Source organism: Type-C symbiont of Plautia stali (assembly GCF_059730935.1).
Genome location: NZ_AP035923.1, coordinates 3652417 through 3710087, shown reverse-complemented (window position 1 = coordinate 3710087; position 57671 = coordinate 3652417). Strand labels below are relative to the sequence as shown.

Genomic DNA, 57671 nt, shown 5'->3' with positions numbered 1-57671 from the left:
GTTAACCAGCGACAGCGGCTCACCGAAGTTCACATAGCCCTGACCGAGGTTACGCAGCTTGCGCAGGCCGCGCACCATCTGCATGAAACCCTCTTTCTCTTTCGCGGCACCGCGCAGCTCTTTGGCATAAGTGCCGACTTCCATCACGTGCTCATAACCGATGTAGATCGGCACAAAGGTGATAGGACGGCTGCCGCCGCGCAGCAGCGCCTGTAACGTCATCGACAGCGTGCCGGTTTTCGGGTCGAGCAGACGGCCAGTACGTGAGCGCCCGCCCTCAACAAAATACTCAACCGAATAGCCGCGGCTGAACAGCTCGCCCAGATACTCGCGGAACACCGTGGAGTAGAGCTTGTTGCCTTTAAAGGTACGACGAATAAAGAAGGCACCGAGGCGACGGAAAATCGGTCCGGCTGGCCAGAAGTTGAGATTGATACCGGCAGCAATGTGCGGCGGCACCAGGCCCTGATGATAGAGCACGTAGGACAGCAGCAGATAATCCATGTGGCTGCGGTGGCATGGCACGTAAACAATTTCGTGACCATCCTGCGCCAGCTGGCGCACGCGTTCGCCACCGTGCACGTTAATGCCCTGATAGAGTCGACTCCACAGCCAGCCCATCACACGGTCAGTCACGCGGATCGCTTCGTACGAGAAATCCGCCGCCACTTCTTCCATCATCTCGATGGCGTTCTGCTGCGCTTTTTCATGCGAAATTTTCTTGCTGCGCGCTTCGTCTTCAACCGCTTTCTCAATCGCTTTGGATTGCAGCAGCTTGTTGAACAGATCCTGGCGTGCCGGCAGACGCGGGCCGACGGCTGCCAGCCGCTGGCGGGCAAAATGAATGCGCGCGACACGTGCCAGCTTCTGCGCGATCGACTGATCGGTACCGTGTTCGGTGGCCATCTGACGCAGTGAAACCGTGGGCGAGAAGCGGACAAAGCTGTCGCGACCGTGCCACAGGATGGCAAAGAACTTCTGTATACCGTTAAGAATACGCAGATGTGGCGTCGGTTCGCCCTGAATTTCACGGCCTGGCGCACGGCCAAACATCACGGAAACCGGCAGCATCTGTACGTCCAGCGCCGCATTATTGCGGTGCAGATCGAGGTAGTCATGGAAAAGCTTGACCGACTCCGGGTTCGCCACGAAATAGGGGAAGACGCGCGGCCCATCGTGAATAAATACGTGGCGCGGCAGCAGGGTGCCGTCAATCTCCAGCGGCGCCAGCGGATCCGGCAGATCGTGCTTCAGGCACTGTGCGCGTAGCGTGAGCAGGTCCGCCTTTGAATCATAAGGCAAAACATACATCACCGGACGGGTCGGATCGATACCGTGTTCCGAGATCGGATCGGTCGGAATGACCTTACTTTTTACCAAAATAGAGAGTGGTAAATTCAACAATTTGTAATAGAGTTTACGCCAACCTGACATAGACAACTTGAAGCCTCTTGTTAGCAAAGCGCGGCAAGCATACCAGAAAGTGCGGCGAAGATCTGTGGCTGTGCCACCTCGCGCGCCCAGACATTGACGTCAAAAACAGTTAAGGGTTCCACAACATGGCAAATAACGTCACCGGTTTCCTGAGAATCATTAAAGCCGCCGGTTATTCCTGGCAGGGGCTGCGCGCTGCCTGGCAGCATGAAGCCGCTTTTCGCCAGGAGGCGATTGCCGCACTGGTCGCGGTTGCCATCGCCTGCTGGCTGGATGTCGATATCATCACGCGTGTGTTGCTGATTGGCTCGGTGGTGCTGGTAGTCATTGTTGAGATCCTTAATAGTGCCATCGAAGCCGTGGTGGACCGTATTGGTCAGGAACGCCATCCGCTGGCGGGACGCGCCAAAGACATGGGCTCGGCGGCGGTACTGCTGGCTATCTTACTGGCTCTGTTTGTCTGGATCGCGCTGCTTTGGTCGCATTTGCGATAAACATTCCACATTCATCAAGCCGCTGATTTTTCCCTCTGTTTCGGTTTTCATTTCGCCAATACCTGTATATACTCACAGCGACTGTATAAACAACCAGGGGGCGGGATGAAAGCGTTAACCAGCAGGCAGCAACAGGTCTATGACCTGATTCGCGACCATATTAATCAGACCGGCATGCCGCCAACGCGTGCTGAAATTGCTTCGCAACTGGGCTTCCGCTCGCCTAACGCTGCTGAAGAGCACCTGAAAGCGCTGGCGCGTAAAGGTGTCATTGAAATCGTCTCCGGTGCATCGCGCGGTATCCGCCTGCTGATGGAAGAAGAGGCGAGTGAAGGGCTGCCACTGATCGGTCGCGTCGCCGCCGGTGAACCGCTGCTGGCGCAGGAACATATCGAAGCCCACTATCAGGTTGACGCCAACCTGTTCAAACCCTCTGCCGATTTCCTGCTGCGCGTCAGCGGTATGTCGATGAAAGATATCGGCATTATGGACGGTGATCTGCTCGCGGTGCATAAAACACAGGAAGTGCGCAATGGCCAGGTGGTGGTTGCGCGTATTGATGATGAAGTCACGGTGAAACGCTGGAAGAAGCAGGGCGCGATTGTCCAGCTGCTGCCGGAAAACAATGATTTCCAGCCGATTGTCGTGGATACCCGTGAACAGTCGCTGACCGTGGAAGGGCTGGCCGTAGGCATCGTGCGCAACGGCGAGTGGCTCTGAAACCCGGTTGATCTCCCCCGCTGCGGCGGCGCACGCGCGCTGGCCGCAGTCTGCTCTAATCATACTTTTGTTCCCGGCCCGTAAGGCGCTCGCTCAGGCCGACTACCGTAACCCTCGGGATGGGGCTGATGCAGCTATTTTCCTCTTCTGATAAAGCGCTGTGGCGACTGGCGTTGCCAATGATCCTCTCTAATATCACCGTGCCGCTGCTCGGCGTGGTCGATACCGCCGTGATTGGCCATCTTGATAGCCCGATCTACCTCGGCGGCGTGGCCGTAGGCACCACGGCAACCAGCTTCATCTTTATGCTGCTGCTGTTTCTGCGTATGAGCACCACTGGTTTAACCGCGCAGGCGTTCGGGGCCGGCGATAAACAGGCACTGGCACGCGCACTGATGCAGCCGCTGCTGATCGCTCTGGCCGCCGGGTTGCTGCTGGCGCTGCTGCGTTCTCCTGCCAGTAGCCTGGCGGCAACGCTGATGGGCGGCAGCGCGGAAGTCCAGCAGCAGGCGCAGATCTTCATTGAAATCCGCTGGCTGAGCGCACCGGCTACGCTGGCTAACCTGGTGATTCTCGGCTGGCTGCTGGGCGTGCAGTATGCGCGTGCGCCGATGGTTCTGCTGATTGTCGGAAACCTGGTCAACATCCTGCTCGATCTGCTGCTGGTGCTGAAACTGCACTGGGGCGTTGCCGGTGCCGCCGCCGCCACGGCGCTGGCCGAATACGTGACGCTGGCAGTGGGATTATGGATGGTGGCGCGCGTGCTGAAACTGCGCGGCATCGATTTCAAGCTGCTGAAAAACAGCTGGCGCGGTGACGCGGCGCGGTTATTTCGCCTTAATCGCGACATCATGCTGCGCTCGCTCATGCTGCAGATCTGCTTTGCCTCACTGACCCTGCTGGGTGCACGCATCGGACCGGATGTGGTTGCGGTCAATGCGGTGCTGTTGATGTTCCTGACGTTTACTGCCTATGCGCTGGACGGCTTTGCTTACGCGGTGGAAGCCTGCTCGGGTGAAGCGGTAGGGGCAAAAGATCGCAGCCGGCTGCTGCTGATCTGGCATGCCGCCTGTCGTCAGGCGGGTATCGTTGCGCTGCTGTTTGCGCTTATTTATGCGCTTAGCGGCGCGCACATTGTTGCACTGCTTACCTCGCTGCAGCCGCTGCGTGAGATGGCCGATCGCTTTCTGCTGTGGCAGGTAATTTTACCGCTGGTCGGCGTCTGGTGTTATCTGCTGGACGGCATGTTCATTGGCGCGACGCGCGGCCGCGAAATGCGTAACAGCATGATCATGGCAGCAGCCGGTTTCGGTATCACTTTGCTGACGCTGCCGTGGTTAGGGAATCACGGTTTATGGCTGGCGATCACGGTGTTTCTGGCGCTGCGCGGCCTGACGCTGGGATGGATGTGGCGCCGCCACTGGCAGCGTGACAGCTGGTTCAGCCAGCCATAAGCGCAGCGCAGGCACCAGAATAATCTGTAATTCCGTGCACAATCCGAAGCGGCTACTATAATTATCTCAAACGGCGCAGATAAGTAGCGCGTTATATGGTTATTTCCGGCATTACATGAGAAATACACCATCTCACTCAGGAAGACGTGGAGGATTGTTATGAACAAAGACGAAGCGAGCGGAAACTGGAAGCAGTTTAAAGGGAAGTTCAAAGAGAAATGGGGCAAGTTAACCGATGACGATTTGACCGTGATCGAAGGGAAACGCGATCAGCTGGTGGGTAAAATTCAGGAACGTTACGGTTACGCCAAAGATGAAGCTGAACGTGAATTGAAGGACTGGGAAAGTCAAAACAAAGATTACCGCTGGTAAGTCTCCCGCTTTAAGGATGATGCTCCTACCCGCTGATCGTTACGATCGGCCTGGCACACGGACGTGCCAGTTACCCTTTACGCACTTTCTTCTTACTTTCCACTTCATGATCGTGATGACAACTACCCGGCTGTGTGCAGGCCGCCACTTCGGCACAGTTTTCACACAAACCGTGCGCCTCAATAACGCTATGACGTAAGGTAAAACCTGCCTGATCGGCCAACCCGGCGATGATCTTTTCCACGCCGTGCGCGTGCTTCTCACTGACGGCGGCACAGTTGTCGCACACCAGCATCACCGATGTGTGCGCCGGCTCGTCGAAATGGTGGCACACCACATAACTGTTATTTGACTCCACCCGATGAATAAATCCCTGCTCCAGCAGGAAATCCAGCGCGCGATAAATAGTTGGTGGTTTCGCCTGGGGTTCACTGATGCGCAGCTGGTCCAGCAAATCGTAAGCGCTAATGGAACCGTTCTGCTCCGCCATCAGGCGCAGCACTTCTGCGCGCTGCGTAGTGAGGCGCACGCCACGGTTAAGGCACAAAGATTCAGCCTGCGTGAGCAATTGTTCGGGCGTGAGGTTTGGCATAAGCATTCTCCAGGTGATGGGTGATGTTATTTTATCACACAAACTTTTACGCTGCTGCCATTGCTTTTTTACCTGATATCATCCAGGAAATGTCTGGCTTTCAGCCACTTATCTGCCGCGTTGTGTCCTGATACCTCCTTCTGTTAAGCCATGCTTTTCCTTCCTGAGTTTTTTCCCACGGGTTAACCCATCTTTTTGCTTTGCAACTCACTGACTTAGTGGCTATGGTTCAAAAGGTTTTAAGTAATTTCTGGCATCAATTTAGCTGACGTTCATATTTCTGCATAAAACAACAGCAGAATGGTGCGGGCGTGACCAATTCTGCGAATAGCAATGCTAATTCCTTTCAATTCACAGCAATAAAGCGTTAGCCAGCGTTCAGAATAGGGCTAATAAACTATTCCGTCGTAGAGACAGTCAACGACAATTAAAAGGTGATGGCAGACTCATGGTGAAGACATTATTCAGACGCAAGAAAATTGCTTATGTTGTTGGTTTTAATGCGGTATTTGTTACCACATCAGCATTTGCTGCTGGCACCTGGTACGATGCGCGTAACGATGCCATGGGGGGAACCGGTGTCGCTTCCTCAACCTGGAGCTCGGCAGTGCTGGCTAACCCGGCATTGATGACCAAAGCGCAGCCTGAAGATAACGTCAGCATTATTTTTCCTTCAGCCGGTGTGCAGATTACTGACAAAGACAAATTAGTGGATCGCGTAGACGAAATTACTGATACGGTGGACCGCTATCGTGACGTGATCAACAACATCACGCTGCCGGAGATCATCAATGGCGCGCCTCAGGTCAAAGCGGCTGCCGGTGATATGGCCAATCAGCTGCGCGATCTGCGCGGTGATAAAGCGAATGGCACCGCAGGCGTGGCGTTAGCCGTCAGCATTCCCAACGAGACCCTTCCTTTCGCCTTCATCACCAAAGCCTACGGCACGGCACACATCCGCGCTAACGTGGTACAGAGCGATATCACTTATCTGGACCAGGTCGCAAATGGACGCATTCCCTTGCCGGGCGACCAGAATAATCTGCGCTCCAGCGCCAACGGCCTGGCTGCGCTGATCACCGATTACGGCGTCGCAATGGCACATGAGTTCACCATCGCCGGTCACCCGGTCTCCGTTGGCGTCACGCCGAAGCTGCAAAAAACCTGGCTGTATAACTACACCGCCAGCGTTTATAACTACGACAAGAATGATATTAACGACAGCCGCTATCGCAGCACCGATACCGGTTTCAACGTCGATGCCGGTATCGCTACCGACTTCGCGGAAAACTGGACCTTCGGCGTGACCGGGCAGAACCTGGTCTCGCGCGATATCGACACCAAAGAGGTTAACGGCTATCGCGATACGTATCAGATTCGCCCACTGGTAACCACCGGACTGGCGTGGAATCGCGGACCCTTTACCCTGACCGGCGATGTTGATCTGACGGAAACCAAACGTTTTAAATCGCAGGAGAGCAGTCAGTACGCTGGCGTGGGTGGTGAATATCGCGTACTGGACTGGCTGGCGCTGCGTGCCGGTTATCGCGCAGATATGAAGTCGAACGACACCGATGTGTTTACGGCCGGTCTCGGCGTGTCGCCGTTCAATAATGCGGTGCATCTGGACCTGGCCGGTTCGGTCGGCAAAGACAATACCTGGGGCGCCATGGTGCAGCTCGGGTTTAACTTCTGACCACACGATGACGGGCGGCTGTGTCGCCCGTCACAGCTGTGATATGATTGCGCAGTTTCTCATCACTTAACTGCGGATTTACTGCGTTTCATGACCGATACATTCTCTTCGCAACGTTTCTCCATCGCCCCAATGCTGGACTGGACCGACCGTCACTGTCGCTATTTTCACCGTCAGCTGAGCGGCGACACGCTGCTGTACACCGAAATGGTGACCACCGGCGCCATCATCCACGGCAAAGGCGACTATCTGGCCTATAGCGAGGCGGAGCATCCGCTGGCGCTGCAGCTGGGCGGTAGCGATCCGGCCGCGCTGGCAACCTGTGCAAAGCTGGCAGAAGCGCGCGGATACGATGAGATCAACCTGAACGTCGGTTGTCCGTCCGATCGGGTACAGAACGGCCGTTTTGGCGCGTGCCTGATGGGTGAGGCGGCGCTGGTCGCGGACTGTATCAAAGCGATGCGCGATGTGGTCAGCATTCCGGTCACGGTGAAAACCCGCATCGGTATTGACGACCAGGATAGCTACGCCTTCCTGTGCGATTTTGTCGGCACCGTGGCGCAGCAGGGCGGTTGTGATACGTTCATTATTCATGCGCGTAAAGCGTGGCTATCGGGTCTCAGCCCGAAAGAGAACCGTGAAATTCCACCGCTCGACTATCCGCGCGTGTATCAGCTGAAGCGGGATTTCCCGGCGCTGACCATAGCCATTAACGGCGGCGTTAAGACGCTCGATGAGGCCAAAGCGCATCTGCAGCACCTGGACGGCGTGATGATGGGGCGCGAGGCCTATCAAAATCCCGGCATTCTGGCGCAGGTTGATCGCCAGCTGTTTGGCCGCGAGACACCAGTGGCCGATCCGGTCGCCGTGGTGCGTTCCATGTACCCTTACATCGAAGCCGAACTGGCACAGGGCACCTATCTGGGACACATTACGCGCCACATGCTGGGCCTGTTCCAGGGCATCCCCGGCGCGCGCCAGTGGCGCCGTCACCTGAGCGAAAATGCCCACAAACCGGGCGCCGACGTCCGCGTGCTGGAAGCGGCGCTGGCGCTGGTGGCTGACCGCATTGTGCAGGAAGCCTGATGCCGCGAGCCGGCCTGGTCAGGCTGGCAGGACGGTTTAAACCGCACGGTTTCATCGTGCGGTTTTTAATTCACCAGCAGTTAGTCAATTTCACCAAATCAACGTCCCCTCTGTCCTGCATCTAAGCGATAATTCAATGGCTTAGCGATCGTTACGACCTGGCACGTATCTTGTAATACCTTCTGCATTACTGATACAGGAGAGCGCTCGTGGAAATATTATTCGTTATCGGCTTTTTTATGATGCTGCTGCTGACTGGCGTATCGCTGCTGGGCGTGATCGCCGCACTGCTGGTGGCCACCGTGGTGATGTTTCTCGGCGGGCTGTTTGCGCTTGTTATAAAATTGTTGCCGTGGCTGGTGCTGGCGGTGGTCGCCGTGTGGCTGTATCGCGCATTTACCACGCCGCAGGGAGAGGTGAAACTTAACCGGCTGAAAAGGAAAATCAGCGACTTAGAGAAGAGAAGCTGGCGTTAAATGCGGTTACGATCACAGAGTTGGTGATTGCTTAGTACGAATCCGCAATTAAACATATTTTTTACTTATGTTTTCTGTCAGGATAGGTAAAGAAATTCAGACGAATTCATCGCCGCTGTCCCTACACCAGCGCGAACTATAAAAAAGAAAGAAAAGGGCTTCCTTCGGGAAGCCCTTCATCATTTCTGCTATCAGGGAATTAACAGGCTGGAACCCTGAGTGGCACGACTCTCCAGCACCTGATGCGCACGTACCGCATCGCTCAGGGCAAATTTCTGCTGCTCCGGCACGTTAAGCTGAATAGCGCGGCTGGCGATAAGCGAAAACAGTTCGCCGCTGGCGCGATCGAGCTCTTCACGGTTGGTGATATAGCCAAACAGGGAAGGGCGGGTGACAAACAGCGAGCCTTTCTTGTTGAGAATGCCGAGGTCAACGCCGGTCACCGGGCCGGAGGCATTACCAAAGCTCACCATCAGGCCGTGGCGGCGCAGGCTGTCGAGGGAGGGTTCCCAGGTATCTTTGCCCACTGAGTCGTACACTACCGCCACTTTTTCACCGTTGGTCAGTTCGCTGACGCGCTGGGCGATATCCTCTTCGCGATAATTGATGGTGGCCCAGGCGCCGGCATCTTTGGCGATCTGCGCTTTCTCCGCAGAACCGACGGTGCCAATCAAATGCGCGCCCAGCGCTTTCGCCCACTGGCAGGCAATCAGGCCCACGCCGCCCGCGGCGGCATGAAACAGGAAAATTTCATCGGCTTTTACTTTGTACGTCTGACGCAGCAGATACTGCACCGTCAGGCCCTTGAGGAAAGAGGCCGCAGCCTGCTCAAAGCTGATGCTGTCCGGCAGAATCACCAGCCGATCTTCCGCCACATTGTGCAGCTCGCTGTAGGCACCCAGCGCGGCCTGGCAATACACCACGCGATCGCCCGGCTTGAAACGCGAAACCGCGCTGCCCACTTTTTTCACGATGCCTGCCGCTTCAGTGCCCAGGCCGGACGGCAGCGAGGAGACCGGATACAATCCGCTACGCACGTAGGTATCGATGTAGTTAATACCAATCGCCTTGTTCTCCACCTGAACTTCATGCTCGGCGGGATCGGCTAGTGTGAAATCGACCCATTGCAATACTTCCGGGCCGCCGTGCTGGTTGAACTGAATTCGCTTTGCCATTCTGACTCCTGTGATTGTTCATCCTGGGACGGTATACTTGCGCGTCCCTTTCACGATCGGTAATGCATTCACTATGGCAGGAAATAAACCCACCAACAAATCGAACGAACCCCGCGATCGGCAGCTCGAAGGCGTGAAAATGCCGCCGCACTCTCTCGAAGCGGAGCAGTCGGTGCTCGGTGGGTTGATGCTGGATAACGAACGCTGGGATAACGTCTCCGAGCGCGTGGTCGCGGAAGATTTCTTCAACCGCTCGCACCGCATGATTTTCTCCGAAATGCAGCGCCTGCTGGAAGCCGGTCAGCCTATCGATCTGATCACCCTGTCAGAGTCGCTGGAAACGCGTGGCGAGCTGGAGATGGCGGGCGGCTTTGCCTATCTGGCCGAGCTGGCAAAAAATACCCCAAGTGCCGCAAACCTCGGTGCTTACGCCGACATCGTGCGTGAACGTGCGGTAGTGCGTGAGATGATTTCGGTGGCCAATCAGATCGCTGACGCCGGTTACGATCCCCAGGGCCGCAGCAGCGAAGAGCTGCTGGATTTCGCTGAATCCAACGTCTTTAAAATTGCCGAACAGCGCGCCAATAAGGATGAAGGCCCGCAAAATATCGAGCAGATTCTCGAAGCGACGGTATCGCGCATTGAAGCGCTGGTGTCAACGCCACACGATGGCGTGACTGGCGTCGATACCGGCTATCAGGATCTCAACAAGAAAACCGCCGGTCTGCAGGGCTCAGATCTGATCATTGTCGCGGCGCGTCCGTCGATGGGTAAAACCACTTTCGCCATGAACCTGTGCGAAAACGCCGCCATGCTGACAGACAAACCGGTGCTGATTTTCAGTCTCGAGATGCCCAGCGAACAGCTGATGATGCGTATGCTGGCCTCGCTGTCGCGCGTTGATCAGACGCGCATCCGTACTGGTCAGCTGGAGGATGAAGACTGGGCGCGCATCTCGGCCACCATGGGCATCCTGTTAGAAAAGAAGAACATGTTCATCGATGACTCGTCCGGCCTGACGCCAACCGAAGTGCGTTCACGCGCGCGCCGCGTGTTCCGTGAAAACGGCGGCCTGAGCATGATCATGATCGACTACCTGCAGCTGATGCGCGTACCGGCGCTCTCCGACAACCGTACGCTGGAGATTGCCGAGATCTCACGCTCGCTTAAAGCGCTGGCGAAAGAGCTTAATGTACCGGTGGTGGCGCTGTCGCAGCTTAACCGCTCGCTGGAGCAGCGCGCCGATAAGCGTCCGGTTAACTCGGATCTGCGTGAATCGGGATCGATCGAGCAGGATGCGGACCTGATCATGTTCATCTATCGTGACGAGGTGTATCACGAAAACAGCGATCTGAAAGGCATCGCCGAGATCATCATCGGTAAACAGCGTAACGGCCCGATCGGCACTGTACGTCTGACGTTCAACGGCCAGTGGTCACGCTTTGATAACTACGCCGGACCGCAATACGACGACGAATAATCGCGCTTCCACAGTTGCATGCACGATTTGTGCATGCATTTCACGTCATCAGAAAATAGTGTTGGACAACCTCGTCAATTATCAGGTTATCTGTAGCAAAGCGAATCCTATAACGCTGTGGACACAGAATGACTCAGGTAGACGATTACGACCTTAAGATACTGACACTACTACAATCTAACGGCCGCCTTACCAACCAGGAACTCAGTGATTTAGTCGGACTTTCGGCGTCGCAATGTTCACGCCGGCGCATTAATCTCGAACAGGCAAATCTTATTCTCGGCTATCACGCGCGGCTCTCGCCGGACGCGGTAGGGCTGGGCATGGTCGGCTTGATCGAGGTGCGACTAAAAAATCACACGCCCGATTACGAAGAGAGTTTTCACCGCATGGTGGAGCAAGAAGCGGCGATTGTCGACGCGTTCAAAACCACCGGTGACGCCGACTATCTGTTAAAAGTCGCGGTGGCCGATTTAGCGGCGCTGAGCGCGCTGATCAGTCAGCTCGTCGCTGGCCATCAAAGCGTGGCGCACGTGAAAACCTCGGTGGTACTCAACCGTTTAAAAGAGAACGGCTTGATGATGATCCCCGAGCACAAAGTGCGCCAAAAGAGTGCATGATGTGCCGGTGTGGTGCAGATTTCTGCTGTTTTTCGCGTAAAGCTCGCACCAGAAACCGAATTTGTGCATGAATCAATTATTTTCGGCTGATTGATGCACATAAACCTGCAATAAAGCGCCTTAGTTATCAATTGGATAATCGCTGGCACCCATCGGCGGCGACAGGAAGCCGCCGATGTGGTGCGTTTTTTGCAAATGAACGCCATCATTTGCTAAGAGATCGCGCCATGGATAACGCTGTACAACCTTCCCGCATTCCCCACACCCGTACAGAAGATGCGCTGGCTATCGTGCTTGGCACGCTGATGGTGTCGTTTGGCGTCATTTTGCTGAAACAGGCGGGCGCGCTGACCGGCGGTACGGCGGGCGTGGCTTTTCTCATCAGCTACCTGTCGCCGCTCTCGTTCGGCAGCGCCTTCTTTCTGATTAACCTGCCGTTTTACTGGCTGGCCATTCGTCGCATGGGCTGGGAATTTACCCTGAAAACCTTCTGTGCGGTGGGGCTGGTATCGCTGTTCACCCATCTGCACCCGCTGTTTATCCATTTTTCTGCGCTAAATCCGTTTTATGCGACATTGTTCGGTAACGTGGTGATGGGGATTGGGTTTATAGTGTTGTTTCGTCACAAAGCCAGCCTCGGTGGTATCAATATTCTGGCGCTCTGGCTGCAGGATCGCTCTGGTCTGCGCGCCGGCAAACTGCAAATGGCGCTGGATACCTGTGTGGTACTGGCCTCGCTTTTTGTGGTATCGCTGCCGATGCTGCTGGCCTCCATCGCCGGCGCGGTGATGCTCAATCTCATCATCGCCATGAATCACCGTCCCGGCCGCTATTTTGTTTGATGACGTCGACCCACACATTTATGAATAATCATGGAGATCTGCACCGTGTTTCAAAACGTTGATGCCTATGCTGGCGATCCGATTCTGTCGCTGATGGAAACCTTCAAACAGGACCCGCGTGACCACAAGGTGAATCTGAGCATCGGCCTCTATTACAACGAAGCCGGCATCATTCCTCAGCTGCAGGCGGTGGCCGCCGCGGAAGAGCGTTTGCAGGCGCAGCCACATCAGGCTTCGCTCTATCTGCCAATGGAAGGGCTGGGTCCGTACCGTAACGCCATTGCGCCGCTGCTGTTTGGTAAAGAGCACCCGATGCTGCAGGCGGGGCGCATTGCTTCCATCCAGACGCTGGGCGGCTCCGGCGCGCTGAAAGTGGGCGCAGATTTCCTGAAGCGTTACTTCCCGGACGCCAGCGTATGGGTCAGCGATCCGACATGGGAAAACCATGTGGCGATCTTTAACGGTGCCGGTTTTAACGTTAACACCTACCCGTGGTACGACGACGCCACCAACGGCGTGAAGTTCGATGCCTTCATCGCCAAACTGAAAACGCTGCCGAAGCAATCCATCGTGTTGCTGCATCCGTGCTGCCACAACCCGACCGGTGCGGATCTGACCAACGCGCAGTGGGATCAAACCGTTGAGGTCCTGAAAGCGCAGGAGCTGATTCCGTTCCTCGATATCGCCTACCAGGGCTTTGGTGCCGGTATGGAAGAGGACGCTTACGCGATTCGCGTGATTGCCGCGGCGGGCCTGCCGGCGCTGGTGAGCAACTCCTTCTCGAAAATCTTCTCGCTGTACGGTGAGCGCGTTGGCGGCCTGTCGATTGTCTGCGACAGCGCAGAAGAGTCGGCACGCGTGCTGGGTCAGCTGAAAGCGACCGTGCGTCGCAACTACTCCAGCCCGCCGAACTTCGGTGCTCAGGTGGTTTCCTGCGTGCTGAACGACGAAGCGCTGCTGAACAACTGGCTTGCGGAAGTGGAAGCGATGCGCCTGCGCATCATCGAAATGCGCCAGGTGCTGGTCAATGTGCTGAACAGTAAACTGCCCGGCAAAAACTTTGATTATCTGCTGAAGCAGCGCGGCATGTTCAGCTACACCGGCCTGAGCGCGCAGCAGGTGGATCGCCTGCGCGAAGAGTTCGGTGTGTACCTGATCGCCAGCGGCCGCATGTGTGTCGCCGGCCTCAACAGTCGCAACGTCAATCAGGTAGCTGAGGCGTTTGCTGCTGTAATGTAACCGACGCAGTGCTTGTCAGCCGCGCGGCTGGCAGGCACTCGTTCAGCCATCCACGCATTTTCTGTTCCCGCTGTACCTTCTGCCGCACCCCGCTTTTCCACGCTCTTCTTTGCCGGCTATGCTGGCTGAAAGCCGCATTCCGCATGGCTATAACACCTTAATCCCGGGTAATCGGGACGGGTCTTGTGTGTTCCTGTTAGTGAGGGCGCTATTTTTTGCCGGCGCGCTTTGGCGCACTGCCAGAGCGCTCGCCAATCACAATAAGGAACCGCCCATGAGCTATTTCCCCTCCGCACTGAAACCCCTCTGCATTGCCATGACGCTGGCGCTCGCACTGCCTGCTGCGGCCGTTGAGCTGACGCGTGATAACGGCGCGCCGGTCGGCGATAACCAGAATTCACAAACTGCCGGTGCCAATGGCCCGGTGCTGTTACAGGACGTGCAGCTGATTCAAAAGCTGCAGCGCTTTGATCGTGAACTTATTCCGGAACGTGTGGTGCACGCGCGTGGCACCGGCGCGCACGGTGAATTTCGCGCCAGCAAAGATATCAGCGATCTGACTATCGCTGAGGTGTTTAAACCGGGAACGGTAACGCCGGTCTTCGTGCGCTTCTCCAGCGTGGTGCACAGCAAGCATTCGCCGGAAACGCTGCGCGACCCGCGTGGTTTTGCCACCAAATTCTATACCAGCCAGGGCAACTGGGATCTGGTGGGCAACAACCTGCCGGTGTTCTTCATCCGCGATGCGATCAAGTTCCCTGATATGGTGCACGCGTTTAAACCGGATCCGCGCACTAACCTCGATAACGATGCGCGCACCTTCGATTTCTTCTCCCACGTGCCGGAAGCCACGCACGCGCTCACCATGCTGTTCTCCAACATGGGCACGCCGGCGACCTATCGCGAAATGGACGGCAACAGCGTGCACGCCTACAAATTTGTGAACAGCAAAGGCGAAGTGCACTACGTGAAGTTTCACTGGAAAACGCTGCAGGGCGAACGCAACCTCGATCCGGCTGAATCGGCAGCGATCCAGGGCCGCAGCTACAGCCATATGACAGAAGATCTGGTGGCGGCGATTAACCGCAAAGCGTTTCCGAAGTGGGATCTCTACATTCAGACCATTAAAGCCAGCGAACTGGATAAGTTCGATTTCAATCCGCTCGACTCCACCAAAATCTGGCCGAACGTGCCAGAGGTGAAAATCGGGCAGATGGTGCTGAATCGTAACGTCGACAACTTCTTCCAGCAAACCGAGCAGGTGGCGATGGCGCCGTCCAATCTGGTGCCGGGCATTGAGCCGTCTGAAGATCGCCTGCTGCAGGGCCGCCTGTTTTCCTATGCTGATACCCAGCTGTACCGCGTGGGCGCGAACGGCCTCAGCCTGCCGGTCAATGCGCCGCGCGTACCGGTCAGCAACGGCAATCAGGATGGCCTGATGGATAGCGGTAACGCCGATGACAAGGGCGTTAATTACCAGCCAAGCCGCATCTATCCGCGTGAAGAGCTGCAAAGCGCGCGTTACAGCCATACGCCGCTTAGCGGCAGTACGCAGCAGGCGATGATCGCCAAACCGCAGAATTTCCGCCAGGCAGGGGAGCTGTATCGTTCCTTTAACGCGAAAGAGCGGGGCGATCTGATCACCTCGCTCGGTGGCGCGCTGAAAAGCGCCGACGCGCAAAGCCGGCTGGCGATGCTCTCGTTCTTTTATAAGGCCGATAGCGAGTACGGTACGCGTCTGGCGGCGGTAACGCAGGACGATATCACCACGGTAAAAGCGCTGGCTGACAAGCTGAGCGACTGATGCGCCGGCGGCAGAGCAAGCGCTCTGCCGCTTTTTCCCGCTGAAGGGTTTACCTTTCGCCGACATGCTGCACACTTAAGTAAACGGTTTAACCCAGGAATGTGGCATGTGGCAGCAACAAACTCTCACGCTGAGCGCGAAGGCGCGCGGCTTTCATCTGATCACCGACGAGATTGTCGGCCAGCTTAATGGCTTAACGGACCTGCGCATCGGCCAGCTGCATCTGCTGTTGCAGCACACCTCAGCGTCGCTGACGCTCAATGAAAATTGCGATCCTACGGTGCGCAGCGACATGGAGCAGCACTTTCTGCGGCACGTTCCAGAGGATGCGCCCTATCAGCACGACTATGAAGGCGCTGACGACATGCCGGCGCACATCAAATCGTCACTGCTTGGCGTATCGCTGCTGATCCCGGTCAGCCGCGGCAAACTGCTGCTCGGCACCTGGCAGGGGATCTGGCTGGGCGAACATCGGGTACACGGCGGCGCGCGGCGCATCGTCGCCACCTTACAAGGGGAATAAAACATGAACACGTCGGATTTACTGACCTACTGCATGAGCAAACCGGGCGCTTCACAAAGTTATAAAGATGAGTGGGACGCAACCCAGGTGAAAAGCGATGGCGTGCTGTTTGCCATGGTGCATGACGTTGAAGGGCGACCAGCGTTGTCGCTGAAGACCTCGCCCGCGCTGGCGGAGTTATTGCGCGATGAACACCACGATGTGTTTCCCAGTGAACATCTCAATAAGTCGCACTGGAGCACGCTGTGGCTGGATGGATCGCTGAAGGATTCGCAGATTTACTATCTGGTTGATGCATCGTGGCAACAGGCTGACGCCACGCGCGCGGCGGGCGTCAGCCATGATGATGAGACGCGCTGATTAAGCCGCAGACTCTTCACGCAGGGTGTTGATATCAATCACGAAGCGATACTTCACGTCGCTTTTCAGCATGCGCTCGTAGGCGTCGTTGATCTGGTTCATAGCGATCAGCTCGATATCCGAAGTGATACCGTGCTTGCCGCAGAAATCCAGCATTTCCTGGGTTTCGGCGATACCGCCAATCAGTGAACCGGCAATGCTGCGACGCTTGAGGATCAGGTTAAACACCTGCGGTGCCGGGTGATCGTGCTCCGGCGCGCCAACCAGCGTCATGTTGCCGTCGCGCTTCAGCAGGGCGATAAACGGGTTGAGATCGTGCTGCGCGGCGACGGTATTTAAGATGAAGTCGAAGCTGTTGGCGTGCTGCGCCATCTGGTCAGCATCTTTCGAAATCACCACTTCGTCAGCGCCGAGGCGTTTGCCATCTTCAATTTTTGACGGTGAGGTAGTGAACAGCACCACGTGCGCGCCCATCGCATGCGCGATCTTCACGCCCATATGGCCGAGGCCGCCCAGACCAACGATACCAACTTTTTTGCCGGGACCGACATTCCAGTGACGCAGCGGGGAATAGGTGGTGATACCGGCGCACAGCAGAGGCGCAACGCCCGCCAGATCGAGGTTTTCCGGTACGCGCAGCACAAAGCTTTCATCAACCACCATGCTGGTGGAGTAGCCGCCGTAGGTGATGGCGCCGGTTTCACGATCCTGGCCGTTGTAAGTGCCAACAAAGCCGTTTTCACAGTACTGCTCGAGTCCTTCCTGACAGCTTGGGCAGCTGCGGCAGGAGTCGACCATACAGCCGACGCCGACTAAATCGCCCACTTTATATTTGTGCGTGTGCGCGCCAACGGCGGTGACGCGACCCACGATTTCATGGCCTGGCACCACCGGGAATACGGTGTTGCGCCATTCGTTGCGCGCCTGGTGCAGGTCCGAGTGGCAGACGCCACAGTACAACACTTCAATCTGCACATCATGAGCGCGCAGTTCGCGCGGCTTATAATCGAACGGGGCGAGTTTGGCTTTCGCGTCCTGTGCGGCATAGGCATGCGTAATATTCATGGTGTCTCCAGTCAGATGTGTCGTGAGTATTTGCGAGGGGTCCGTTCAGTGATGACACTGCAGGACAGAGGCGCGTCAGCGGCGCCAAAAAGGAACGCAGTAAGAATAGTCAGCGGGACGCGATGCGTATATGCCTGAAGTTGTCTGTTTCTTGCCTGTTTCTGCATTTGCTAAGGCATTCAGACAATAGCACCGGCTGGTAAGCAACCGGAGCGGTGAGCCGTGGCGAGATCAGAAAAAACGCGCCGCAACAGCGGGTGCGGCGCGTTAAACCTACTTTTTCAGCATCGGCTTGAGGAAGCGTGCAGTATGCGATTTTTCGCACTGTGCAACGGTTTCCGGCGTGCCGGCCACCAGAATTTCACCGCCGCCGCTGCCGCCTTCCGGACCGAGATCGACAATCCAGTCAGCGGTTTTGATCACGTCAAGGTTGTGCTCAATCACCACGATGGTATTGCCCTGATCGCGCAGCTGATGCAGTACTTCCAGCAGCTGCTGGATGTCGGCAAAATGCAGGCCGGTGGTCGGTTCATCGAGAATGTACAGCGTCTGACCGGTACCGCGCTTCGACAGCTCACGCGCCAGCTTAACGCGCTGCGCTTCACCGCCGGACAGCGTGGTTGCCGACTGGCCAAGACGAATGTACGACAGGCCGACATCAATCAGCGTCTGCAGCTTACGCGCCAGCGCAGGTACCGCATCAAAGAACTCACGCGCCTCTTCGATGGTCATCTCCAGCACTTCGTGAATGCTCTTGCCTTTGTATTTAATCTCCAGCGTTTCGCGGTTATAGCGTTTGCCTTTGCACTGATCGCACGGTACATAAATGTCCGGCAGGAAGTGCATTTCGACCTTAATCACGCCGTCGCCCTGACAGGCTTCACAGCGGCCGCCGCGCACGTTAAAGCTGAAGCGGCCCGGATTGTAGCCACGCGAACGCGCTTCCGGCACGCCGGCAAACAGTTCACGCACCGGGGTAAAAATCCCGGTGTAAGTGGCCGGGTTTGAGCGCGGCGTCCGGCCGATCGGGCTCTGATCGATGTCGATCACTTTATCGAAATGCTCCAGCCCGGCGATCTCGCGATACGGTGCAGCTTCACCGCTGGTAGCACCATTCAGCTGGCGCTGCGCAATCGGGAACAGCGTATCGTTAATCAGCGTTGATTTGCCGGAACCGGACACGCCGGTGATACAGGTAAACAGCCCAACCGGAACCGTCAGCGTGACATCCTTGAGGTTATTACCGCGCGCGCCGCTCAGTTTCAGTACTTTGGACGGATCGCCTTTCACCCGCTCTGCCGGCACCGCGATTTCACGCTTGCCGCTGAGGAACTGACCGGTGAGAGAATCTTCGTGCGCCATGATGGCATGCACATCGCCCTCGGCTACCACCTGGCCGCCGTGCACGCCAGCGCCCGGACCGATATCGATAATATGGTCAGCGGCGCGAATCGCGTCTTCATCATGCTCAACCACGATCACGGTATTACCGAGATCGCGCAGGTGAATCAGCGTCGACAGCAGGCGCTCGTTGTCGCGCTGATGCAGACCGATGGACGGTTCATCCAGTACGTACATGACGCCAACCAGACCGGCACCAATCTGGCTCGCCAGACGAATACGCTGTGCTTCACCGCCGGACAGTGTTTCCGCTGAACGCGACATCGACAGATAATTCAGGCCGACGTTGACCAGGAAGCTCAGACGGTCGCCAATTTCCTTCAGCACTTTCTCGGCGATTTTGGCGCGCTGGCCGCTCAGCTTGAGATTGCGGAAGAAATCCATAGCGTGGCCGATGCTCATATCCGAGATGGTCGGCAGGTTGGTATCTTCCACGAACACATGACGCGCTTCACGACGCAGGCGCGTCCCTTCGCAGCTGGCGCAGGCGCGGTTGCTGATAAACTTCGCCAGCTCTTCGCGCACCGCGTTGGATTCCGTCTCTTTGTAGCGGCGCTCCATGTTATGCAGCACGCCTTCGAACGGATGACGACGCACCGAGGTATCGCCGCGATCGTTGATATATTTGAACTCAATGTTCTCTTTGCCGGAGCCGTACAGAATCACTTCGCGCGCTTTGTCGCTCAGGCTATTGAACGGCGCTTCGACATCGAAATCCAGATGTTCCGCCAGTGAGCGCAGCATCTGGAAATAGTAGAAGTTACGGCGATCCCAGCCGCGAATGGCGCCACCGGCCAGCGACAGCTCCGGATTTTGTACCACGCGATCGGGATCGAAATATTGCTGAACGCCGAGGCCGTCACAGGTCGGGCAGGCACCGGCCGGGTTATTGAACGAGAACAGGCGCGGCTCCAGCTCGCGCATGCTGTAACCGCATACCGGGCAGGCAAAGTTAGCTGAGAACAGCATCTCTTCGGTATCGGGATCGTCCATATCCGCGACGATCGCCGTGCCGCCACTCAGTTCCAGCGTCGTTTCAAAGGATTCGGCCAGACGCGTCGCCAGATCGTCACGCACGCGGAAACGATCGATTACCACCTCAATGGTGTGTTTCTTCTGCAGCTCCAGCTTGGGTGGATCCGACAGATCGCACACTTCGCCATCGATACGTGCGCGGATGTAGCCCTGCGCCGCCAGATTTTCCAGCGTTTTGGTGTGCTCGCCTTTGCGATCTTTTACCACCGGCGCCAGCAGCATCAGGCGCCGACCCTCTTCCTGCGCCAGGACCTGATCGACCATCTGGCTGACGGTTTGTGCCGCCAGCGTGACGTTATGATCCGGACAGCGCGGCTCACCCACGCGGGCAAACAGCAGACGCAGGTAGTCATGAATTTCAGTGATGGTGCCAACGGTCGAGCGCGGGTTGTGCGACGTCGATTTCTGCTCAATGGAAATGGCAGGCGACAGCCCCTCGATGTGGTCTACGTCCGGTTTCTCCATTAAGGAAAGAAACTGGCGCGCATAGGCAGAAAGCGATTCAACATAGCGGCGCTGGCCTTCGGCATACAGCGTATCAAATGCCAGCGAAGACTTACCGGAACCCGACAGACCGGTCACTACAATGAGCTTGTCGCGTGGGATGATCAGGTTGATATTCTTCAAATTATGGGTGCGAGCACCGCGGACTTCAATCTTATCCATTCACCTTTCCCGGATTAGGCAACGCTCGCCATGCCTTGCCAGCACGACCAGCAGAAACGCATCATTATGGCACAAAAAATAAACTGAATAAATATCCAGTGTTTTTGCTATCCTGTCACGGTCGAAAAACTGGAATCCCGCTCGAAAGTGGGAAGCGTCATTGTGACGTGATACAATTTTTCGCTTAGACTTTTAGCATCAACTCATCGGGAGACAGCAACATGGCCAGTCGTGGCGTAAACAAAGTGATTCTTGTCGGGAATCTGGGTCAGGATCCGGAAGTGCGCTACATGCCGAATGGTGGCGCGGTAGCCAACATTACGCTGGCCACGTCAGAGAGCTGGCGCGACAAGCAAACCGGTGAAAACAAAGAGATCACCGAGTGGCACCGCGTCGTGCTGTTCGGCAAGCTGGCTGAAGTCGCCGGCGAATATCTGCGTAAAGGTTCGCAGGTCTACATTGAAGGCCAGCTGCGCACCCGTAAATGGCAGGACCAGAGCGGTCAGGACAAATACACCACCGAAGTGGTGGTGAACGTGGGCGGCACCATGCAGATGCTGGGTGGTCGTCAGCAGGGCGGCAACGGCGGTGGCGCACCGATGGGCGGCCAGGGCGGCGGCAACAATAACGGCTGGGGCCAGCCGCAGCAGCCACAGGGTGGGGGTAACCAGTTCAGCGGCGGCGCGCAGCAGCGTCCACAGCAGCAGAGCGCACCGGCGAACAACGAACCACCAATGGATTTCGACGACGATATCCCGTTCTGATTGGCGTACCGATCAACGCGTTATCCAGCCCTCGCTTCTGCGAGGGCTCCATTTCAAAAGCTCTTGTCCAACAAAACTTTTCTCTCCGCACGTTCATACAACGACGTTAATGCGCGCGCCACTCCCGCAGTAATTCTTCCGTGGTTTTAACCCGCACCGGATTGCCCGGCATGATCAAATCCGCCCACACTTCGTTGTGCTGATTAATAAGCTGCTGCGCCGACACATAAGTGCGATCGGCGGTGGTGTGGGCGTCGGCCGCCACGGTGATGTGATAGCCAAGGCTGGCCCCGACTTTGATGGTGGTATCGACGCAATAATCGGTGGCGCAGCCGCAAATGACAAAACTTTCAATCTGATGCTGTTCAAGCTGCGCCGCGAGCCCGGTTTGCCAGAAGCTGTCGCAGGCGGTTTTGGTGATGTAAAGCGCGCCGGCGGGTTGTTCCAGTTCGGCGACTATTTGCCAGTCTGCGGAGTCAGCGGCTAAATCCGGCCCGCTATGCTGAATAAAAATGACCTGATCGGCGGCGGCCATCAGCTGATTAATGCGCGCGCAGCGTCCGGCGCGGTCGTAACGCGGCGTTGCCAGCACGCCATTTTGCATATCCACTACCATTACCACCCGTTGTGCCATTGTCGCCTCCTTTATAGGTCAGGCCCCAGTGTCGCGCTGAAGGGGTAGGCGCGTAAAGCGATTGGGCTTTGCTTTTTTTGTGCGCGCCGCGCATGCTTACTGCCTGATAGCGTATGGAGGTGTGTGGTGACGGTGGTTCCCGAAGTCTTTCCCTGTGAGCAGGATCGTGCGCAGTTTCAGCACTTTGCTGAGCTGCCGGGCATTGAGCTTTATCAGGCGCACATCTCCCGCTACGCTTTTGAGCCCCATACCCACGAAGCCTTCGGGATTGGCACCATTGAATCCGGCGCGCAGCGCTTTCGCTACCGCGGCACCAATTATGTCGCGCCGGTGCATTCGCTGGTGATGATGAATCCCGATGAACTGCACACCGGTGAATCGGCCTGCGCCGAAGGCTGGCGTTATCGCATGATCTATATCGATCCGGCGGAGATGGATCGGCTGACCGGCGATCGCAACTGGTGGTTCAGCGATGCGCTGCGCACCGATGCGCGCCTGGCGCAACCTTTCTCCCACGCGCTGGCACAGATGTGGCAGGCGCAAAGTGCGCTGGAGCGGCAGGGCGCGCTGCTGGATCTGCTGGAGTGGCTGCGTCCGCTGGCGCAGCAGGGCGTCTCGCGGCCGCGTGAAGGCGCCCACCGGTTTGATGTGGTAAAAGCCTGGCTGCGCGATAACCTGGCAGAACCGGTGCGGCTGGAGGAGCTGGCGGCGCTGGTATCGCTGTCGCCGTGGCATTTTCTGCGCAGTTTCAAACAACACTTTCACGTCACTCCCCATCAAATGCTGATGGCCTTCCGCCTGTTCGAGGCCAAGCAGCGGCTGGCGCAGGGCGAGAGCGCCGCGAGCGTGGCGGCGGCGGTTGGCCTCACCGACCAGGCGCATCTGACGCGGGCGTTTGCCCATCGCTACGGCATAACGCCGGGACGCTATCAAAAGCAGGTGTTCAGCGGACGTTAACCGCAATCTGCTACAAGCCTTGCACCTTTTCCTGCGTCACACTGTGGCGGATTAAAGATAAAGGAAAAGTGTATGTTTGCAGGAATAGTGTTTGCCCTCGCGGCGGGGCTGATGTGGGGCATGATTTTTGTCGGGCCGCTGCTGATACCCGATTATCCGGGCACGTTGCAATCGGCGGGTCGCTATGTTGCCTTTGGTCTGGTGGTGTTGCCGCTGGCGTGGCTCAGCCGGCGCCGGCTAAAACAGCTGACGTGCCCGGACTGGACGGAGGCGGTGAAGCTGTCGCTGGTGGGCAATCTGCTCTATTACGCCTGCCTTGCCAGCGCGATTCAGCGCACCGGCGCACCGGTCTCCACCATGATCATCGGCACGCTGCCGGTGGTGATCACTGTCACCGCTAACCTCTGTTACGGCCATCTCGAAGGGCGCCTGCCATGGCGCCGGCTGATGCCCGCACTGGTCATCATTGCTGCCGGTCTGGGCTGCGTCAACGCGGCGGAATTGCACGGGCAGGGGCCGGCATTTGATCTCTGGGGCTACCTGAGTGGCCTGCTGCTGGCGGTGCTGGCAGTGGTGTGCTGGACCTGGTATCCGCTGCGCAATGCGCGCTGGCTGCGCGAACACCCTCAGCATAAACCGTCGAGCTGGGCCACCGCGCAGGGGCTGGTGACATTGCCGCTGGCGCTGGTGTTTTATGGGCTGGTGAGCCTGCAGATTCACTGGCAGCAGCCCGATTTCGCTTTGCCGTTTGGCCCACAGCCGGCGCGCTTTATCTGGCTGATGCTGGCGATTGGTTTGTTCTGCTCATGGCTGGCGGCGCTGTGCTGGAATGCCGCCAGTCAGCGTTTGCCAACGGTAGTGATGGGGCCGCTCATCGTATTCGAAACGCTCTCTGGCCTGCTGTGGACCTTTATTTACCGCCAGAGCTGGCCACCGTTGCTCACCAGCATCGGTATCGGCTGTCTGATCGTTGGCGTGATCTATGCCATGCGCATTAAACCGCAGCGGCTGAGCGCGCTTCCTTAACCCTGCCTCGCTGCTGAGTCATCCACTCAGCAGCGCTTTCCCCTGATATTTTAGGAATTTGACCAGCCGGTAATCCCGCCTCAGTGACCTGATACTGGCCGCCACGCGCACGCTATATAACCGGCCAGCGCTACGGCCGCCCGGTTTTCATTCTCTTCCGCTATAAAACTCTCTGCCGTCAGCACGGTAAAAGGTCGACTTTCGCTGCCTTTTAGCATTCCGGTGGGATAAAAAAACGCATATCGGGCAACAATTCGCCGGTTTAGCGCGTAAAAAACGCTTCGCCAGTCGGATTTTTACCCGGCTGTGGCACTGAAATACCAGCGTGAGAAGCCACCTTAGCCTTAAGCGTTACCGGCATTGTTAAGAATGATTCCCAACAGCTGCCAGAAAAAAAGATTAAAGATGACGATGGATTTAAGCGCAGTATTTACCGTGGATAACCGTTTTTCGGCTTTATAGTTTAAACATCATAACGTTTTTGAACCGGAGTATTCCTGGTGTGGTTTAAGAGTTAACCGACTAGCGCTGATCGTCAAAGCGATCATAAACGCAGCGGCCAGATCCAGTTTAAAACTGAGCCAATGTGTGAGCGGTTACACCGTGTTGTTCATTAACGCTTAACAGAATTGTCTGTGATCAGGACTGATTATTAGTAATCGTGAAGTAATAGACTAAGCACCAATCTCACCAAAATGAGATTGGGCTAAGTCTAAATGGCTTGAAACGCGAGGCTTTTGCTGGTGTGAATCAATTTTACCGCAAAAAAGGAAGTGATTCCGTGATGGCATTCATCAGGAAAAAGTGGTTCGAATTGTTATGTAGCGAATGCCGAATTTAATGATCTTCATCTCTTCTGGTAAGAACAAATCTCAGCATTAAGTCATATAACATCGGCCTCAATGGTATTAGCGATTATCGGAACCGGAAGGGTAATGATAAACGCTACGGCTAATATCCAGTAAACGACAGCTGCGACGGGTACCGATGTCGAAAGTGGTTTGCAGGAAGTTGACCGCCTGACGCTTTTCATTCGTAGTGAAGAAGTTTTTCAGCACGCTTTGCAGCATCTCCTTGTCGGAGCTCAGGGTCTGCAGCTCGCGCGTAAGGTTCTGCAGTTTATCCTCCAACTCCTTGATTTTTCGACCCTCCTCCGAAGAAAGCCCGGAGAACTTCTTCTTCCAGCTATAGAAGGTGGCCTCGGAAATGCCCAGCGCCTCACAAATCTCCCTGACTTTCACTCCCGTTTCAGAAGCTTTAATGGCATTTGTGATTTGCTCTTCGCTATATCGTGACTTTCTCATAAATGCTCTTACCTTTCTTATCAATTAGTGGATGAGAATTACTGTATTAATATCTGGTACTGCAAAAACGGTATTAATGCAGTATTAAAGTGCGCGATTAGAATTGCGAGGGTTAAATTAAGTTATTTAGAATAAATATCATCATGGGATAAATCTTATTTTATTCTGAATGCCATTGAACGCCTTCCTGGTGCTGGGTTTTTGATATAGATTCATTCCATCCCAAATGCAGAAAAATACGACAATCATTGGAAATTCGGCATAGCCTGCTTGCAAAAAACTCAGGATATGCCTGTGAACTTTTGTCCTGAATTCGGGTTGAAATCGTTTACATCCATCGGGCTTCGCACCAGGTTTAATCGGAATTTTCCTGAATTTAATCGCTAAACTCTGACGCGAGTCTCATTTTTCGGACCAGCCTGGTTTGAAGTTATTAAATTGTGTCAGGCCCACTGAGCGCTTGTTAATTCATTTCAAGGACGTTGTACCGAAAAGCAGTTGCTGTACGTAATACTAAGGACCAGTCAATGAAATTGAGCGTAATGTCTAATGCCGCCTGGATGATGTCTGAGAAGATCGTCTCGGTATTCGGCGTCATATTTGTGACCTCCTACGTGGCAAAATCCTTTGGCCCAACGGTGTTTGGCCAAATGGCGTTTTCGACCTCGCTGTTCTCCATGGTGCAAACCGTGGCGATTTTTGGTACCGAAACCATCCTGTTCAAGCGCATCAGCAAAAGTGCGCCGAAAGGCCTGCGGCTGATGACCGTGGCGCGGACCATGCGCCTGGTGCTGCTGTTGCTGACATCAATCCCAGTGTTGATTTGGGTCTGGTACAACATGCAGGAAAACTTCCTTGCGTTTGCACTGGCCTCGTTTATCTCGTCGGTGTTTGTCACCCAGGACACCTTCAGCGTTTATAACAATGCGCGGCTGGCGTCGCGGCTCAATACCATTGCTAACTCGGCCGGCTTGCTGCTGGGCTTTGCCATGAGCTTCACCATCGCCTGGCTGCACCTCAATCCACTGTGGCTCACCGCCTCGATTGTGGCCGTCACGCTGGTGCCGTACGCCATCAAGCGCGTCAATTTCTATCGCGAACATCAGGATCTGGCGCCGCCGCAGGACAAGCGCACTACCTACCTGCGCTACCTGATGTATGCCGGCCTGCCGCTGGCCATCTCCAGCATCTTTATCTCGGTGCAGGTGAAAGCCGCACAGATGTTCCTCGCGGGCATCGCCTCAGCGCGCGACCTTGGCCTGTTCGCCGCCGCGAATACCATTTCGGCTTCCTGGATTTTTATCCCGGTTGCCATCATCACTTCCTGCTTCTCGGAGATTTTCCGCGAGCGTGGAGCAGCCGCGATCAAGCTCACCGCGCGGCTGAACGGCTATGTCATGGGAGTTTCATTGCTGTTATTAGCGGTGATCGCCTTGTACGGCGAAAAAATCATCATCGCTTTATATGGTCACGAGTACACACAGTCCGGAAGTCTCATTACGTTACTGTCGTTAGCAACCTGCTTTTCGGCAATGGGGACCGTCGCTTATCGCTACATGGTGAAAGAGGGCGGGTTTAACTATCTGTTGAAGAAGATCATTTGTCTGATGGTCATCAGCCTGCCGCTGTCGTGGTGGCTGATCCAGGGCTACGGCATCATGGGTGCCGCCTGGAGCGTCTTCATCACGGAGTTACTGTCCCTGACCGTGATGAATTACTTCTTCAAAAACGGCGTCATCCAAAAAATTCAGGTTTCCTCACTCAACTACAAAACCTACAAATGAGGTCAGATATGATCAGGTTGAAAGACGAACTCAGAAGAAGCGTACAGTACTTCATCAAAAAGATGCCCTGGGCTTACCAGGATCGCATCTACTACTTTCACAAATTCCGTAAGCTGCCGAACCTGCGTCAGCCGAAGGTGTTCAATGAGAAAGTGCTGTATCGCAAATTCGTCTACGGCGACTACCAGTGTTATGGCCGCCTGTCGGACAAGTTTTCGGTGCGTGAGTACATTGCCGAAAAGGTGGGCAGTGAGTATCTGATTCCGCTGGTTTATGAGACCAGCGATCCGCATTCACTGCATACGCTGCCGAGCTGGAAGAACACGGTTATCAAGCCGAATCACGGCTCCAACATGGTCGAGATCCTGCTGGAAGAACCGGATGCGCTGAAAAAACAGCAGATTATCAGCGACTGCCAGCGCTGGCTGAAGACCGACTTCGCCAACGAGGCGCGCGAGATTCACTATCGCTATATCAAGCCGCGCATTCTGGTGGAGAAGTACATCGGCGATGGCAAAACCGCGCCGATCGATTACAAGTTTCACATGTTCAACAAGCGCGACGGCAATTTTGAATATGTGCTGCAGGTGATCTACAACCGCTGTAATCCGCTGCTGTCGATGAACTTTTACGTCAACAATCTTAACGAGGCGTATCACAAAATCCGTGATACCGGGCTGGATGTGTCACCGTTGCTGCCACAGCTGCAGCACGCGCTGGCGCTGAGTAAAACGCTGGCCAGCGACTTCGATTATGTGCGTGTGGACTGGTATATCGATGGCGAACAGATCTACTTCGGTGAGCTGACGTTCACGCCAGGCGCCGGGCTGGTCACCGGGTTGGATCGGGGGCTTAATCAGATGATGGGTGATATGTGGATTCAGGATCGTCGCGATACGCAGAGATCGGACGTCACGGTGCCGGAAGTACCACTTCCAGCCGTATTGAAGAAAATTTGAAATCACACAGCAAAATAAAAAACCCCGCTTAGCGGGGTTTTTTATGCGCCGCGTTTACGGCATTGGCCAGTCGGCTGGTGTCTGGCTCATCACCTGAATAAACGCTTCTTTGGTGATGGACATAAAGTTATGCACGTTTTCCATGCTCAGCGTAATGCCGAGCAGACCGGTTACGAACCAGCATGACATCGCTACGCCCACGCCGCCGCACATCAGCGCCATCACGTGGTGGCTGTTCTGACGCAATTTAATTTTCATGGTGCTGGCGAAGAACATCATTACCGCGCTGAGCAGTTCCCAACGCATGACGATCAGACTGGTGGTTAACGTAGCCATCGGCGAAAAACCTCTTGAGATCAGTAATATCCCTGACATTCATCGGACATCACTGGCGGCAGACAAGGGAGGTCAGGGAAGCCCTTCTGTCGTCTTAATACAGCTTGAATCTGTGACTTGGGTCACATTATATCACTGGATTTGAAAATTTGAACAAAATTTAGACCTGGTATGGCAGGCAAAGAAAGGGCTGGAGGAAGGTGAAGAGGAGGGGAAAGGCGCGCCCGCGTGGGGCGCACTGACTTCAGCGTACCGGGCAGCACTCGCCGGTGGTGCGCTGGGCAAAGCTGTTCATGCCTTCGCTGCAGTCAAAGTTGACCAGACGCGGACGCTGCACCAGCGCCTGGCGACGCATGCTGTGACGATAAGCGGTAGGGGTTTGCGAGAACTGACGGCGGAACACGCGTGAAAACGTCTGCTGCGAGTCGTAGCCGTACTGCATCGCAATGTCGAATACCGGACGCTGCGTCTGACGCAAGGCTTCGGCGGCCAGCGTGAGACGGCGTTCACGAATATAACCACCCAGCGTTTGTTTCGTAACCGTACGGAACATACGCTGCAGGTGCCATTTCGAGTAACCCGATTTTGCCGCCACTTCATCAATCGACAATGTTTTATCCAGATTCTGATCGATCCAGTTAGTCAGTGAATGGATGATTTCCTGTTGCATCATAGCCTGTTCCTTCTGCAAGGTTATCGCCTGGTTTGAAATTCGCTGTTTTGCTGGGGTGCGAGTATAATTCCTCAAGTTAACTTGAGGTAAAGGCCCTAAATGAAAAAAGAACGCAATTACCCGAAACCGGTGCTGACGCCGGGCGAAGTGGCGAAACGCAGCGGCGTGGCGGTATCGGCGCTGCACTTTTATGAAAGCAAAGGCTTGATCAGCAGCACGCGCAACGGCGGTAATCAGCGCCGCTACAGCCGTGATGTGCTGCGCCGCGTGGCGATTATCAAAATTGCCCAGCGCATCGGGATTCCGCTGGCGACGGTCAGCGACAGCCTGATGCACGTGCCGGCGAATAAGCGCATGTCGACGCAGGAGTGGGACGCGCTGACGCAGCACTGGCGCGAAGAGCTGGATAAACGCATCGAAACCCTGACGCGTCTGCGCAACGATCTTGACGGCTGTATTGGTTGCGGCTGCCTGTCGATGCGCGACTGCCCGCTGCGCAATCCGGGTGATCGCCTGGGGCAGCAGGGCTCCGGAGCGGTCCTGCTCGATCCGCAACAGGACGAGCCGCAGCGTTAATCCGCTATACTAGATGCCAACCCTTAGCAGCAAGGAATCGCGCATGATTACCGTTCACCATCTGGAAAACTCCCGTTCTCATCGGGTGCTGTGGCTGCTGGAAGAGCTGGCGGTGCCGTATCAAATCAAACGCTATCAGCGGGAAAATACCCTGCTGGCGCCGGACGAATTAAAGAAAGTGCACCCGCTGGGTAAATCGCCGGTGATTACCGATGGCAATCGGGTGATCGCCGAATCGGGCGCCATCCTCGAATATCTGCAGCTAAAGTATGACAGCGAGCATCTGCTGGCGCTGCATGAGGAAGAGGAGCAAATTCAGGCGCGTTACTGGCTGCACTATGCTGAAGGTTCGCTGATGCCGCTGCTGGTGATGAAGCTGGTGTTTGCGCAACTGGGCAAAAAGCCGGTGCCATGGCTGCTGCGCCCGGCCGGCGTGGCGCTGAGTAAAGGCATTCAGAAAGCGTGGCTGAACAAGCAGCTGGCGCTCCACGGGCGCGTGATTGAGCAGCATCTGAGCCAGCAGCGCTTTTTTGCCGGTTCACGCTTCAGCATTGCCGATGTGCAGATGAGTTTTCCGCTGCTGGCGTTGCAGATGCGCGGCGCGCTGGGTGAGATGCCCGCCACGGCGCGCTGGCTGGAGAATATGCAGCAGCGCGCCGCGTGGCAGCGCGCGCTGGAGCAGGGCGGCCCGATTCAGTTCAATAACGGCTGAGGCGCAGCGGTAACGCAACGAAACAGGACGCCGCGACGCGCTGTCGCGGCACCGCAGCAAACCATCTGAAATGCCAGCCTTTTTCCTCCATGATTTCCTGCTCCCGCTAGCGTAACGCCAGCCATAATTGCGCCAGAGCTGCGCATTATCCTGCCTGCCAGGTGATTAGCAGTTGAAAACGCCACCCCAAACGCCAGATAATCGTTTGCCTTTTTTCCGCGTCACCCTTTTTTGACCTGGAATACGCGGCCACGTAATCGTTTGCCTGCTTTTCTCTCTGAGACATCTTCACCAGGATGATGCGCAAACGCGAGCCGCGCGGTGACCTATATCTTAAAAAATACAGAGGAATAACTATGTCTGGCGAATCACGCCCGGCCAGGGGAAAACTGGACGCCTGGTTCCACATTTCAGCACGCGGCAGCAGCGTGCGGCAGGAAGTGCTGGCTGGCCTCACCACCTTTTTAGCGATGGTTTATTCAGTCATCGTGGTTCCTGGCATGCTCGGTAAAGCGGGCTTCTCACCGACGGCGGTGTTTGTCGCTACCTGTCTGGTGGCCAGCTTTGGCTCCCTCATCATGGGACTGTGGGCCAACCTGCCGATGGCGATTGGCTGTGCCATCTCCCTGACCGCCTTCACCGCGTTCAGCCTGGTACTGGGCCAGCACATTAGCGTGCCGGTGGCGCTGGGCGCGGTCTTCCTGATGGGCCTGCTGTTCACGCTGATTTCCGTGACCGGCATTCGCGCGTGGATTCTGCGTAACCTGCCGATGGGCGTGGCGCACGGTACCGGCGTCGGTATCGGCCTGTTTCTGCTGCTGATTGCCGCCGATGGCATTGGTCTGGTGGTAAAAAACCCGGCGGCAGGCCTGCCGGTGGCGCTTGGTCACTTCACCTCTTTCCCGGTGATCATGGCGCTGATCGGGCTGGCGGCGATTTTTGGTCTGGAAAAACGGCGGGTACCGGGCGGCATTCTGCTGACCATCATTGCGATTTCGCTGCTTGGGCTGATTTTCGACCCGGCGGTAAAGTGGCAGGGGCTGTTTGCCATGCCGAGCCTGCGTGGTACCAGCGGCCAGTCGGCAATGTTTAGCCTGGATATCATGGGCGCGCTGCAGCCGGTGGTGTTACCGAGCGTGCTGGCGCTGGTGATGACCGCGGTGTTTGACGCCACCGGCACCATTCGTGCGGTGGCCGGGCAGGCGAACCTGCTGGATAAAGAGGGCCAGATTATCAATGGCGGTCGCGCGCTGACCACCGACTCTATCAGCAGCCTGTTTGCCGGACTGGTGGGTGCCTCGCCCGCCGCAGTGTATATCGAGTCCGCTGCGGGTACTGCCGCCGGCGGTAAAACCGGCCTGACAGCGATTGTCGTGGGTCTGTTGTTCCTGCTGATTCTGTTTATGTCGCCGCTGGCTTATCTGGTTCCAGCCTATGCCACCGCACCCGCGCTGATGTATGTCGGCCTGCTGATGCTGAGCAACGTGGCCAAAATCGACTTCAATGATTTCGTCGATGCGATGTCTGGCCTGCTCACGGCGGTATTTATCGTACTGACCTGCAACATCGTCACCGGCATCATGCTCGGCTTTGCCGCGCTGGTGATTGGTCGCCTGTTTGCCGGCGAGTGGCGCAAGCTCAACGCTGGCACGGTGGTGATTGCTGTGGCGCTGGTGGCGTTCTACGCGGGCGGTTGGGCTATCTGACCGCAATCCGGGCGTCAGTCCGGATTATTCTCTTTATCGCACACGCCGCACATCGGGTAGCCCCGCCGGGCGGCGTTTTGTTTTACACTTTCCGACGCAACATCGCTTCGATTAATATGATTCGCCTAAGGAAAGCATGGAAATCTTCTTTACTATTCTCATCATGACGCTGGTGGTTTCGCTGTCCGGCGTTGCGGCACGTATCCTGCCGTTTCAGATCCCGCTCCCGCTGGTACAGATCGCGGCCGGCGCGCTGCTGGCCTGGCCAACCTTTGGTCTGCACGTCGATTTTGACCCCGAACTGTTCCTCGTGCTGTTTATTCCGCCGCTGCTGTTTGCCGATGGCTGGAAAACGCCGATCAACGAGTTTCTGCATCACGGCCGTGAAATTATCGGCCTGGCGCTGGTGCTGGTGCTGATTACCGTGGTCGGTATCGGCTACCTGATTTACTGGCTGGTGCCGGGTATTCCGCTAATTCCGGCGTTCGCGCTGGCGGCGGTGCTGTCACCGACCGATGCGGTGGCGCTCTCCGGCATCGTCGGCGAAGGGCGCATCCCGAAAAAGATCATGTCGATTGTCCAGGGCGAGGCGCTGATGAATGACGCGTCGGGCCTGGTGTCACTCAAGTTTGCCGTCGCGGTGGCGATGGGCACCATGGTGTTCACCTGGGGCGGCGCCAGTGTCGAATTCCTTAAAGTGGCGATTGGCGGCCTGGTGGCAGGTGTCGCCGTTTGCTGGCTGTATGGCCGTTCGCTGCGCCTGCTCAGCCGCTGGAGCGGTGACGACCCGGCAACGCAAACCGTACTGCTGCTGCTGCTGCCGTTCGCCTCTTACCTGATTGCTGAACACCTCGGCGTCTCCGGCATTCTGGCGGCGGTAGCGGCCGGTATGACCATCACCCGTTCCGGCATCATCCGTCAGGCACCGCTGGCAATGCGCCTGCGCGCCAACAGCGTATGGCAGATGCTGGAGTTTGTGTTCAACGGCATGGTGTTCCTGATGCTGGGCCTGCAGCTGCCGGACATTCTCTCCACCTCGATTGCTCAGGCGAACGCCGATCCTAACGTCGAGCTGTGGATGCTGTTCGCTGACGTCGGGCTGGTCTATGCGGCGCTGATGATCGTGCGCTTCGGCTGGCTGTGGATCATGAAGCGCACCAGCCTGCGCCTGCTGAAGAAGAAGCCGCTGGAGTTCTCCAGCTACTCGCTGCGTGAACTGCTGATCGCCTCTTTTGCCGGCGTGCGTGGTGCTATCACGCTGGCCGGTGTGCTGTCGATCCCGCTGTTCCTCAGCAACGGCGAACCTTTTCCGGCGCGCTACGAACTGGTGTTTATCGCCACCGGCGTGATTCTGTTCTCGCTGTTTGTCGGCGTGATTCTGCTGCCGATTCTGCTGCGCGGCATGGAGAGCCACGACAAAGTGGGACACCGTCGCGAAATCCAGAGCGCGCGTGCCGCGATGGCCGGCGTGGCGATCGAAAGCCTGCACAAAATGGAGCAGCGGCTGGAAAACGACGCTGAAGAGAACATCGATCCTGAGCTGCTGAAAGAGGTCAGCCTGCGGGTGATTGGTAATCTGCGTCGTCGCGTCGATGGCAAAGATGATATGGAACAGGCGCTGTTTGCGGAAAATCTGGAGCGCCGTTTCCGTCTGACCGCGCTGCGCGCCGAGCGTGCCGAGGTTTATCATCTGCGCGCCACCCAGCAGATCTCCAACGAGACCATGCAGCGCCTGCTGCGCGATCTCGACCTGCTGGAAGCGTTGCTGATAGAAAAAGAGGAATAGCCGCCGCGTTTTGCTGCTCTCCGATCCCGCGGCCGCCTGACAGACAGGGCGGCCGCTTTGCTACAGCGATAGCCGTGGCGCGTTATCCGGCCAGTGTTCGCGGCAGCAGGCAATCCACGCCTGCGCGCTGCGCGACAGATAACTGCCTTCGCGCCAGATTAGCCCCAGACGCCACTGCAGCTCCGACTCCAGCGGCAGCCACAGCAAGGCCTGTTTATCCAGCCGCTGGCAAATCGGCTCCGGCAGGATCGCCAGCCCCATATCCGCCTGCACCATCGCGGCAAGAAAATCCCACTGCGCGCTACGCAGCGCGATATCCGGCATCACTCCCTGACGCTGAAACGCCTTCATCAGCTGGCGGTTAAGCGAAAACTCTTCGTTGAGGATCAGCAGGGGATGCTGAGCCAGCTCGGCCAGCGTCAGGCTGGTGCGGTTGAGCCAGCGCGCGCTGCGCGGCAGCAGCACGCACAGCGGATGACGCATCAGTTCCAGCGTATTCAGCGGCAGCTCCACATCAATCGGCAGGGCGGTCAGCGCAATATCCAGCCCGCCGCTCAGCACCGCCTGCTGCACCGTCAGGCCACCAAATTCGGAGATTTTCAGCTGTACGCCGGGATAGCGGCGGCGGAACGCGGAGATCGATCCGGCAATCTGCATGCCGACCATCGGCGGAATGCCCAGCCGCAGCTCACCGGTTTTCAGCTGGTTGATGTCACTGATTTGCGCCTCCAGCTGATGAAACTCCTGCAAAATCGCCAGGCCGCGCTGATATACCGCCTGGCCGCTGTCGGTGAGATGCAGCTTGCGTCCTTCGCGCAGCAGCAGCGTGCAGCCCAGCTCTTCTTCCAGCTGGCGCAGCATTTTGCTGATGGTGGGTTGCGTCACGAACAGCTTCTCCGCCGCGCGGGTAAAGCTCTGCTGACGCACCACTTCGGTAAAGTAACGCAGGGCACGCACGTCCATAAACATTCCTTTTTGGCATAGTTTGAATAATTTTAATTCATTTCTTTCACACTCTGGCGCGGATTTATACTGAAACCCTGAATTTTTGAGGGGAAGAGAGAAATGGCGTCCGCGCTTCGTCCGCGCACCACGGATATCCTGCAACGCGTCACGGTGCCGCTGCAGCTGGTGCTGTATATCGCCCTGTTCGTTGCCAGTGGCCAACTGGTGAGTTGGCTGCATCTGCCGTTACCGGCCAACGTCGTGGGTATGGTGTTGCTGTTACTGTTGATCGTCAGCGGTATCGTGCCGCTGCGCTGGGTCAAAGCCGGGGCCAACTGGCTGCTGGCCGAAATGCTGCTGTTTTTTATTCCGGCGGTGGTCGCGGTGGTGAATTACAGCGACCTGCTGCGCAGTGAAGGCTGGCGCATCTGTGTGGTGATCGCCGTCAGTACGCTGATGGTGCTGGCGGCCACCTCGCTGGTGGTCGATCGCTTATACCGTTTCGAACTGGCGCGCGCGGCGCGTAAGCAGGGCGATCGTGACTGACTTTATCATTAGCCTGTTGTGTCTGGCGCTGACGCTGCTGGTTTACTACCTCAACAAACGCCTGTACCGGCGCAGACCCACACTGCTGCTGATGCCGTTGGTGTTAACGCCGCTGGTGCTGGTGGCGCTGTTGCTGCTGACGCACGTCAGCTGGCAGGATTACATCGCCGAAAGCCACTGGCTGCTGTGGCTGCTGGGGCCGGCGACGCTGGCTTTTGCGGTGCCGGTTTACGAAAACCTGCACATTATCCGTCGCCACTGGCTGTCGCTGAGCGTGGGCGTGATCACTGCCACGCTGGTGGCCGTGTGCAGTTCGGTGTGGCTGGCGCGGCTGCTGACGTTACCGGAGAGCATCCAGCGTAGTCTGGCGGTGCGCTCCATCACCACGCCTTTTGCGCTGGCAGCGGCCCAGCCGATTGGCGGCCAGCCCGATTTGGTCGCGCTGTTCGTGGTGATTACCGGAGTGTTTGGCATGGCGGTGGGCGACGTGCTGTTTTTACGCATCGCGATTAAGCAGGGCGTGGCGAAGGGCGCCGGCTTTGGCGCGGCCTCGCACGGAGCCGGCACGGCACGCGCCTATCAACTCGGCCAGCAGGAGGGCGTGGTCTCCAGCCTGGTAATGATGCTCTCCGGCGTGCTCACGGTGTTGCTGGCCCCGCTGCTGGGTCAGCTGTTGTGGCATGCCTGACGGGCAAATTTGAGCCTGGGCTCATATCAGAGTTTCCTCGCTTTGCTTACCGTTTGCGCGCGTAAACAACAAGGAAGCGAGAATGAAAAATACCACATTAGCATTAGGCCTGCTGCTGGCCGCCACCGGGACCAGTGCCGCTGAGATCGGCGGGCAGGGCGGCAGCCATTTCTGGACAGCCCGGATTAACAGCGACCGCACCGCACCAGGCGTGCAGGCAGCACTGGAGTATGTGCATGGTCATCAGCAAACCCATCTGCTCGACGCCAGCCTCGGCTACGGCTTTTCCCTCGGTGCGCTGCAGGTAGCACCGCGTATCGGTGCATTCTGGGCCGATGTGAAAACCACCTCAACATCGAGTCGCGGCATGAATGGCGGGATTCGTCTGATGGCACCTCTGCCGCAGGCAGGGGCTACCTGGCTCTATCTGGATTACAGCCTGTCGCCTGATTTTGCCAACCATAATCTGCATGCGCTGCATCAGCTGGAAGCGGGCGTCTATTACCAGCCGGCGAAGTGGTTATCACTCAGCAGCGGCTATCGCTACCTCTCCGCCAACGGTGATTATGGCCATGCCGATCAAAGCCTGATGGATGGCCTGTTTATCGGCGCTGCGGTGCGCTTCTGATCCCTCCACGGCCGTTCGCGGCCGTTTTCTGCCCGCTGTAATCCATTTTTACGTAAAGCTTTCCAAATAAAGTTGTGTCACGTCGCTGCGCTGTTTACCCTTTGCGCCGAATTATGTGTCCTTCATGGAGTGGATTGTTATGTTTAAGCAACTTGTTACGGGAAGTGTTTTAGGTCTGGCACTGCTGAGCGGCGGCGCGCAGGCGATTGAGGGCAGTGTTGACGTGGGTGAGCACAGCACCAACCTGAACCTTGGCCTCGGCACCGCTTCACCGGGTCTGTTTCTGAAAGGCAACTGGCTGCGCAGCGATCACGACGGCAGCACTTACGGCCTTGGTATGGGTTATAACCTGGATGTGGGTGATTTCCGCGTGGCACCGACGGCAAAAGCGCTGTTCACCCATCCGGAAGATGGCCGTGATGGCTTCACCGTGGCGCTGGGTGCCGGTGCGCAGTATAACTTTAACAGCATGTGGGGCCTGTACGGCGAATATTACTATGCGCCGGAAGCGTTCTCCGATCGTCTGGACAGCTATAAAGAAGCCTCAGGCGGCCTGAGCTTTACGCCGATTTCACTGCTGAACCTGCGCGTTGGCTATCAGTACATTGAGCTGAACAACAAAGGCGACCGTAAAGATAACGTGCTGGTCGACGGCCCGTACGTCGGTGCGTCGCTGCGTTTCTGATGACTGTACCAGGTGCGCATGAATGCGCACCCTACGAAATTCCGTAGGGTCGCCATTTATGGCGACCTGGTCAATCACCGCACTACGTTCATGGCGACCTGGTCAATTACCGCACCGTGTTGATGGCGACCTGGTCAATCACCGCACCCTCTCAATCTTAATGTGCTTTCCCTTGCGAAATCCCGACGCCCGTTTGTGAACGGATGAACTGTCCGCGGAATTTCGCCCGCTCCAGCGCTCCCTGCTGGGAATGATCGGTAATGGAAAACAGCCAGGTGCCGACAAACGCGACCAGCATCGAGAACAGCGCCGGATACTCATACGGATAGACTGGCGTTGCGTGTCCCATTACCTGCACCCAAATGGTCGGGCCGAGAATCATTAGCACCACCGCCGTCAGCAGGCCCAGCCAGCCTCCCACCATGGCGCCGCGCGTGGTCAGTTTTGACCAGTACATCGACAGCAAAATAATCGGGAAGTTACAGCTGGCGGCAATCGAGAACGCCAGGCCGACCATGAAGGCAATATTCTGTTTCTCAAACAGAATCCCCAGCGCAATCGCCACCACGCCCAGCACCAGCACGGTAATTTTCGACACCCGCAGCTCTTCACGCTCGGTGGCCTGACCTTTACGGATCACGCTGGCATACAGGTCATGCGACACCGCCGAAGCACCGGCCAGCGTCAGTCCGGCCACTACTGCCAGAATGGTGGCGAAGGCCACCGCCGAAATAAAGCCGAGGAACAGGCTGCCGCCGACCGCATTGGAGAGATGCACTGCCGCCATATTGGTGCCGCCAATCAGCGCGCCGCTGGCGTCTTTGAAGGCCGGATTAGCGCCGACCAGCAGAATCGCGCCGAAGCCGATAATAAAGGTCAGGAAGTAGAAGTAGCCCATAAAGCCGGTGGCCCAGAACACGCTTTTGCGTGCTTCCCGCGCATCGGCGACGGTGAAGAAACGCATCAGAATATGCGGCAGGCCGGCGGTGCCAAACATCAGGCCCAGACCGAGCGACAACGCGGAGATCGGGTCTTTCACCAGACCGCCCGGCTGCATGATCGCGCTTCCTTTCGGATGCACCGCCATCGCCTCGGTAAACAGCGTATTAAAGCTGAAACCGGTGGCTTTCATCACCATGATGGCCATGAAGCTGGCACCAAACAGCAACAGCACCGCTTTGATAATCTGCACCCAGGTGGTGGCCAGCATGCCGCCAAACAGCACGTACAGCACCATCAGAATGCCGACCAGCACCACGGCGATGTGGTAGTCGAGACCGAACAGCAGCTGGATCAGCTTACCGGCACCCACCATCTGCGCAATCAGATACAGCGCCACCACCACCAGCGAACCGCAGGCGGAAAGGGTGCGGATCGGCTTTTGCTGCAGGCGATAGGACGCCACATCGGCAAAGGTATAGCGGCCCAGGTTACGCAGGCGTTCGGCAATCAGGAACAGAATCATGGGCCAGCCGACGAGGAAGCCGAGCGAGTAGATCAGCCCGTCGTAGCCGGAGGTGTAGACCAGCGCGGAGATACCGAGAAACGAGGCGGCCGACATAAAGTCACCGGCCATCGCCAGGCCATTCTGGAAACCGGTGATGTTGCCGCCGGCAGTGTAGTAATCGCTGCGCGAGCGGGTGCGTTTGGACGCCCAGTAAGTAATGCCGAGCGTGGCCGCCACGAAGACCACGAACATGATGATCGCTTCGTAGTTGGTGGCCTGTTTTTGCACCGCGCCGGTAATGGCATCGGCGGCAAATACGCTGGCTGGTACGATAGCCAGCGAGGCGGAGAGCAGGCGCTTCATGATTTCACCTCGCTGACAATCTGTTTGGTCAGACGATCAAACTCGCCGTTGGCGCGCCAGACATAAACGCCGGTCAGCAGAAACGACACCACAATCAGGCCGACGCCGATGGGGATGCCGCGCGTCACATTGGTGCCGGCGTGCAAGGGCGTGCCGAGCCAGCCGGGCGCGAAGGCAATCAGCAGAATAAAGCCGACGTACAGTACCAGCATGATGAGGCTGAGCAGCAGCGCAAACGACTGACGTTTGTGCACCAGCTCCTGAAAACGCGGATTGCTTTCGATTTGTTGCCAGACGGCTTCCTGTTGGTTCAGGACTTCGTTCATCACATTTTCTCCAGAGGCAAGGCAGACAGAAAACTCACGGCAACGTGATTTAACTGGCTGAATATTCTAGTTATAAAGGTTGTGCGATGGTGAAAAGCATACGGCGTAAGGATGGAAGAGCGGAGAGCTGCCTGCCGGGGACAGGCTGATACTCTCCGCCGGGTCAATGCCGGTTATGGCATGGTGATCGACTGTTTCTCCTCGAGCAATTTCTCCACCACGCCCGGATCGGCCAGCGTTGAAGTATCGCCAAAGTTGCTGGTATCGCCGGCGGCGATCTTGCGCAGAATACGGCGCATGATTTTGCCGGAGCGGGTTTTTGGCAGCGAATCGGTCCAGTGCAACACGTCTGGCGTGGCAATCGGGCCGATCTCTTTACGCACCCAGTTGCGCACCTCACTGTACAGCTCTGGCGACGGCTCTTCGCCGTGATTCAGCGTGATATAAGCATAGATCGCCTGGCCTTTAATGCTGTGCGGAATCCCCACCACCGCGGCTTCGGCAATTTTCGGATGCGAGACCAGCGCGGACTCGATCTCCGCCGTGCCAAGCCGGTGGCCGGAGACGTTCAGCACGTCATCGACGCGGCCGGTGATCCAGTAATAGCCATCGTCGTCACGGCGCGCGCCGTCGCCACTGAAATAGCGATTTTTAAACGTCGAGAAGTAGGTTTGCTCGAAGCGATCGTGATCGCCAAACAGCGTGCGTGCCTGGCCGGGCCATGAGTCGACAATCACCAGGTTACCCTCGGTGGCACCGTCCAGCGTATTACCTTCGTTATCCACCAGCGCCGGCTGGACGCCAAAGAACGGTTTAGTGGCCGAGCCGGCCTTCAGCTCGGTGGCGCCGGGCAGCGGCGTAATCATGAAGCCGCCGGTTTCGGTCTGCCACCAGGTATCGACGATCGGGCAACGGCTGTCGCCAATCTTTTTGTAATACCACTCCCAGGCTTCCGGGTTGATGGGCTCGCCGACCGATCCCATGATGCGCAGGCTGCTGCGCTGGGTGCCGGCAATCGCTTTATCACCCTCGGCCATCAGCGCGCGGATAGCGGTCGGCGCGGTGTACAGCAGCGTGACCTTATGTTTATCCACCACTTCCGCCATGCGGCTGGGCTGGGGCCAGTTGGGTACGCCTTCGAACATCAGCGTGGTGGCCCCGCAGGCCAGCGGACCGTAGATCAGATAGCTGTGCCCGGTAATCCAGCCCACGTCGGCGGTGCACCAGTACACATCATCGTCATGATAATCAAAAACATATTTGAAGGTGGTGGCAGCATACACCAGGTAACCACCGGTGGTGTGCAGCACGCCTTTCGGCTTGCCGGTAGAGCCGGAGGTATAAAGGATAAACAGCGGATGTTCGGCCTCGACCGCTACCGGCTGATGCTGATCGCTGGCTTTCGCCATCAGTTCATGCCACCACAGATCGCGGCCTTCGTGCCAGCCGGTTTCTTTGCCGGTGCGCTGGAACACCACCACGTTTTTCACGCTGGTGACGTTTGGATTGTTCAGCGCATCGTCCACGTTTTTCTTCAGCGGAATGCTGCGTCCGGCACGCACGCCTTCGTCAGCGGTAATCACCAGTTTTGCACTGGAATCCACAACGCGTCCGGCCACCGCTTCAGGTGAGAAGCCGCCAAAAATGACCGAGTGCACGGCGCCGATGCGCGCGCAGGCCAGCATGGCGACTGCGGCTTCCGGCACCATCGGCATGTAGATTGCCACCACATCGCCTTTCTTCACGCCAAGGCCGGTCAGCACGTTGGCAAAGCGGCAGACGTCGGCGTGCAGTTCACGGAAAGTCAGGGTTTTGCTTTCGCTGGCGTCATCGCCTTCCCAGATAATCGCCGGGTGATCGCCGCGCGTAGCCAGGTGGCGATCGAGACAGTTGGCGGCAAGGTTCAGCGCGCCATCTTCATACCAGCGAATCGAAATATTGCCGGGGTCAAACGAGGTATTTTTCACTTTGCTGTAGGGCGTCATCCAGTCGAGGATTTTGCCCTGTTCGCCCCAAAAGGCCTCAGGATCGTCAACCGACTGTTGATACAGCGCCGCATACTGATCGGCATTTATCAGGGCATTCGCTGCAATGGCAGCGGGTACGGGATGCTTGTGTATTTGGCTCATGGCTGACCTCCTTGAAGATGTTAATCATATGTCAATCAAAGGTTAATTGAAGAGTGAGGCCGGGCTTTGTTTCTGTTTTGCAGTCTGGATCACGACCTTGTGTAAGGCTGAAAAGTCACCCAATTCAATCTGTTTACCGGCGCAGGAAATGAGGCAAAACCACTGGCTGGATCAATAAAATTATGAACCAGCCGGTTAAATAAGCAGCAAACAGACCGGCACGTTTTTTCAGCAATCCTGAATAGCTATGCGGAAAATTATCGAATTAACACTTTTCATAACAGCGAGTTATGACAGGCGCATGTCAGCAGCATTTTATGCTGCCTGGCTGTGCAGGATTTAAGCTATCGCCCCAGGGGTTGCATTTACCGTAGTGAAAATGGTACTTATCTCGGCCCTGTTCAGCAGGTATCAACTCAGGCTGCATCATCGCGCGGGCGCATAATGCCGGCGCAGCGGTAACCGATGCAGTCCATTATAACCCTCTATTTTATCGGGCTTTTGCTCACTTCCCTGTGTGTAATGTCTTCTGCACCTTCGCAGCAGAGCAAAGGGGTTTTAACTGAGGAAATAACGCGTTATGAAAGGTTTTAAACTCACCCTCGCGTGGCAGATTCTGATTGCCCTGATTCTCGGCGTTATCGTCGGAACCGTGCTGCATAATCAGCCAGACGATCGTGAATGGTTAATCACTAACATTCTTACTCCTGCCGGCGACATCTTTATTCATCTGATCAAGATGATTGTGGTGCCGATTGTTATTTCCTCACTGATTGTCGGCATCGCCGGCGTGGGTGATGCGAAAAAGCTCGGGCGGATTGGTGTGAAAACCATCATCTATTTTGAAGTGATTACCACCATTGCCATTGTGGTCGGCATCACGCTGGCCAACGTATTCCAACCCGGCAGCGGCATTGATATGTCAACGCTGGCAACGGTGGACATCTCTAAATACGAAGCCACAACGGAAGCGGTGCAGGGTGCGCCACATGGCCTGGTGACCACCATTCTGTCGCTGATCCCGCAGAATATTTTCGCCTCACTGGTCAAAGGCGACATGCTGCCGATTATCTTCTTCTCGGTACTGTTTGGCATGGGACTGTCTGCGCTGCCATCGGAGCATCGCGATCCGCTGGTGACCGTATTCCGTTCCATTTCCGAAACCATGTTTAAAGTGACGCACATGATCATGCGCTATGCGCCGGTCGGAGTGTTTGCACTGATTGCCGTCACCATTGCTAACTTCGGTTTTGCCTCGCTCTACCCGCTGGCCAAGCTGGTGCTGCTGGTGTACGTGGCGATTCTGTTCTTTGCGTTCGTGGTGCTGGGTGCGGTGGCGCGCTTCTGCAAGCTGCGTATTACGACCCTGATGCGCATTCTGAAAGATGAGCTGATTCTGGCGTATTCCACCTCCAGCTCAGAGACCGTGCTGCCGCGCATCATGCAGAAGATGGAAGCCTACGGCGCGCCGAAGGCGATCACCAGCTTCGTGGTGCCAACCGGCTATTCGTTCAATCTGGATGGTTCAACGCTGTATCAGAGCATTGCGGCGATCTTTATCGCCCAGCTGTACGGCATTGACCTGTCGCTCACTGATGAAATCATTCTGGTGCTGACCCTGATGGTGACGTCGAAAGGCATCGCAGGTGTGCCGGGCGTCTCGTTTGTGGTGCTGCTGGCTACGCTGGGCAGCGTCGGTATTCCACTGGAAGGTCTGGCGTTTATCGCCGGCGTCGACCGTATCATGGACATGGCGCGCACCGCGCTCAACGTCATTGGTAACGCGCTGGCGGTGCTGGTTATCGCCCGCTGGGAAAACCAGTTTGATACCAAACAGGCCGCCGCCTACGAGCTGCAGCTGCGCACGCAAAACGCCAGCTAAGCGACATGCTCTCTGACTGAACCCGCCTTCTGGCGGGTTTTTTTATATTTTGCAGACAAGTCCTGTCGTGGTGAGCTACTGAAGAAAGTTTAAATTTATACCCACCATAACCACTCGCATCCGCCGTAGATAATCAAGAAGGCAATTTACATAAGGACTCACCATGAGATTCCCCGTTTATTTGCACAAAACAGAAAACGGCAGCTGGTCAGGTTTCGTACCCGACGTGCAGGGATGTTTTTTTGCGGGCAACACCGTTGACGAGGCGTTGAGCGATGCATTTGGTGCAATCGATGCGCATGTGGAATCGTTAGCGGACGCAGGCAAGGCCATTCCAAAAGCAGCCAGCGTTGAAACCCATATTAATGATGAAGAGTGCCAGGGAGGTTACTGGGCTTTCGTTGAGATTGATCTCAGTCGTTACGAAGGTAAAGCGGTGAAGCTGAACATCACCCTGCCGCAAAACTTACTGACCAAAATCGATAGCCACGTAGAAGCACACCGCGAATACGGCTCCCGTAGCGGCTTTCTCGCCGCGCTGGCACGCAGAGAACTGGCAAACATCTAGTGCTTCTTCTTAATCCAACCCGCCTTCTGGCGGGTTTTTTTATGCCCGCTACCGCAAAAGGTAAAAAAATTGACCTGAGCAGGAGGAATTAACAATTCTATATGATATATAGTTTCAAGAATAAATTATTCCTGAAGGGAGCGAACATGAACATCGATCTGAGCCAGATGATCACCGAGGGCCGCAACCCGGCGAGCCAGAACATTGACGAGCTGAACACGGAAGCGATGCTGCGCGTCATTAACGATGAAGACAAAAAAGTGGCGCTGGCGGTGGAAGCTATCGTGCCGCAGATTGCTGAGGTGGTGGATGCCATCACGGCGGCATTCAGCCAGGGCGGACGTCTGATTTACTGCGGTGCCGGGACCTCCGGCCGTCTCGGTATTCTCGATGCCAGCGAATGCCCGCCCACGTTCGGTACGCCGCGCAGTCAGGTGGTCGGGCTGATCGCCGGCGGCCATACCGCCATTTTACAGGCGGTGGAAAACGCCGAGGACAACCGCGAGCAGGGCGCGCAGGATTTAAAAGATATCGACTTTTCGGCGCGCGATGTGCTGGTCGGCATTGCTGCCAGCGGCCGCACACCTTATGTGCTCGGTGCGCTGGCCTGGGCGAAGCAGCAGGGCGCCTTCACCGCCGCGCTGACCTGTAATCCCAACAGCGCCATGTCGCAGGCGGCGGACGTCGCCCTGACGCCGGTGGTAGGCCCGGAAGTGGTCACCGGCTCGTCACGCATGAAAGCCGGCACCGCGCAGAAGCTGGTGCTCAATATGCTGACCACCGGCGCCATGATCCGCAGCGGCAAAGTGTACGGCAACCTGATGGTCGACGTAGAAGCCACCAATCAGAAACTGGTGCAGCGGCAAATCAACATCGTTAAGCAGGCCACCGAATGTGACGATGCCCGCGCACAGCAGGCGCTGGCAGCGTGCGGCGGCCACTGTAAAACCGCCATTGTGATGATACTGGCGGACCTGAACGCCGATGACGCGCAGGCGCTGCTGGCGCAGAACCACGGCTTTATCCGCCAGGCATTACACCACGCAGGAGCGCAATGATGGCGGCGATCACTGAAAGCTTATTGCGCGATATCCTGCAGGCGGTCGGCGGCGCTGGCAACGTCGTGCACTGCGGTAACTGCATGACGCGTCTGCGTCTGACGCTGGCCGATGCCGCGCGGGTCGACAGCGCCCGGCTGAAAACGCTGCCCGGCGTGCTGGGCGTGATTGACAGCGATGCCCAGCTACAGATTGTGCTCGGTCCTGGCAAAGCGCAAACCGCAGCGGAAAAAATGCAGGCGATGCTGAACAGCGCCACGCCAGAGGCGCCGGGCGATCTGCACAGCATCGCCAGCGCGCAGAAGCAGCAGATGAAAGCGAAGCAAACCAGCGCGCTGCACCGTTTTCTCTCCTGCTTTGCCACCATTTTTACCCCGCTGATCCCGGGCTTTATCGGTGCCGGATTACTGCTGGGGTTTGCCACGCTGATTGAGCAGGTGTGCCATCTTAATCAGCCCGGGGAACACGCCCGCTGGCTGCTGGACACCGTGGCTTATATGAAGGTGTTCGGCAAAGGGTTGTTCACCTTCCTCAGCATCTTAATCGGCTATAACGCGCAGAAAGCGTTTGGCGGCACCGGCGTGAACGGTGCGATCATCGCCTCGCTGTTTGTGCTGGGTTATGTCCCGAACGCGACCGTCGGCTATTACAGCGGCATGCAGGATTTCTTCGGCCTGACCATCGATCCGCGCGGCAATATTATTGGCGTGCTGCTGGCGGCGATATTTGGTGCCTGGCTGGAGAAACAGCTGCGCAAAATTATCCCGGATAATCTCGATATGATCCTCACCTCGCTGCTGACGCTGTTAATTACCGGCGCGGTGACGTTCCTGGTGATCATGCCGATTGGCGGCGAGCTGTTTAAAGGCATGTCGTGGCTGTTTATCCACCTGAACAATAACCCGTTCGGCTGTGCCATTCTGGCCGGCTTATTCCTGATTGCGGTGATGTTCGGCATTCATCAGGGCTTTATTCCGGTCTATTTTGCGCTGATGGAAACCCAGGGTTTCAATTCGCTGTTCCCGATACTCGCCATGGCCGGAGCCGGTCAGGTCGGCGCTTCGCTGGCGCTGTGGTGCAAAGCCGACAAGCACTCGCTGCTGCGCAGCCAGATTAAAGGCGCCATCGTGCCGGGTCTGCTGGGCGTCGGTGAGCCGCTCATCTATGGCGTGACGCTGCCGCGTCTTAAACCGTTTATTACCGCCTGCTTCGGCGGTGCGCTGGGCGGCTTCTTTATCGGGCTGGTGGCGTGGCTCGGTCTGCCGGTGGGCATGAACACGGTGTTTGGCCCGTCAGGACTGGTGACGCTGCCGCTGATGACCTCTTCGCAGGGCATCTTTGCCGGTATGGCGGTCTATCTGGTGGGGCTGATCGTGGCGTGGATCGGCGGCTTCGTCTTTACCTGGTGGGGCGGCACCAAAAACGTTGATTTAAGTTAGAAAAGCCCGCGTCAGCAGACCGTCAAGAGGTCTGATGTCATTAAATGCATGATTTTGCTGCAATTGTGGGATAGCTCACAATTGCAGCATTTCGTTAGCGGGGCTTATTATTGAGCGTGAGAATTATCACCCATCCAGACTTAACTGGAGTGGCTGAAGATAAATCACGTGTTATTAATAGGTTATCACTATAAGCCTTATTTAAACCAGGGTTATAGCTTTTCATTTCCTGCGAAATTCTTATTTCATTCCAATAAATATCTCCGGGCTCGCTTTTGATCTGTGCAGCCATAAAGTCTATATAAGCAACAGCTTTCTCCTGATTTTCACGCATCAGCGGCACCCTCTGTGCCCATAATTAACCACTTGATTCGTTTTGTGAAAATAGAGTTCGCCCATCTGCACCTTTGTTCTTTTTTCGCTGTCCTTTCACAGCGTCGCTGATTGCTTGTTACTGGAGGTTGTATGAGATTCACCCGGAATCCCATTGCGCTAGGGATCGTCGCTGCGCAGGCGGTGTTTTATTTCCCCGGCGTGGGGGAAGCGGCAACACTGGGCGCGTATAATCCGCGCGATAACGACCAGCAGAGCGGCGCGCTGATCGTTAACGGCGGCAGCGCAACCTTAACCGGTAATCAGGCATTTGAGCCGGGCATTGACGGGGCGGTCAACACCACGCTCGGCCAGGTGACCATCGCGGCGGGCGCACAATACCTTAATCAGGCACGTCTCGATCCCGGTCCGCAAAACCTCGCCATCACCGTGCCGGATCCCACTACCGGCGGCAACACCACTTTTCAGGTGTTTGATTCCGCCAGCCTGGTGGCGCAGGCACCGGTTACCGCCAGCACGGTGGTGCCGGATCTGCAAAACGTGAATGACAATCAGTATATCGACGCGCGCATCGCCGACGTCAGCGGCAGTGGCAGTTCGCTGGATGTCAGCATTGGTCAGGCTAACGCCAACAGCAGCGCCAGCACCAACGCCTGGACCATGGCGGCCAAAAACACCACGCTGTTTCAGGTCAGTAACGGCGGCACCCTCAACTGGAACAACAACAACCGCATCACCTTCAATGGTTCTGCGGCCAACGTTTCCGGCGGCCAGGTGACCGACAGCCTGGCGGTACAAAACCTTGCGACCTATAACGGCAGCTTTAGCGTGCAGACGCTGGACGGCAAAACCACCGCCTTCAACGTCACCAATGCCAGCCAGCTGCAAAGCTACAATAACTGGCTGGTGAGCCAGCTGCAGGCCGGCAATCTCGCGCCGGCCAGCTACCTCAGCGCGTTCAATCAGGCGGTCACTATCACCAACGGCGATATTGTCTATAACGTCAGCGCCACTGCGCCGGATGAAGTGACGCAGCCGATAGGTAGCCGCGTGGTGATCAATGCCGAAGGCGCCGGTTCGCAGGTCACTATCGCCGCCGGTAAAACGCTGGAAGTGGTAGGGGCCAGCGATGGCGCGGTACGCGTGGCCAGCGGGGCCAATGCCACCATCGACGGGAAACTGGCGAGCCGCGGCACCGCGCTGGCGCTGGATGGCGCGACGGCCACCAACAGCAGCAGCGGCGTCATCAACGGCGGCTTCCTCAACCGTATTGATGGCACCGGCGTCGGCGCGGCCAGCAACAACGCCACGGCGGTAACGGTGCAAAATGGCGGCGATTTCACAAACAATGGCGTGCTTAACCTCGGTACTACCGGCAGCAATCTGACCAACGGCGTGGCGGGCATCCGCCTTGATGCCAATGCGCAGGCCAGCAACAGCGGCAATATCAATGTGGGCGTCAACGGTTCCAGCGCGCGCGGCACCACTTCCGGCGTGCTGCTCACCAGCGACAGCAGCCGATTTACCAACAACAGCGGCGGCACGATTTATCTCGGGCGAGGCGCGCAGAACAGCCTGAGCTACAACGTGGCGGAGACTGCCCTGAACCAGAGCGGGCTGACCAGCGGCATTGCGCTGCTGGCCAACGGTAGCGCCACCAACGACGGGGCGATTGTGATTGGCTCGCGCGTACAGAACGCCGCCGGGATGTCGGTCAGCGGTGCCAGCAATGCCACGCTGATCAACAGCGGCACCATCGACGTCAACGGCAGCGCTGCGCGCGTGCCGCGCGAGAACGTCGGCATGCTGGTCACTAACAGCAACGGTACGCTGGAGAATCGCGGCACCATCAACCTCAATGGCGTTAACGGCACCGGCCTGAAAGTGCTGGCCACCAGTGGTAACAGCGCCGCCGCCAGCTCCACCGGGACCATCAACGTGGCAGGCGGAGCCGATCCGGCCAGCGGCACGCGCAACTTTGGCGTGTGGGTGGAAGGCCAGGGCAGCGGCACTGCCGCAGCGAACGTGGACGGGCCGATTAACCTCACCGGCAACGGCGCGATTGGCGTGCACGCGCGCGGCAACGCCACGGTTAACGTCACGCAGAATGCCATTCCCCGTTTCAGCACCGGCAGCAATCAAATCGGTTTTTTTGCCTATGGCCCGAATGCGCTGATCAACGTGGACGACAACAACGCCTTTGACGTCACCACCACTAACTCGACGCTCTTCCGCATCGAACAGGGCGCGATGTTTGACGGGACTAACACCACGCTGACCGCCTCCGGCGCGGGTGCGGTGGCGGTGAACGGCACCGGCGGTGGCGGAACATTGGTGAAGACCAACAACGCCACGATTAACGTTAGCGGCACCGGTGCCACCGGCGTCAATATCGAGGGCGGTGCGCAGGGCAATATTGACGCGGCGACCACCATTACCCTCAGTGGCAGCAACGCCACGGGCGCGATTGCCGACGGGCAGAAACATACGCTGACCGGCGCCAACAGCCGTGCGCCGGTCGCCAGCACGCGGCTGACCTCCGCCGCAGAACTCAACTCGGCGCAGAACGGCATCACCGGCTATCTGGCACGCAACCGCGCGCAGCTCAGCAACAGCGGCAACATTAACTTCAGCGGGGCCAATACCACCGGCCTGCGCGTGGAGAGCGGGGCGACCGGCAGCAACAGCGGCAACATCAGCATCAGCGACGGCGGCACCGGTATCGCGGTGAACAGCGCGGGCAGCACCTTCGCTACCACCGCCAGCAACAGCGGCAACATCGACGTCAATGGCGGCAGCAGCACCCGCCGTACGCGCGGCGTCAGCGCCAGCGGTAGCCAGGCGGTGGCGAACCTCAACGGCGGTACGCTCACGCTCAACGGCAGTGGTGCCATCGGCGCCGAAGCGCTGGACGGTGCGCTGGTGAATATCGCCGCCGGATCGACGCCGATCTTTAACAATAGCGACCAGATCGCCTATCACGCTGCGGGTAACGGTTCACGCATCCGCGCCGCCACCAGCGCGCTGGATGTCAGCACGCGTGGTTCCACCGGCTACCGCCTTGACGACGGCGCGGCACTGAGCTTCAGCACGCCGAACAGCCTGAGCGCCAGCGCCGCCAGCAGCACCGGCGTGATTGTTTCCGGCAGCGGCAGCAGCCTCAACAGCGCCAACCTCAATCTGACCGCCAGCGGCGAGGAGAGCACCGCCGTGCGCGTCGAGGGCGGCGCAGCGGCGATGCTCGACGGTAGCAGCAACATCACGCTCAGCGGCAACAACGCGGTAGGCGTGCTGGTGAATACGCTGCGCAGCGATCTCAGCAATGCGCTGGACGGCAGCGCTGCCGCCACCCGCGTCACCAGCAACGCCCGCATCAGCGGCGCTGGCAACGGTGCCGTTGGCTTTGACCTGACCAACGGCGCGGCACTGGAGAACAATGGCGCACTGACGCTGACCGGCAGCAACAGCATCGGCATGCGCTCGCGCGCCGGCAGCACGCTGACCAACAATGGCGTGGTTAACGTCAGCAGCGGCACCGGGTTAGACGTCGGCGGCAGCGGCACCACGCTGGCGCAGGGCGGCAGCATCAATGTCGATAACGGCGTGGCCGGCGTGCGCATCAGCGACGGTGCGCAGCTGGCACTGACCGGCAGCGATACGCTGATCACCACGCGCGGCACGGCGCATGGCATTTTGCTCGACAGCGGCGCGGCGGCGCTCAGCGCGCGCGACGCCACCATCAACGTACTGGGCAGCGGCAACGGCATCGAAAACCGCGCGGAGCTGGGCAACGTTAGCCTGAGCAACCTGACACTCAACGTTGGCGATGGCAACGGCATCCGCACTGCCGTCGCGTTCGATCCCGCCTCCACCGTGACCACCAATGTATCCGGCAGCGGTAACGGCCTGACTGTCGCCAACGCCGATGGATCGACCACCGGCGGCGATCTGACGCTGGGTTCGGGTTACGTTTTCAATGTCACCGGCGCCGGCGGCACCGGGATTCGCGCCAACACCACAGGAAATATCGTCACCGCCGCCAGCGTTAATATCACTAATGCGGCAGGCGGTTCGGCGCTGGTCTCCAGCACCGCCGGCACCATCGTCAACAGCGGCACACTGCGCTCCAGCAGCCTGACGGCACCGGTGGTCGATCTGCGCGGCGGCAAAACGGTATTTGAGAACCTCGGTACTATCGTGACGGCCACGGCGCAAAGCGTGGCGGTGGCGGGCAGTAACGCCGACGATGTGATTTTGCTGACCCAGGGTGACGTGCTGGGCGACATCAATCCTGGCGGCGGCAGCGACACGTTCCGCTGGACCGGCGGCACGCTCAACGGCAGCCTGACCATGGGCGCAGACAACAATAATATCGCCGAGGTCAGCGGCGTCGATCTCAGCACTACTTACCATCTCACCAGCGGCAACGGCACCGGTAACAGCCTGACCTTTGACCAGATTACGGCGCGCGGCGGCAGCTTCAGCGCGGATGACCTGAGCAAAGGCGTTAACCTCGGCAGCGGCTGGAGCATCATTAACTTCGCGGATAGCCGCTGGACGCTGACCGACAATCTGCAGCTGGCGCACAGCACCATCAATATTGATGGGCGCTCAACGCTGTATGCCGGTGACAACGTGCATCCCACGCTGGCGGGTGGCACAGCGGATTCGCTGCAGGTGAATAACAGCGGTACGCTGGACCTCACCAATGGCGGCGGTTCGCCAGGCAATACGCTGGACATCAACGGCTCGCTGGCGTCGATGGGCGGTCAGGCGAATCTGGTGACGCGCCTCAATGACGGCGGCGCGCTGAGCAACCAGTTCACCGACCACATCAACGTCAGCGGTAACGCCAGCGGCACCACGCTGCTCAACGTCAGGCTCGATGCGGCAAGCAGCGCGGCGCTCACCGATCTCAACCGCAACGGCGGCATTGAGGGCAACGAAGGCATTTCGCTGGCGCAGGTGGGCGGCAACGCTGGCCAGAACAGCTTTGCGCTCAGGGATGGCTATCTCGGTGCCGGACCGTGGCAGTACCGGCTGTATAGCTTCGCGCCGGGCAGTAGCGATCCGGCGCAGCGCCTGCTGAGCGGCAGCGGCAACAATTACTGGGACTACCGGCTGGCAAACTACTACGTGTGCGAGGACAGCGACAGCTGCCAGCCAGCGCTGGTGACCAGCGGATTTGGTACGCCACAGCGCTACGATGCGCGTCCGGCGGTGGTACCGCAGGTGCCCTCGTACATTTCGGCACCGGTTGGCCTCGCCTATTACACCGCCGCGATTATTGATGACCTGCACAAGCGTCTCGGCGAACTGCGTCACGAGCAGACGCGCCCGGCGGGTAACGGCGGTGAGATGTTTCTGCGCTATATCGGCTCGAACCTGAAATACAAAAGCGACCGCAGCTTTAGCGATTACGGCTACGGGTTTGATCTCGATTACAGCGCGGTGCAGCTTGGCGGCAACCTGCTGCATCTCGACGGTGAGCAGGACAGTCTGCGCGGCGGTGTGGCCTACACGCGCGGCAATACACGCATCCGTCCGCAGGCGGCAGACGGCTACAGCAGCACCAGTTTTGACAGCGACAGCCTGGCGCTGTACGGCACCTGGCAGCGCCAGAGCGGCTTTTACCTTGACGGCGTGCTGTCGTTTGACTGGCATCGTGGTGAAACCGACATTGCGCGCCAGCAGCGCGAGGCAAAGCTGAAGGGCCACGGCTGGACCGCCTCGCTGGAGAGCGGTTATCCGTTTGAACTCGGCGAGGGCTACAAGCTGGAGCCGCAGGCGCAGCTGATGTACCTGAAACTGAACATGAACGATTTCACGGATGAGGACAATAACCAGGTGCGCTATGGCGATTATCACCAGACGATTGGCCGTCTCGGCGCGCGTCTCGACCGCAGCTGGACTGATGACAGCAACCGCCAGTACACGCCTTATCTGCGCGCGAATTATTACAAGGGCTGGGGCGGTACGGCGCAGACGTCGGTGTCGGCTGCCGATAACCCGGCGCTCGGGGCCAGCTTCAGCAGCGGTAGTTTTGGCCAGATGTGGGAAGTGGGCGCTGGCGGCACGGTGACGCTGCATCAGGATGTGTCGCTGTACGCCGAAGCGGATTACCGCAAGGAGATCGACGGCAACGGCGCCAGAGGCTGGCGTTACAACCTCGGCGTGCGCTGGCAGTTCTGACAGTATGTGCACATGACGCGGTCGCCGTGAACGGCGACCCTACAAGAATGGGGCATGTGGCGGGATGTGCAGGGATGCGGTCGCCGTGAACGGCGACCCTACAAAATGGGGCATGCGGTGGGATGTGCAGGGATGCGGTGATGGCACGTTTTTCTGTAGGGTGCGCATTCATGCGCACCGCTGCCGACACTGCGTTCAGCCAAAGCTCGATCTCATTTACCCTAAATGATTTTTTATCGATCCCGCCCGCGGCCAGAACTGTGAAGCGCCGCGCACTCCGGCTTTATTAAGAACAAAAATTAAATAGCCGCGCTAAAGCCAGGCCATTGTGCTGCCGAAAAGGTAAAAAAGTATTATCGATTTCTCTTCAGCCTGCGTTTTGCAAGGACTCACACATGCGTAATAACCAGCCCATCACCCAGCGTGAATTCGTCTTCGACGATCGCGCCACGCTGATGTCGACCACCGATCTCAACAGCCACATCACCTACGCCAACGACGCTTTTATTGAGGTCAGCGGATTCACCCCGGAAGAGGTCAACGGCCAGCCACACAACATGGTGCGTCATCCGGATATGCCGCCGGAAGCGTTCGCCGATATGTGGAGCACGCTGAAGCAGGGCGAACCCTGGACCGCGCTGGTCAAGAACCGGCGCAAGAATGGCGATCACTACTGGGTGCGCGCCAATGCCATTCCGGTGGTGCGCGAGGGCAAGCTGCAGGGCTATATGTCGGTACGCACCAAACCGTCGGCGGAGGAGATCCGTCAGTGCGAAGCGCTGTACCGTGATTTTCGTGAAGGGCGTGCCAAAGGGCGTCGCTTCCATAAAGGGCTGATTGTCGGCAGCGGCTGGCGGCGACTGACCTCAGTGCTGAAAACGCTGCCGCTGCGCTGGCGCATTCGCAGCACGCTGATCGCGCTGCTGCCGTTGTCGGTGCTGAGCGTCTGGCTGCTGGGCATGGCACCGCTGGCGATCGGCTGCTTCAGCGGCGGCATGGCCGGGCTGCTGCTGCTGGCCAGCCTGTGGCTGGAGCAGCAGATCTCGCGCCCGATGGAGCGCATGTGCCGCCAGGCGCTGAGCGTGGCCACCGGCGCCAGCCACAAAGTCGAGCACATCGATCGGGTGGATGAGATCGGCATGACGCAGCGCGCTATCGGCCAGCTGGGCCTGATGTTCCGCTGGCTGGTGGATGACGTCAGCGGCCAGGCGATCAACGTCCTGAGCGCCAGCGACGCCATCGCGCGCAGCAATGATGAACTGAGCCGTCGCACCGAGCAGGCGGCGGCGAACGTGCAGCAAACGGCGGCGACCATGAACGAAATGACCGCCACGGTCAAAAGCAACACGGAAACCGCCAGCGAAGTGAATACGCTGTCGGCCAGCACCAGCGCAGCGGCGATCAAAGGCTGTGAAGTGATGCAGGAGATGGTCGGCATGATGGCGGAAATTGCCGACAGCTCGAAGCGTATCGCCAACATCACCAGCGTGATTGACGGCATCGCTTTCCAGACCAATATTCTGGCGCTGAACGCGGCGGTGGAAGCGGCACGTGCCGGTGAGCAGGGTAAAGGCTTTGCGGTGGTAGCGGGCGAGGTGCGCAGTCTGGCACAGCGCAGCGCCAAAGCCGCCAGCGAGATCAAAAACCTGGTGGAAACAAGCGCCGGCCGCGTGCAGTCGGGCAGCGATCACGCCGATGCGGCCGGCCATACGATGCAGGCGATTGTCGATCAGGTGCAGAATGTCACCGCCCTGATCGCGCAAATCAGCGCGGCGACGGCCGAACAATCCATCGCGCTGAGTGAAGTCAGTAGCGCGGTGGAGGATCTCGACGACATCACCCATCAGAACGCGGCGCGCGTGGCGGAAGGTGCAGAAGCCTCCGGCCGAATGGCGCATCAGGCCAACCGGCTGGTTGAAGCGATCAGCGTGTTTCGCTAAGTTTCACGACGCTTCACGTCCGGCGCGCAGCGCGCCGGGCGGTGTGCCGACAATGCGTTTGAAGGCGCGACTGAAGGCGGCCAGTGAACCGTAACCGAGGTGGAACGCTACGCTCTCCACCGCTTCGCCATCGTTAACAATACGCTCCACCGCCAGACGCATGCGCAGTTCGGTAAGGTAGCGCAGCGGCGTCATGCCGGTGGCGTTTTGAAAGCGCGCGGCAAACACCGAGCGTGAACTGCCGGATTCGCGCGCCAGCCGCTCCACCGTCCAGTTTTCGCCGGGCGCGCGGTGCATGGCCGCCATCGCCAGGCTGAGGCGCGGATCGCGCAGGGCCTGCACCAGCCCGCTGCCCTGACCACAGCCATTCTCCACCCAGCCCCGCACAATTTGCGCCGCCACCACATCGGCCAGCCGCGACAAAATGCCGGCAAAGCCCGCTTTGCGCTGACGCGTTTCACGCTCCATGGCATCCAGAATCGGCTGGATTTCCGGGTATTGCGCCAGCAGCGTGCTGACCAGCATCACGTCAGGCATGGTGTGCACCAGCGGCTGCATGCCGCCCAGCTCAAACGCCATGCAGGCGCTGAATAAAATCACATCGCTGTCATCCGGGCAGGCATCCGCATCCGGCGCATCGTTGATGGCGCACACGCTGTCGCAGATGGGTTTGCTGTTAAAGGTAGCGATCGGCACGCACACCGCATCTTCGCCGGAGATCAGCGCGTGCGGCTTACCGTGCGGAATCAGCAGTGCATCGCCCGCCTGCAGCGGATAGACGGTGCCGGAAGCGGAGCGAATCAGCAGCGAGCCGCGGCCAACAAAGTGCAGTTGCGCCTTGCCCGGCGCGTCATCATATTGCAGGCCAAACGGCGCATGCAGCGCGATGCGCTGATATTTGACGCCGTACAGGCGCATGCCCATCAGCAGTTCGCTGGTCAAATCTTCATAGCGGCTCATACAATCCAGACGAATTATCAAAAAACAAAGTTTCTGTATCATAGATCGTCTTGCATCGTCTCTCTATGCTTACAGCCTGATATTTTGTGATGGGGATCGCAGATGAGTCTGGATACTGAAGTAGTGGAAACAAGCATTGCGGTAGAGAAACCCGCATGGGGCGCGGTATTCGCCATGGCGTTTGGCGTCTTCGGCCTGATCACCGCAGAATTTCTGCCGGTGAGCTTGCTGACACCGATTGCCGACTCGCTGCGCGTCAGCGAAGGGCAGGCGGGCCAGACGGTCACAGTTACCGCGCTGGTGGCGCTGCTGACCAGCCTGGTGATTGGTAACGTCACGCGCCGCCTCGACCGCCGCCTGGTGATGCTGGCGTTCACGTTGCTGCTCATCGCCTCGGCGCTGCTGGTGGCGTTTGCCGAAAATCTGCCGATGATTTTACTGGCGCGCGTGCTGCTCGGCATGGCGATTGGCGGCTTCTGGACGCTGTCGACCGCCATTACCATGCGGCTGGTGCCCGCCGATCAGGTGCCGCGCGCGCTGTCGATTGTGTTCAGCGGTATTTCGCTGGCCACCATCATTGCCGCGCCGCTGGGCAGCTATCTTGGCGGGTTGATTGGCTGGCGTAACATCTTCCTGCTGACCGGTGTTTTGGGCGTGCTGGCGCTGTTCTGGCAGTTCTTCACCCTGCCGTCGATGCCGCCGGAGAACAAAGCGCGCAGCGGCGGCGTGCTGGACCTGCTGCGTCAGAGCGTGATGCGCTGGGGCATGCTGGCGGTGATCATGATGTTTACCGGCCATTTTGCCTTCTTTACCTATCTGCGCCCGTTCCTGGAAACCAGCGCGCAGTTGAATGTGAATCAGCTGTCGCTGGTGCTGCTGGCGTTCGGCGTGGCGAACTTCTTCGGCACCTCGCTGGCCGCGTGGCTGGTGACGCGCAGCGTGTCGCTGACGCTCACCGGCATGGCGCTGGTGATGAGCGTGACGGCAGTGCTGCTGGTGAGCTTTGGCCACGTCTCCTGGCTGGTGGCGAGCGGCGTCGCGCTGTGGGGGCTGGCGTTTGGTTCAATGCCGACTGGCTGGTCAACCTGGCTGTCGCGCGCGGTGCCGGACGACGCCGAATCGGGCGGTGGGCTGCTGGTGGCCACTATTCAGCTGGCGATCACCGCCGGTGCGGCAGCCGGTGGCTGGATGTTCGATCTGCAGGGCGCGGGCGGCGTATTCCTTGCCAGCGGCGTGCTGATGCTGCTGGCCGCCATCACCATCTTTACCCGCGTGCGGCATCACGGTTAAATCCGTTTACCGCCATCAGACGCGCCGCGACACGCTTCAGGGTGTGTCGCGGCGCCGCTTTTGCCGCGTATGCCTGGTCTCACCAATCACAGCAATAAATCCTGCCTTTTAATCAAATCGTGGTTTTTTAACCCTTTGCGCACAGGTTGCGCTAAACGTGCTTTTTATAGTCAAAATATTCGAAAGACTTAGGCAAATCTCTGCGCTTTTTTTTGATCGGTTGCCGGCCTACTATATCTCTCATCAAGGCGATGTCGCCTTATTCAATCAAACATCATTAAGGACATGACCATGAAAACCATCAAAACTTTTGCTGCTGTTATTGCTCTCTCTGTTCTGCCATTTGCCAGCTTCGCGCAAAGCGTGACCGCTACCGCCTCTACGCTTGACGGTGCTGAAGCGCAAATCGCTGCTAAAGCGCAGGAACTTGGTGCTTCCTACAAAGTGACTGAAGCCAACTTCAACAACGGCGTTCACATGACCGCAGAACTGACCCAATAA

General features: G+C 57.6%; 50 protein-coding genes (1 of these 50 running past the window's edge). 35 read left to right on the top strand and 15 right to left on the bottom strand.

The features are described from left to right. Positions 1 to 1434, bottom strand: partial view of a glycerol-3-phosphate 1-O-acyltransferase PlsB gene (gene plsB, locus AC6I7J_RS17510; protein ID WP_031279763.1) — the 5' portion only. 990 nt of this gene lie to the left of the window's left edge; the window shows 1434 of its 2424 coding nt (coding positions 1-1434); it begins with the start codon at positions 1432 to 1434; its stop codon lies off the left edge, out of view. A 125-nt stretch (positions 1435 to 1559) separates the two neighbouring features. On the opposite strand from plsB, the gene AC6I7J_RS17505 reads away from it, so the two are divergent. The 4 genes from AC6I7J_RS17505 (at position 1560) to AC6I7J_RS17490 (ending at position 4474) form a co-directional block, all read left to right on the top strand. Further along, the gene (locus AC6I7J_RS17505; protein WP_058780895.1) at positions 1560 to 1928 is read left to right on the top strand and encodes a diacylglycerol kinase; all 369 of its coding nucleotides are present in this window, start codon (positions 1560 to 1562) and stop codon (positions 1926 to 1928) included. Positions 1929 to 2033: 105 nt separating this feature from the next. Next, positions 2034 to 2648, top strand: a complete 615-nt coding sequence (lexA, locus tag AC6I7J_RS17500; protein WP_031279762.1) for a transcriptional repressor LexA — start codon at positions 2034 to 2036, stop codon at positions 2646 to 2648. Between the two features lie 128 nt (positions 2649 to 2776). Further along, a complete protein-coding gene (dinF, locus tag AC6I7J_RS17495; RefSeq protein WP_058774965.1) occupies positions 2777 to 4102 on the top strand; it encodes an MATE family efflux transporter DinF in 1326 nt (441 codons plus the stop codon). 159 nt (positions 4103 to 4261) lie between these two features. Beyond that, entirely contained in the window at positions 4262 to 4474 is a 213-nt protein-coding gene (locus AC6I7J_RS17490; RefSeq protein ID WP_021507857.1) for a CsbD family protein, read from the top strand. 70 nt (positions 4475 to 4544) lie between these two features. Here the strand turns inward: AC6I7J_RS17490 and zur are convergent, their stop codons facing one another. Continuing rightward, positions 4545 to 5066: a zinc uptake transcriptional repressor Zur gene (gene zur, locus AC6I7J_RS17485; protein WP_498006295.1), complete on the bottom strand. Its 522-nt coding sequence runs from the start codon at positions 5064 to 5066 to the stop codon at positions 4545 to 4547. Between the two features lie 448 nt (positions 5067 to 5514). On the opposite strand from zur, the gene AC6I7J_RS17480 reads away from it, so the two are divergent. The 3 genes from AC6I7J_RS17480 to pspG all read left to right on the top strand — a co-directional run bounded on the left by AC6I7J_RS17480 (position 5515) and on the right by pspG (position 8324). Continuing rightward, a complete protein-coding gene (locus AC6I7J_RS17480; RefSeq protein WP_498006293.1) occupies positions 5515 to 6762 on the top strand; it encodes a conjugal transfer protein TraF in 1248 nt (415 codons plus the stop codon). A 90-nt stretch (positions 6763 to 6852) separates the two neighbouring features. After that, complete coding sequence (gene dusA, locus AC6I7J_RS17475) at positions 6853 to 7848, top strand: tRNA dihydrouridine(20/20a) synthase DusA (RefSeq protein ID WP_132465722.1); 996 nt, start codon at positions 6853 to 6855, stop codon at positions 7846 to 7848. A gap of 209 nt (positions 7849 to 8057) precedes the next feature. Further along, the gene (gene pspG / locus AC6I7J_RS17470; protein ID WP_058770016.1) at positions 8058 to 8324 is read left to right on the top strand and encodes an envelope stress response protein PspG; all 267 of its coding nucleotides are present in this window, start codon (positions 8058 to 8060) and stop codon (positions 8322 to 8324) included. 191 nt (positions 8325 to 8515) lie between these two features. Here the strand turns inward: pspG and AC6I7J_RS17465 are convergent, their stop codons facing one another. Beyond that, positions 8516 to 9499 (bottom strand): quinone oxidoreductase, encoded by a 984-nt coding sequence (locus AC6I7J_RS17465; protein WP_021507852.1) that lies wholly within the window; start codon positions 9497 to 9499, stop codon positions 8516 to 8518. 73 nt (positions 9500 to 9572) lie between these two features. On the opposite strand from AC6I7J_RS17465, the gene dnaB reads away from it, so the two are divergent. From dnaB to AC6I7J_RS17430, 7 genes are all read left to right on the top strand, one after another. Beyond that, positions 9573 to 10979: a replicative DNA helicase gene (dnaB, locus tag AC6I7J_RS17460; RefSeq protein WP_021507851.1), complete on the top strand. Its 1407-nt coding sequence runs from the start codon at positions 9573 to 9575 to the stop codon at positions 10977 to 10979. A 128-nt stretch (positions 10980 to 11107) separates the two neighbouring features. Further along, positions 11108 to 11599, top strand: coding sequence for an Lrp/AsnC family transcriptional regulator (locus tag AC6I7J_RS17455; protein ID WP_058757562.1), 492 nt, complete (start codon positions 11108 to 11110; stop codon positions 11597 to 11599). Positions 11600 to 11826: 227 nt separating this feature from the next. After that, positions 11827 to 12441, top strand: a complete 615-nt coding sequence (locus AC6I7J_RS17450; RefSeq protein ID WP_021507849.1) for a YitT family protein — start codon at positions 11827 to 11829, stop codon at positions 12439 to 12441. A 45-nt stretch (positions 12442 to 12486) separates the two neighbouring features. After that, the gene (locus AC6I7J_RS17445) at positions 12487 to 13680 is read left to right on the top strand and encodes an amino acid aminotransferase (RefSeq protein ID WP_031279758.1); all 1194 of its coding nucleotides are present in this window, start codon (positions 12487 to 12489) and stop codon (positions 13678 to 13680) included. A gap of 316 nt (positions 13681 to 13996) precedes the next feature. Continuing rightward, positions 13997 to 15484, top strand: a complete 1488-nt coding sequence (locus tag AC6I7J_RS17440; RefSeq protein WP_498007240.1) for a catalase — start codon at positions 13997 to 13999, stop codon at positions 15482 to 15484. A 106-nt stretch (positions 15485 to 15590) separates the two neighbouring features. Next, complete coding sequence (locus AC6I7J_RS17435) at positions 15591 to 16007, top strand: secondary thiamine-phosphate synthase enzyme YjbQ (RefSeq protein ID WP_021507846.1); 417 nt, start codon at positions 15591 to 15593, stop codon at positions 16005 to 16007. Between the two features lie 3 nt (positions 16008 to 16010). Beyond that, the gene (locus AC6I7J_RS17430) at positions 16011 to 16367 is read left to right on the top strand and encodes an MmcQ/YjbR family DNA-binding protein (protein ID WP_021507845.1); all 357 of its coding nucleotides are present in this window, start codon (positions 16011 to 16013) and stop codon (positions 16365 to 16367) included. Here AC6I7J_RS17430 and AC6I7J_RS17425 read toward each other — a convergent pair whose 3' ends face one another. Continuing rightward, positions 16368 to 17432 carry an NAD(P)-dependent alcohol dehydrogenase gene (locus tag AC6I7J_RS17425; RefSeq protein WP_104187843.1) on the bottom strand — a complete coding sequence of 355 codons (1065 nt, stop codon included), beginning with the start codon at positions 17430 to 17432 and terminating at the stop codon, positions 16368 to 16370. Between the two features lie 273 nt (positions 17433 to 17705). Then, entirely contained in the window at positions 17706 to 20534 is a 2829-nt protein-coding gene (gene uvrA / locus AC6I7J_RS17420) for an excinuclease ABC subunit UvrA (RefSeq protein WP_021507843.1), read from the bottom strand. A gap of 221 nt (positions 20535 to 20755) precedes the next feature. Between uvrA and ssb1 the strand changes: the two genes are divergently transcribed. Continuing rightward, entirely contained in the window at positions 20756 to 21298 is a 543-nt protein-coding gene (gene ssb1 / locus AC6I7J_RS17415) for a single-stranded DNA-binding protein SSB1 (protein ID WP_021507842.1), read from the top strand. Between the two features lie 106 nt (positions 21299 to 21404). On the opposite strand, the gene AC6I7J_RS17410 is transcribed toward ssb1, so the two are convergent. After that, positions 21405 to 21932 carry an isochorismatase family protein gene (locus AC6I7J_RS17410; RefSeq protein WP_059009915.1) on the bottom strand — a complete coding sequence of 176 codons (528 nt, stop codon included), beginning with the start codon at positions 21930 to 21932 and terminating at the stop codon, positions 21405 to 21407. A 126-nt stretch (positions 21933 to 22058) separates the two neighbouring features. Here AC6I7J_RS17410 and AC6I7J_RS17405 point away from each other — a divergent pair, with 126 nt between their 5' ends. Together AC6I7J_RS17405 and AC6I7J_RS17400 are read left to right on the top strand one after the other, a co-directional pair. Beyond that, positions 22059 to 22889: an AraC family transcriptional regulator gene (locus AC6I7J_RS17405; protein ID WP_498006289.1), complete on the top strand. Its 831-nt coding sequence runs from the start codon at positions 22059 to 22061 to the stop codon at positions 22887 to 22889. A 72-nt stretch (positions 22890 to 22961) separates the two neighbouring features. Further along, entirely contained in the window at positions 22962 to 23915 is a 954-nt protein-coding gene (locus AC6I7J_RS17400; protein ID WP_498006287.1) for a DMT family transporter, read from the top strand. A gap of 908 nt (positions 23916 to 24823) precedes the next feature. On the opposite strand, the gene AC6I7J_RS17395 is transcribed toward AC6I7J_RS17400, so the two are convergent. Next, a complete protein-coding gene (locus AC6I7J_RS17395) occupies positions 24824 to 25219 on the bottom strand; it encodes a transposase (protein ID WP_498006285.1) in 396 nt (131 codons plus the stop codon). A 527-nt stretch (positions 25220 to 25746) separates the two neighbouring features. On the opposite strand from AC6I7J_RS17395, the gene AC6I7J_RS17390 reads away from it, so the two are divergent. Together AC6I7J_RS17390 and AC6I7J_RS17385 are read left to right on the top strand one after the other, a co-directional pair. Beyond that, positions 25747 to 27003, top strand: coding sequence for an oligosaccharide flippase family protein (locus tag AC6I7J_RS17390; protein ID WP_021507835.1), 1257 nt, complete (start codon positions 25747 to 25749; stop codon positions 27001 to 27003). A gap of 8 nt (positions 27004 to 27011) precedes the next feature. Beyond that, positions 27012 to 27962, top strand: a complete 951-nt coding sequence (locus AC6I7J_RS17385; RefSeq protein ID WP_031279756.1) for an ATP-grasp fold amidoligase family protein — start codon at positions 27012 to 27014, stop codon at positions 27960 to 27962. A 54-nt stretch (positions 27963 to 28016) separates the two neighbouring features. On the opposite strand, the gene AC6I7J_RS17380 is transcribed toward AC6I7J_RS17385, so the two are convergent. Together AC6I7J_RS17380 and soxS are read right to left on the bottom strand one after the other, a co-directional pair. Then, positions 28017 to 28298, bottom strand: a complete 282-nt coding sequence (locus AC6I7J_RS17380; RefSeq protein WP_010618515.1) for a YjcB family protein — start codon at positions 28296 to 28298, stop codon at positions 28017 to 28019. Between the two features lie 244 nt (positions 28299 to 28542). After that, a complete protein-coding gene (gene soxS / locus AC6I7J_RS17375; RefSeq protein ID WP_262264517.1) occupies positions 28543 to 28971 on the bottom strand; it encodes a superoxide response transcriptional regulator SoxS in 429 nt (142 codons plus the stop codon). Between the two features lie 99 nt (positions 28972 to 29070). Between soxS and soxR the strand changes: the two genes are divergently transcribed. From soxR to AC6I7J_RS17355, 4 genes are all read left to right on the top strand, one after another. After that, on the top strand, positions 29071 to 29547 hold the full coding sequence (gene soxR, locus AC6I7J_RS17370) for a redox-sensitive transcriptional activator SoxR (protein ID WP_021507832.1): 477 nt from the start codon (positions 29071 to 29073) through the stop codon (positions 29545 to 29547). A gap of 43 nt (positions 29548 to 29590) precedes the next feature. After that, entirely contained in the window at positions 29591 to 30259 is a 669-nt protein-coding gene (locus tag AC6I7J_RS17365) for a glutathione S-transferase family protein (protein ID WP_021507831.1), read from the top strand. Between the two features lie 356 nt (positions 30260 to 30615). Continuing rightward, a complete protein-coding gene (locus tag AC6I7J_RS17360; protein WP_498006282.1) occupies positions 30616 to 31965 on the top strand; it encodes an NCS2 family permease in 1350 nt (449 codons plus the stop codon). 136 nt (positions 31966 to 32101) lie between these two features. Further along, positions 32102 to 33751, top strand: a complete 1650-nt coding sequence (locus AC6I7J_RS17355) for a Na+/H+ antiporter (protein ID WP_021507828.1) — start codon at positions 32102 to 32104, stop codon at positions 33749 to 33751. Between the two features lie 60 nt (positions 33752 to 33811). Here AC6I7J_RS17355 and AC6I7J_RS17350 read toward each other — a convergent pair whose 3' ends face one another. After that, positions 33812 to 34714: a LysR family transcriptional regulator gene (locus tag AC6I7J_RS17350; RefSeq protein ID WP_498006280.1), complete on the bottom strand. Its 903-nt coding sequence runs from the start codon at positions 34712 to 34714 to the stop codon at positions 33812 to 33814. Positions 34715 to 34816: 102 nt separating this feature from the next. Here AC6I7J_RS17350 and AC6I7J_RS17345 point away from each other — a divergent pair, with 102 nt between their 5' ends. The 4 genes from AC6I7J_RS17345 to AC6I7J_RS17330 all read left to right on the top strand — a co-directional run bounded on the left by AC6I7J_RS17345 (position 34817) and on the right by AC6I7J_RS17330 (position 37243). Further along, positions 34817 to 35242 carry a CidA/LrgA family protein gene (locus AC6I7J_RS17345; protein ID WP_021507826.1) on the top strand — a complete coding sequence of 142 codons (426 nt, stop codon included), beginning with the start codon at positions 34817 to 34819 and terminating at the stop codon, positions 35240 to 35242. Beyond that, the gene (locus AC6I7J_RS17340) at positions 35235 to 35930 is read left to right on the top strand and encodes an LrgB family protein (RefSeq protein WP_021507825.1); all 696 of its coding nucleotides are present in this window, start codon (positions 35235 to 35237) and stop codon (positions 35928 to 35930) included. The genes AC6I7J_RS17345 and AC6I7J_RS17340 overlap by 8 nt, the downstream gene beginning before the upstream one ends. Positions 35931 to 36012: 82 nt before the next feature. After that, positions 36013 to 36558, top strand: a complete 546-nt coding sequence (locus AC6I7J_RS17335; protein WP_211726532.1) for a YfaZ family outer membrane protein — start codon at positions 36013 to 36015, stop codon at positions 36556 to 36558. Between the two features lie 139 nt (positions 36559 to 36697). Further along, the gene (locus AC6I7J_RS17330) at positions 36698 to 37243 is read left to right on the top strand and encodes a YfaZ family outer membrane protein (RefSeq protein ID WP_031279754.1); all 546 of its coding nucleotides are present in this window, start codon (positions 36698 to 36700) and stop codon (positions 37241 to 37243) included. 157 nt (positions 37244 to 37400) lie between these two features. On the opposite strand, the gene AC6I7J_RS17325 is transcribed toward AC6I7J_RS17330, so the two are convergent. The 3 genes from AC6I7J_RS17325 to acs all read right to left on the bottom strand — a co-directional run bounded on the left by AC6I7J_RS17325 (position 37401) and on the right by acs (position 41508). Beyond that, complete coding sequence (locus AC6I7J_RS17325; RefSeq protein ID WP_498006278.1) at positions 37401 to 39053, bottom strand: cation acetate symporter; 1653 nt, start codon at positions 39051 to 39053, stop codon at positions 37401 to 37403. Continuing rightward, positions 39050 to 39379, bottom strand: a complete 330-nt coding sequence (locus AC6I7J_RS17320) for a DUF485 domain-containing protein (RefSeq protein WP_498006276.1) — start codon at positions 39377 to 39379, stop codon at positions 39050 to 39052. The genes AC6I7J_RS17325 and AC6I7J_RS17320 overlap by 4 nt, the downstream gene beginning before the upstream one ends. 173 nt (positions 39380 to 39552) lie before the next feature. Further along, entirely contained in the window at positions 39553 to 41508 is a 1956-nt protein-coding gene (gene acs, locus AC6I7J_RS17315; RefSeq protein WP_498006274.1) for an acetate--CoA ligase, read from the bottom strand. Between the two features lie 580 nt (positions 41509 to 42088). Here acs and gltP point away from each other — a divergent pair. The 4 genes from gltP to murP all read left to right on the top strand — a co-directional run bounded on the left by gltP (position 42089) and on the right by murP (position 46455). Continuing rightward, the gene (gltP, locus tag AC6I7J_RS17310) at positions 42089 to 43390 is read left to right on the top strand and encodes a glutamate/aspartate:proton symporter GltP (protein ID WP_021507820.1); all 1302 of its coding nucleotides are present in this window, start codon (positions 42089 to 42091) and stop codon (positions 43388 to 43390) included. 163 nt (positions 43391 to 43553) lie between these two features. Further along, positions 43554 to 43958 carry a type II toxin-antitoxin system HicB family antitoxin gene (locus AC6I7J_RS17305; protein WP_058757543.1) on the top strand — a complete coding sequence of 135 codons (405 nt, stop codon included), beginning with the start codon at positions 43554 to 43556 and terminating at the stop codon, positions 43956 to 43958. Between the two features lie 146 nt (positions 43959 to 44104). Beyond that, the gene (gene murQ / locus AC6I7J_RS17300; protein WP_058780882.1) at positions 44105 to 45016 is read left to right on the top strand and encodes an N-acetylmuramic acid 6-phosphate etherase; all 912 of its coding nucleotides are present in this window, start codon (positions 44105 to 44107) and stop codon (positions 45014 to 45016) included. Then, complete coding sequence (gene murP, locus AC6I7J_RS17295; RefSeq protein WP_058774923.1) at positions 45016 to 46455, top strand: PTS N-acetylmuramic acid transporter subunit IIBC; 1440 nt, start codon at positions 45016 to 45018, stop codon at positions 46453 to 46455. The genes murQ and murP overlap by 1 nt, the downstream gene beginning before the upstream one ends. A gap of 94 nt (positions 46456 to 46549) precedes the next feature. Here murP and AC6I7J_RS17290 read toward each other — a convergent pair whose 3' ends face one another. Continuing rightward, entirely contained in the window at positions 46550 to 46789 is a 240-nt protein-coding gene (locus tag AC6I7J_RS17290) for a hypothetical protein (RefSeq protein ID WP_238561247.1), read from the bottom strand. Between the two features lie 131 nt (positions 46790 to 46920). Between AC6I7J_RS17290 and AC6I7J_RS17285 the strand changes: the two genes are divergently transcribed. Together AC6I7J_RS17285 and AC6I7J_RS17280 are read left to right on the top strand one after the other, a co-directional pair. After that, a complete protein-coding gene (locus tag AC6I7J_RS17285) occupies positions 46921 to 52980 on the top strand; it encodes an autotransporter outer membrane beta-barrel domain-containing protein (protein ID WP_498006272.1) in 6060 nt (2019 codons plus the stop codon). A gap of 395 nt (positions 52981 to 53375) precedes the next feature. Next, a complete protein-coding gene (locus tag AC6I7J_RS17280; RefSeq protein WP_498006270.1) occupies positions 53376 to 54920 on the top strand; it encodes a methyl-accepting chemotaxis protein in 1545 nt (514 codons plus the stop codon). Between the two features lie 3 nt (positions 54921 to 54923). On the opposite strand, the gene AC6I7J_RS17275 is transcribed toward AC6I7J_RS17280, so the two are convergent. After that, a complete protein-coding gene (locus tag AC6I7J_RS17275; RefSeq protein ID WP_021507815.1) occupies positions 54924 to 55880 on the bottom strand; it encodes an AraC family transcriptional regulator in 957 nt (318 codons plus the stop codon). A gap of 102 nt (positions 55881 to 55982) precedes the next feature. Here AC6I7J_RS17275 and AC6I7J_RS17270 point away from each other — a divergent pair, with 102 nt between their 5' ends. Both AC6I7J_RS17270 and AC6I7J_RS17265 read left to right on the top strand, forming a co-directional pair. Further along, positions 55983 to 57170, top strand: coding sequence for an MFS transporter (locus AC6I7J_RS17270; protein WP_058757539.1), 1188 nt, complete (start codon positions 55983 to 55985; stop codon positions 57168 to 57170). A 291-nt stretch (positions 57171 to 57461) separates the two neighbouring features. Further along, entirely contained in the window at positions 57462 to 57671 is a 210-nt protein-coding gene (locus AC6I7J_RS17265) for a YdgH/BhsA/McbA family protein (protein ID WP_058757538.1), read from the top strand.

Excerpts from the sequence above, each read along its gene's own strand:
- AC6I7J_RS17505 (WP_058780895.1), top strand. The coding sequence starts at position 1,560 with ATGGCAAATAACGTCACCGGTTTCCTGAGAATCATTAAAGCCGCCGGT.
- lexA (WP_031279762.1), top strand. The coding sequence starts at position 2,034 with ATGAAAGCGTTAACCAGCAGGCAGCAACAGGTCTATGACCTGATTCGC.
- dinF (WP_058774965.1), top strand. The coding sequence starts at position 2,777 with ATGCAGCTATTTTCCTCTTCTGATAAAGCGCTGTGGCGACTGGCGTTG.
- AC6I7J_RS17490 (WP_021507857.1), top strand. The coding sequence starts at position 4,262 with ATGAACAAAGACGAAGCGAGCGGAAACTGGAAGCAGTTTAAAGGGAAG.
- zur (WP_498006295.1), bottom strand. The coding sequence starts at position 5,066 with ATGCCAAACCTCACGCCCGAACAATTGCTCACGCAGGCTGAATCTTTG.
- AC6I7J_RS17480 (WP_498006293.1), top strand. The coding sequence starts at position 5,515 with ATGGTGAAGACATTATTCAGACGCAAGAAAATTGCTTATGTTGTTGGT.
- dusA (WP_132465722.1), top strand. The coding sequence starts at position 6,853 with ATGACCGATACATTCTCTTCGCAACGTTTCTCCATCGCCCCAATGCTG.
- AC6I7J_RS17465 (WP_021507852.1), bottom strand. The coding sequence starts at position 9,499 with ATGGCAAAGCGAATTCAGTTCAACCAGCACGGCGGCCCGGAAGTATTG.
- dnaB (WP_021507851.1), top strand. The coding sequence starts at position 9,573 with ATGGCAGGAAATAAACCCACCAACAAATCGAACGAACCCCGCGATCGG.
- AC6I7J_RS17455 (WP_058757562.1), top strand. The coding sequence starts at position 11,108 with ATGACTCAGGTAGACGATTACGACCTTAAGATACTGACACTACTACAA.
- AC6I7J_RS17450 (WP_021507849.1), top strand. The coding sequence starts at position 11,827 with ATGGATAACGCTGTACAACCTTCCCGCATTCCCCACACCCGTACAGAA.
- AC6I7J_RS17440 (WP_498007240.1), top strand. The coding sequence starts at position 13,997 with ATGACGCTGGCGCTCGCACTGCCTGCTGCGGCCGTTGAGCTGACGCGT.
- AC6I7J_RS17435 (WP_021507846.1), top strand. The coding sequence starts at position 15,591 with ATGTGGCAGCAACAAACTCTCACGCTGAGCGCGAAGGCGCGCGGCTTT.
- AC6I7J_RS17430 (WP_021507845.1), top strand. The coding sequence starts at position 16,011 with ATGAACACGTCGGATTTACTGACCTACTGCATGAGCAAACCGGGCGCT.
- AC6I7J_RS17425 (WP_104187843.1), bottom strand. The coding sequence starts at position 17,432 with ATGAATATTACGCATGCCTATGCCGCACAGGACGCGAAAGCCAAACTC.
- uvrA (WP_021507843.1), bottom strand. The coding sequence starts at position 20,534 with ATGGATAAGATTGAAGTCCGCGGTGCTCGCACCCATAATTTGAAGAAT.
- ssb1 (WP_021507842.1), top strand. The coding sequence starts at position 20,756 with ATGGCCAGTCGTGGCGTAAACAAAGTGATTCTTGTCGGGAATCTGGGT.
- AC6I7J_RS17410 (WP_059009915.1), bottom strand. The coding sequence starts at position 21,932 with ATGGCACAACGGGTGGTAATGGTAGTGGATATGCAAAATGGCGTGCTG.
- AC6I7J_RS17400 (WP_498006287.1), top strand. The coding sequence starts at position 22,962 with ATGTTTGCAGGAATAGTGTTTGCCCTCGCGGCGGGGCTGATGTGGGGC.
- AC6I7J_RS17395 (WP_498006285.1), bottom strand. The coding sequence starts at position 25,219 with ATGAGAAAGTCACGATATAGCGAAGAGCAAATCACAAATGCCATTAAA.
- AC6I7J_RS17390 (WP_021507835.1), top strand. The coding sequence starts at position 25,747 with ATGAAATTGAGCGTAATGTCTAATGCCGCCTGGATGATGTCTGAGAAG.
- AC6I7J_RS17385 (WP_031279756.1), top strand. The coding sequence starts at position 27,012 with ATGATCAGGTTGAAAGACGAACTCAGAAGAAGCGTACAGTACTTCATC.
- AC6I7J_RS17380 (WP_010618515.1), bottom strand. The coding sequence starts at position 28,298 with ATGGCTACGTTAACCACCAGTCTGATCGTCATGCGTTGGGAACTGCTC.
- soxS (WP_262264517.1), bottom strand. The coding sequence starts at position 28,971 with ATGATGCAACAGGAAATCATCCATTCACTGACTAACTGGATCGATCAG.
- soxR (WP_021507832.1), top strand. The coding sequence starts at position 29,071 with ATGAAAAAAGAACGCAATTACCCGAAACCGGTGCTGACGCCGGGCGAA.
- AC6I7J_RS17365 (WP_021507831.1), top strand. The coding sequence starts at position 29,591 with ATGATTACCGTTCACCATCTGGAAAACTCCCGTTCTCATCGGGTGCTG.
- AC6I7J_RS17360 (WP_498006282.1), top strand. The coding sequence starts at position 30,616 with ATGTCTGGCGAATCACGCCCGGCCAGGGGAAAACTGGACGCCTGGTTC.
- AC6I7J_RS17355 (WP_021507828.1), top strand. The coding sequence starts at position 32,102 with ATGGAAATCTTCTTTACTATTCTCATCATGACGCTGGTGGTTTCGCTG.
- AC6I7J_RS17350 (WP_498006280.1), bottom strand. The coding sequence starts at position 34,714 with ATGGACGTGCGTGCCCTGCGTTACTTTACCGAAGTGGTGCGTCAGCAG.
- AC6I7J_RS17345 (WP_021507826.1), top strand. The coding sequence starts at position 34,817 with ATGGCGTCCGCGCTTCGTCCGCGCACCACGGATATCCTGCAACGCGTC.
- AC6I7J_RS17335 (WP_211726532.1), top strand. The coding sequence starts at position 36,013 with ATGAAAAATACCACATTAGCATTAGGCCTGCTGCTGGCCGCCACCGGG.
- AC6I7J_RS17330 (WP_031279754.1), top strand. The coding sequence starts at position 36,698 with ATGTTTAAGCAACTTGTTACGGGAAGTGTTTTAGGTCTGGCACTGCTG.
- AC6I7J_RS17325 (WP_498006278.1), bottom strand. The coding sequence starts at position 39,053 with ATGAAGCGCCTGCTCTCCGCCTCGCTGGCTATCGTACCAGCCAGCGTA.
- AC6I7J_RS17320 (WP_498006276.1), bottom strand. The coding sequence starts at position 39,379 with ATGAACGAAGTCCTGAACCAACAGGAAGCCGTCTGGCAACAAATCGAA.
- acs (WP_498006274.1), bottom strand. The coding sequence starts at position 41,508 with ATGAGCCAAATACACAAGCATCCCGTACCCGCTGCCATTGCAGCGAAT.
- gltP (WP_021507820.1), top strand. The coding sequence starts at position 42,089 with ATGAAAGGTTTTAAACTCACCCTCGCGTGGCAGATTCTGATTGCCCTG.
- AC6I7J_RS17305 (WP_058757543.1), top strand. The coding sequence starts at position 43,554 with ATGAGATTCCCCGTTTATTTGCACAAAACAGAAAACGGCAGCTGGTCA.
- murQ (WP_058780882.1), top strand. The coding sequence starts at position 44,105 with ATGAACATCGATCTGAGCCAGATGATCACCGAGGGCCGCAACCCGGCG.
- murP (WP_058774923.1), top strand. The coding sequence starts at position 45,016 with ATGGCGGCGATCACTGAAAGCTTATTGCGCGATATCCTGCAGGCGGTC.
- AC6I7J_RS17290 (WP_238561247.1), bottom strand. The coding sequence starts at position 46,789 with ATGCGTGAAAATCAGGAGAAAGCTGTTGCTTATATAGACTTTATGGCT.
- AC6I7J_RS17285 (WP_498006272.1), top strand. The coding sequence starts at position 46,921 with ATGAGATTCACCCGGAATCCCATTGCGCTAGGGATCGTCGCTGCGCAG.
- AC6I7J_RS17280 (WP_498006270.1), top strand. The coding sequence starts at position 53,376 with ATGCGTAATAACCAGCCCATCACCCAGCGTGAATTCGTCTTCGACGAT.
- AC6I7J_RS17275 (WP_021507815.1), bottom strand. The coding sequence starts at position 55,880 with ATGAGCCGCTATGAAGATTTGACCAGCGAACTGCTGATGGGCATGCGC.
- AC6I7J_RS17270 (WP_058757539.1), top strand. The coding sequence starts at position 55,983 with ATGAGTCTGGATACTGAAGTAGTGGAAACAAGCATTGCGGTAGAGAAA.
- AC6I7J_RS17265 (WP_058757538.1), top strand. The coding sequence starts at position 57,462 with ATGAAAACCATCAAAACTTTTGCTGCTGTTATTGCTCTCTCTGTTCTG.